Annotated in this window: 54 protein-coding genes and 2 tRNA genes (1 of these 56 only partly in view); 28 read left to right on the top strand and 28 right to left on the bottom strand. The window is 68.1% G+C overall.

The window, feature by feature from the left end; genetic code table 11:
- Together J2Y49_RS26340 and J2Y49_RS26335 are read left to right on the top strand one after the other, a co-directional pair.
- Positions 1–257 carry the 3' portion of a hypothetical protein gene (locus J2Y49_RS26340; protein ID WP_310118264.1) on the top strand. Its footprint begins 247 nt before the window's first position, so 257 of the gene's 504 nt are visible here — the last part of the coding sequence; its start codon lies off the left edge, out of view; it ends in the stop codon at positions 255–257.
- Positions 258–669: 412 nt separating this feature from the next.
- Positions 670–2,304, top strand: coding sequence for an AMP-binding protein (locus J2Y49_RS26335; protein ID WP_310118241.1), 1,635 nt, complete (start codon positions 670–672; stop codon positions 2,302–2,304).
- Positions 2,305–2,310: 6 nt separating this feature from the next.
- Here the strand turns inward: J2Y49_RS26335 and J2Y49_RS26330 are convergent, their stop codons facing one another.
- On the bottom strand, positions 2,311–3,177 hold the full coding sequence (locus J2Y49_RS26330) for a ChbG/HpnK family deacetylase (protein WP_310118240.1): 867 nt from the start codon (positions 3,175–3,177) through the stop codon (positions 2,311–2,313).
- 59 nt (positions 3,178–3,236) lie between these two features.
- Positions 3,237–4,187: a DMT family transporter gene (locus J2Y49_RS26325; RefSeq protein WP_310118238.1), complete on the bottom strand. Its 951-nt coding sequence runs from the start codon at positions 4,185–4,187 to the stop codon at positions 3,237–3,239.
- Positions 4,188–4,589: 402 nt separating this feature from the next.
- Between J2Y49_RS26325 and J2Y49_RS26320 the strand changes: the two genes are divergently transcribed.
- The 7 genes from J2Y49_RS26320 to J2Y49_RS26290 all read left to right on the top strand — a co-directional run bounded on the left by J2Y49_RS26320 (position 4,590) and on the right by J2Y49_RS26290 (position 11,569).
- Positions 4,590–6,188 carry an ABC transporter substrate-binding protein gene (locus J2Y49_RS26320; protein WP_310118237.1) on the top strand — a complete coding sequence of 533 codons (1,599 nt, stop codon included), beginning with the start codon at positions 4,590–4,592 and terminating at the stop codon, positions 6,186–6,188.
- A 214-nt stretch (positions 6,189–6,402) separates the two neighbouring features.
- Complete coding sequence (locus J2Y49_RS26315; protein WP_310118236.1) at positions 6,403–7,413, top strand: ABC transporter permease subunit; 1,011 nt, start codon at positions 6,403–6,405, stop codon at positions 7,411–7,413.
- Positions 7,414–7,422: 9 nt separating this feature from the next.
- On the top strand, positions 7,423–8,346 hold the full coding sequence (locus J2Y49_RS26310) for an ABC transporter permease subunit (protein WP_310118234.1): 924 nt from the start codon (positions 7,423–7,425) through the stop codon (positions 8,344–8,346).
- A gap of 4 nt (positions 8,347–8,350) precedes the next feature.
- The gene (locus J2Y49_RS26305) at positions 8,351–9,340 is read left to right on the top strand and encodes an ABC transporter ATP-binding protein (protein ID WP_310118232.1); all 990 of its coding nucleotides are present in this window, start codon (positions 8,351–8,353) and stop codon (positions 9,338–9,340) included.
- Positions 9,340–10,353 carry a peptide ABC transporter ATP-binding protein gene (locus tag J2Y49_RS26300; protein WP_310118230.1) on the top strand — a complete coding sequence of 338 codons (1,014 nt, stop codon included), beginning with the start codon at positions 9,340–9,342 and terminating at the stop codon, positions 10,351–10,353. The genes J2Y49_RS26305 and J2Y49_RS26300 overlap by 1 nt, the downstream gene beginning before the upstream one ends.
- A gap of 107 nt (positions 10,354–10,460) precedes the next feature.
- Positions 10,461–10,949, top strand: a complete 489-nt coding sequence (locus J2Y49_RS26295; RefSeq protein WP_310118227.1) for a YajQ family cyclic di-GMP-binding protein — start codon at positions 10,461–10,463, stop codon at positions 10,947–10,949.
- Positions 10,950–11,161: 212 nt separating this feature from the next.
- On the top strand, positions 11,162–11,569 hold the full coding sequence (locus tag J2Y49_RS26290) for a hypothetical protein (RefSeq protein WP_310118226.1): 408 nt from the start codon (positions 11,162–11,164) through the stop codon (positions 11,567–11,569).
- A gap of 10 nt (positions 11,570–11,579) precedes the next feature.
- On the opposite strand, the gene J2Y49_RS26285 is transcribed toward J2Y49_RS26290, so the two are convergent.
- The 3 genes from J2Y49_RS26285 to J2Y49_RS26275 are packed head-to-tail and all read right to left on the bottom strand — an operon-like array spanning position 11,580 to position 13,490.
- Positions 11,580–12,467, bottom strand: a complete 888-nt coding sequence (locus tag J2Y49_RS26285) for a S49 family peptidase (RefSeq protein ID WP_310118224.1) — start codon at positions 12,465–12,467, stop codon at positions 11,580–11,582.
- Between the two features lie 49 nt (positions 12,468–12,516).
- On the bottom strand, positions 12,517–13,287 hold the full coding sequence (locus tag J2Y49_RS26280) for a methyltransferase (RefSeq protein WP_310118222.1): 771 nt from the start codon (positions 13,285–13,287) through the stop codon (positions 12,517–12,519).
- Complete coding sequence (locus J2Y49_RS26275) at positions 13,284–13,490, bottom strand: DUF2007 domain-containing protein (RefSeq protein WP_149224602.1); 207 nt, start codon at positions 13,488–13,490, stop codon at positions 13,284–13,286. Before J2Y49_RS26275 ends, J2Y49_RS26280 begins: the two co-directional genes overlap by 4 nt.
- Positions 13,491–13,607: 117 nt before the next feature.
- Here J2Y49_RS26275 and J2Y49_RS26270 point away from each other — a divergent pair, with 117 nt between their 5' ends.
- The 3 genes from J2Y49_RS26270 to J2Y49_RS26260 all read left to right on the top strand — a co-directional run bounded on the left by J2Y49_RS26270 (position 13,608) and on the right by J2Y49_RS26260 (position 15,076).
- Positions 13,608–14,624: a polyprenyl synthetase family protein gene (locus tag J2Y49_RS26270; RefSeq protein ID WP_149224601.1), complete on the top strand. Its 1,017-nt coding sequence runs from the start codon at positions 13,608–13,610 to the stop codon at positions 14,622–14,624.
- Between the two features lie 119 nt (positions 14,625–14,743).
- Positions 14,744–14,820, top strand: a tRNA-Pro gene (locus J2Y49_RS26265).
- 179 nt (positions 14,821–14,999) lie between these two features.
- A tRNA-Pro gene (locus J2Y49_RS26260) sits at positions 15,000–15,076 on the top strand.
- Between the two features lie 84 nt (positions 15,077–15,160).
- On the opposite strand, the gene J2Y49_RS26255 is transcribed toward J2Y49_RS26260, so the two are convergent.
- On the bottom strand, positions 15,161–15,565 hold the full coding sequence (locus J2Y49_RS26255; protein WP_310118218.1) for a carboxymuconolactone decarboxylase family protein: 405 nt from the start codon (positions 15,563–15,565) through the stop codon (positions 15,161–15,163).
- Positions 15,566–15,735: 170 nt separating this feature from the next.
- The gene (locus J2Y49_RS26250) at positions 15,736–16,536 is read right to left on the bottom strand and encodes a metallophosphoesterase family protein (protein WP_310118217.1); all 801 of its coding nucleotides are present in this window, start codon (positions 16,534–16,536) and stop codon (positions 15,736–15,738) included.
- Between the two features lie 278 nt (positions 16,537–16,814).
- Between J2Y49_RS26250 and J2Y49_RS26245 the strand changes: the two genes are divergently transcribed.
- Entirely contained in the window at positions 16,815–18,077 is a 1,263-nt protein-coding gene (locus J2Y49_RS26245) for an ABC transporter substrate-binding protein (RefSeq protein WP_149224599.1), read from the top strand.
- A gap of 35 nt (positions 18,078–18,112) precedes the next feature.
- Here J2Y49_RS26245 and J2Y49_RS26240 read toward each other — a convergent pair whose 3' ends face one another.
- Complete coding sequence (locus J2Y49_RS26240) at positions 18,113–18,757, bottom strand: trimeric intracellular cation channel family protein (RefSeq protein ID WP_310118214.1); 645 nt, start codon at positions 18,755–18,757, stop codon at positions 18,113–18,115.
- Between the two features lie 76 nt (positions 18,758–18,833).
- Positions 18,834–19,394 (bottom strand): hypothetical protein, encoded by a 561-nt coding sequence (locus J2Y49_RS26235; protein WP_310118212.1) that lies wholly within the window; start codon positions 19,392–19,394, stop codon positions 18,834–18,836.
- Between the two features lie 169 nt (positions 19,395–19,563).
- Between J2Y49_RS26235 and J2Y49_RS26230 the strand changes: the two genes are divergently transcribed.
- On the top strand, positions 19,564–22,017 hold the full coding sequence (locus J2Y49_RS26230; RefSeq protein ID WP_310118211.1) for a heavy metal translocating P-type ATPase: 2,454 nt from the start codon (positions 19,564–19,566) through the stop codon (positions 22,015–22,017).
- An 8-nt stretch (positions 22,018–22,025) separates the two neighbouring features.
- Complete coding sequence (gene cueR, locus J2Y49_RS26225; RefSeq protein ID WP_044551783.1) at positions 22,026–22,412, top strand: Cu(I)-responsive transcriptional regulator; 387 nt, start codon at positions 22,026–22,028, stop codon at positions 22,410–22,412.
- Between the two features lie 78 nt (positions 22,413–22,490).
- On the opposite strand, the gene J2Y49_RS26220 is transcribed toward cueR, so the two are convergent.
- Positions 22,491–22,688, bottom strand: a complete 198-nt coding sequence (locus tag J2Y49_RS26220) for a hypothetical protein (protein ID WP_310118210.1) — start codon at positions 22,686–22,688, stop codon at positions 22,491–22,493.
- 3 nt (positions 22,689–22,691) lie between these two features.
- Positions 22,692–22,877 carry a hypothetical protein gene (locus J2Y49_RS26215; RefSeq protein ID WP_310118209.1) on the bottom strand — a complete coding sequence of 62 codons (186 nt, stop codon included), beginning with the start codon at positions 22,875–22,877 and terminating at the stop codon, positions 22,692–22,694.
- 159 nt (positions 22,878–23,036) lie between these two features.
- On the opposite strand from J2Y49_RS26215, the gene J2Y49_RS26210 reads away from it, so the two are divergent.
- On the top strand, positions 23,037–24,449 hold the full coding sequence (locus tag J2Y49_RS26210) for an MFS transporter (RefSeq protein ID WP_310118207.1): 1,413 nt from the start codon (positions 23,037–23,039) through the stop codon (positions 24,447–24,449).
- Positions 24,450–24,486: 37 nt separating this feature from the next.
- On the opposite strand, the gene J2Y49_RS26205 is transcribed toward J2Y49_RS26210, so the two are convergent.
- From J2Y49_RS26205 to J2Y49_RS26190, 4 genes are all read right to left on the bottom strand, one after another.
- Positions 24,487–25,056, bottom strand: a complete 570-nt coding sequence (locus J2Y49_RS26205; RefSeq protein WP_310118205.1) for a PRC-barrel domain-containing protein — start codon at positions 25,054–25,056, stop codon at positions 24,487–24,489.
- Between the two features lie 145 nt (positions 25,057–25,201).
- The gene (locus J2Y49_RS26200) at positions 25,202–25,453 is read right to left on the bottom strand and encodes a DUF3072 domain-containing protein (protein ID WP_310118203.1); all 252 of its coding nucleotides are present in this window, start codon (positions 25,451–25,453) and stop codon (positions 25,202–25,204) included.
- A 76-nt stretch (positions 25,454–25,529) separates the two neighbouring features.
- Positions 25,530–26,141 (bottom strand): methionine biosynthesis protein MetW, encoded by a 612-nt coding sequence (metW, locus tag J2Y49_RS26195; RefSeq protein ID WP_310118201.1) that lies wholly within the window; start codon positions 26,139–26,141, stop codon positions 25,530–25,532.
- A gap of 20 nt (positions 26,142–26,161) precedes the next feature.
- Positions 26,162–27,379, bottom strand: a complete 1,218-nt coding sequence (locus J2Y49_RS26190) for a homoserine O-acetyltransferase (RefSeq protein WP_409017913.1) — start codon at positions 27,377–27,379, stop codon at positions 26,162–26,164.
- A gap of 209 nt (positions 27,380–27,588) precedes the next feature.
- Here J2Y49_RS26190 and J2Y49_RS26185 point away from each other — a divergent pair, with 209 nt between their 5' ends.
- Complete coding sequence (locus J2Y49_RS26185) at positions 27,589–28,485, top strand: chorismate mutase (RefSeq protein WP_310118200.1); 897 nt, start codon at positions 27,589–27,591, stop codon at positions 28,483–28,485.
- Positions 28,486–28,632: 147 nt separating this feature from the next.
- The gene (gene hisC, locus J2Y49_RS26180; RefSeq protein WP_310118199.1) at positions 28,633–29,724 is read left to right on the top strand and encodes a histidinol-phosphate transaminase; all 1,092 of its coding nucleotides are present in this window, start codon (positions 28,633–28,635) and stop codon (positions 29,722–29,724) included.
- Between the two features lie 67 nt (positions 29,725–29,791).
- On the opposite strand, the gene J2Y49_RS26175 is transcribed toward hisC, so the two are convergent.
- The 7 genes from J2Y49_RS26175 to J2Y49_RS26145 form a co-directional block, all read right to left on the bottom strand.
- On the bottom strand, positions 29,792–31,072 hold the full coding sequence (locus J2Y49_RS26175; RefSeq protein WP_310118198.1) for an amidohydrolase family protein: 1,281 nt from the start codon (positions 31,070–31,072) through the stop codon (positions 29,792–29,794).
- Positions 31,072–31,995, bottom strand: a complete 924-nt coding sequence (locus J2Y49_RS26170) for an ABC transporter permease (protein ID WP_310118197.1) — start codon at positions 31,993–31,995, stop codon at positions 31,072–31,074. Before J2Y49_RS26170 ends, J2Y49_RS26175 begins: the two co-directional genes overlap by 1 nt.
- Positions 31,996–32,001: 6 nt before the next feature.
- Positions 32,002–33,057 (bottom strand): ABC transporter permease, encoded by a 1,056-nt coding sequence (locus J2Y49_RS26165; RefSeq protein ID WP_409017912.1) that lies wholly within the window; start codon positions 33,055–33,057, stop codon positions 32,002–32,004.
- A complete protein-coding gene (locus tag J2Y49_RS26160) occupies positions 33,041–34,621 on the bottom strand; it encodes an ABC transporter ATP-binding protein (RefSeq protein WP_310118195.1) in 1,581 nt (526 codons plus the stop codon). The genes J2Y49_RS26165 and J2Y49_RS26160 overlap by 17 nt, the downstream gene beginning before the upstream one ends.
- Positions 34,622–34,638: 17 nt before the next feature.
- Positions 34,639–35,649, bottom strand: coding sequence for a BMP family protein (locus J2Y49_RS26155; protein ID WP_310118193.1), 1,011 nt, complete (start codon positions 35,647–35,649; stop codon positions 34,639–34,641).
- Between the two features lie 316 nt (positions 35,650–35,965).
- Positions 35,966–36,136 (bottom strand): DUF2256 domain-containing protein, encoded by a 171-nt coding sequence (locus J2Y49_RS26150; protein ID WP_310118191.1) that lies wholly within the window; start codon positions 36,134–36,136, stop codon positions 35,966–35,968.
- 19 nt (positions 36,137–36,155) lie between these two features.
- The gene (locus tag J2Y49_RS26145; protein ID WP_310118189.1) at positions 36,156–37,013 is read right to left on the bottom strand and encodes an IclR family transcriptional regulator; all 858 of its coding nucleotides are present in this window, start codon (positions 37,011–37,013) and stop codon (positions 36,156–36,158) included.
- Positions 37,014–37,204: 191 nt separating this feature from the next.
- Between J2Y49_RS26145 and J2Y49_RS26140 the strand changes: the two genes are divergently transcribed.
- From J2Y49_RS26140 to J2Y49_RS26110, 7 genes are read left to right on the top strand one after another with little or no spacing between them, the layout of a single operon-like run.
- Positions 37,205–38,296: an ABC transporter ATP-binding protein gene (locus tag J2Y49_RS26140; protein WP_310118187.1), complete on the top strand. Its 1,092-nt coding sequence runs from the start codon at positions 37,205–37,207 to the stop codon at positions 38,294–38,296.
- Positions 38,296–39,204 carry an ABC transporter permease gene (locus J2Y49_RS26135; RefSeq protein WP_310118185.1) on the top strand — a complete coding sequence of 303 codons (909 nt, stop codon included), beginning with the start codon at positions 38,296–38,298 and terminating at the stop codon, positions 39,202–39,204. Before J2Y49_RS26140 ends, J2Y49_RS26135 begins: the two co-directional genes overlap by 1 nt.
- Before the next feature lie 7 nt (positions 39,205–39,211).
- Positions 39,212–40,006 carry an ABC transporter permease gene (locus J2Y49_RS26130; protein ID WP_310118183.1) on the top strand — a complete coding sequence of 265 codons (795 nt, stop codon included), beginning with the start codon at positions 39,212–39,214 and terminating at the stop codon, positions 40,004–40,006.
- A 42-nt stretch (positions 40,007–40,048) separates the two neighbouring features.
- Positions 40,049–40,339: a (2Fe-2S)-binding protein gene (locus J2Y49_RS26125; RefSeq protein ID WP_310118181.1), complete on the top strand. Its 291-nt coding sequence runs from the start codon at positions 40,049–40,051 to the stop codon at positions 40,337–40,339.
- Positions 40,327–41,868 (top strand): NAD(P)/FAD-dependent oxidoreductase, encoded by a 1,542-nt coding sequence (locus tag J2Y49_RS26120; RefSeq protein ID WP_310118180.1) that lies wholly within the window; start codon positions 40,327–40,329, stop codon positions 41,866–41,868. The genes J2Y49_RS26125 and J2Y49_RS26120 overlap by 13 nt, the downstream gene beginning before the upstream one ends.
- Positions 41,868–42,986 carry an FAD-binding oxidoreductase gene (locus tag J2Y49_RS26115; protein ID WP_310118178.1) on the top strand — a complete coding sequence of 373 codons (1,119 nt, stop codon included), beginning with the start codon at positions 41,868–41,870 and terminating at the stop codon, positions 42,984–42,986. Before J2Y49_RS26120 ends, J2Y49_RS26115 begins: the two co-directional genes overlap by 1 nt.
- Positions 42,987–43,017: 31 nt before the next feature.
- Positions 43,018–44,079: an ABC transporter substrate-binding protein gene (locus tag J2Y49_RS26110; RefSeq protein ID WP_310118176.1), complete on the top strand. Its 1,062-nt coding sequence runs from the start codon at positions 43,018–43,020 to the stop codon at positions 44,077–44,079.
- 136 nt (positions 44,080–44,215) lie between these two features.
- Here J2Y49_RS26110 and J2Y49_RS26105 read toward each other — a convergent pair whose 3' ends face one another.
- Complete coding sequence (locus J2Y49_RS26105; protein ID WP_310118174.1) at positions 44,216–44,698, bottom strand: GNAT family N-acetyltransferase; 483 nt, start codon at positions 44,696–44,698, stop codon at positions 44,216–44,218.
- A gap of 35 nt (positions 44,699–44,733) precedes the next feature.
- Complete coding sequence (locus tag J2Y49_RS26100) at positions 44,734–45,873, bottom strand: PQQ-dependent sugar dehydrogenase (protein ID WP_310118171.1); 1,140 nt, start codon at positions 45,871–45,873, stop codon at positions 44,734–44,736.
- A 199-nt stretch (positions 45,874–46,072) separates the two neighbouring features.
- On the opposite strand from J2Y49_RS26100, the gene J2Y49_RS26095 reads away from it, so the two are divergent.
- Entirely contained in the window at positions 46,073–47,110 is a 1,038-nt protein-coding gene (locus tag J2Y49_RS26095; RefSeq protein ID WP_310118169.1) for a DUF4118 domain-containing protein, read from the top strand.
- 93 nt (positions 47,111–47,203) lie between these two features.
- On the opposite strand, the gene groL is transcribed toward J2Y49_RS26095, so the two are convergent.
- Together groL and groES are read right to left on the bottom strand one after the other, a co-directional pair.
- Complete coding sequence (gene groL, locus J2Y49_RS26090; RefSeq protein ID WP_310118168.1) at positions 47,204–48,829, bottom strand: chaperonin GroEL; 1,626 nt, start codon at positions 48,827–48,829, stop codon at positions 47,204–47,206.
- 18 nt (positions 48,830–48,847) lie between these two features.
- Positions 48,848–49,165, bottom strand: a complete 318-nt coding sequence (gene groES, locus J2Y49_RS26085; RefSeq protein WP_310118166.1) for a co-chaperone GroES — start codon at positions 49,163–49,165, stop codon at positions 48,848–48,850.
- Positions 49,166–49,763: 598 nt separating this feature from the next.
- Between groES and J2Y49_RS26080 the strand changes: the two genes are divergently transcribed.
- On the top strand, positions 49,764–50,837 hold the full coding sequence (locus J2Y49_RS26080; RefSeq protein ID WP_310118164.1) for an NAD(P)-dependent alcohol dehydrogenase: 1,074 nt from the start codon (positions 49,764–49,766) through the stop codon (positions 50,835–50,837).
- Between the two features lie 117 nt (positions 50,838–50,954).
- Positions 50,955–51,971, top strand: a complete 1,017-nt coding sequence (locus tag J2Y49_RS26075; protein WP_310118163.1) for an oxidoreductase — start codon at positions 50,955–50,957, stop codon at positions 51,969–51,971.
- 5 nt (positions 51,972–51,976) lie between these two features.
- Here J2Y49_RS26075 and J2Y49_RS26070 read toward each other — a convergent pair whose 3' ends face one another.
- Both J2Y49_RS26070 and J2Y49_RS26065 read right to left on the bottom strand, forming a co-directional pair.
- Positions 51,977–53,650 (bottom strand): iron ABC transporter permease, encoded by a 1,674-nt coding sequence (locus J2Y49_RS26070; RefSeq protein WP_310118162.1) that lies wholly within the window; start codon positions 53,648–53,650, stop codon positions 51,977–51,979.
- Positions 53,651–53,830: 180 nt separating this feature from the next.
- Positions 53,831–54,817, bottom strand: a complete 987-nt coding sequence (locus tag J2Y49_RS26065; RefSeq protein ID WP_310118161.1) for an ABC transporter substrate-binding protein — start codon at positions 54,815–54,817, stop codon at positions 53,831–53,833.
- Between the last annotated feature and the right edge of the window lie 41 nt (positions 54,818–54,858).

The raw sequence follows: 54,858 nt of genomic DNA, 5'->3' as shown, positions 1-54,858 counted from the left end.
AGGCCTACGGCCATGTGCCGTCCAAGTTCCGCCGTCCTTTCGAGGACACCATCGCCCAGGCCCATCAGGTGATCGCCCACACGCTGGAGCGGATCGGAACCGACATCGACAGTGGCGACCCCGGCAAGCTCCGGATGGACTGCCAGACCTCCGTCGCGATGATCCACCGCATCATTCAGGTGGCGAACGGAATCATCCACGGCACCGCTCATGTCATGGAACAGGGCGAGATCGATCTTTATCTGCAGAACGGATGAGTTTTTCTGCCGGAACCCATACTTTCGTTGCGAAACGTGCGTCTTACCAACGGAAAACAGGCGTTTTCGATCACTTGTCCCGGCATGAATGGCGATTGATGGTGCACCCACCATTCGTTCGTTGCATGGCTCACAACCCCGCCCTGGCACTATAGTCGGATCATAAAAGATAAGACGGAGGCGTGTTCATGCGTCCTCTGCGGGGGGAGATGGAGCATTGCTCATGAAGGGATGCGCATTCGCGCCGGCCGATGGCATGGCCGTGTCTGAACCGCGCGTGTGGCGGGGCAACCCGCCCACCGATTACGCCGGCCCCCCTCTTCCCGTCGTCCAACGGGTGGAGGCATCCCAGCGCATGGCACCGGAGCGTGCGGCAGCAGAGCGCCCGGAGCGACCAGGACGTTCGGAGTGCATGGCGCCCTCGGGCCATCTCGACAGCTTCACCCGCGACCGGCTGCCGGCGCCGTCCCAGCGCCCCGATCTCATTCTCGAACGCCCTGAACTCCAGTATCCCGAACGCCTCAACGCCGCCACCGCCCTGATCGACGGTTGGCGCGAGCGCGGATGGGACGACCGCCCCTGCCTGATCGGCGGCGATGGGGAGGTGTGGAGCTACGGCCGGATGCGCGACACCGTCGACCGCATCGCCCGCGTCCTGACGGAGGATTACGGGCTTGTCACCGGCAACCGTGTGCTGCTGCGCGGACCCAACACGCCGATGCTCGCCGCCTGCTGGCTGGCGGTGATCAAGGCCGGCGGCGTGCTGGTGCCGACCATGCCGCTGCTGCGCGCGCCCGAACTGGCCGACGTGCTGAAGCGCGCGGCCATCGACATGGCGCTGTGCGACACCCATTTCCTCGACGATCTGGAAGAGGCGGCGGTGCCGTCGCTGCGCATCGTCGGCTTCCGCGACGGCGAGCTGGAACACCGCATCGCCACAAAGCCGGCGGGCTTCGTCGCTGCCGACACGGCGCAGGACGACGTCGCGCTGATCGCCTTCACCTCCGGCACCACCGGCACGCCCAAGGCGGCGGCCCATCTGCACCGCCATCTGCTGGCGATCACCGACCTGTCGCCGCGCTCGGTGTTGGGGACGGGACCGGACGACGTGTTCTGCGGCTCGCCGACCTTGGCCTTCGCCTATGGGCTGGGCGGGCTGCTGCTGTTCCCGTTGCGCATCGGCGCCTCCGTCATCCTGCTGGAGCGCGGAACAGCGGACCGGCTGCTGGAGGCGGCGACCCGCCACAAGGCGACGGTGATGTTCACGGTGCCCACCGTCTACCGCGGCATGATCGGCCGCATGGCCGCCGACCCGGCGCTGGCGAAGGGGCTGGCGTCCCTGCGGCTCTGCGTTTCGGCCGGGGAGCCGCTGCCCCAGCAGGCCTTCGAGGGCTGGCGCGATGCGACCGGGCTGGAGATTCTCGACAGCCTGGGCACTACCGAGCTGCTGAACGCGGTGCTCCATGCGGTGCCCGGCAATGTCCGGCCCGGTTCCACCGGCAAGCCGGTGCCGGGTTATGAGGCGATGGTGGTCGACGACCAGTTCCGCCGGCTGCCGCCGGGACAGGTCGGCCGGCTGGCGGTGCGCGGTGCGACCGGCTGCCTCTATCTCGACGATCCCCGGCAGGAAAGCTATGTCCAGCAGGGCTGGAACCTGACCGGCGACGCCTTCCACGTCGATGAGGACGGCTTCTTCTGGTATCACGCCCGCACCGACGACCTGATCGTCTCGGCCGGCTACAAGATCTCCGGCCTGGAGGTCGAGAACATCCTGCTCAGCCACGAGGCGGTGCAGGAATGCGCGGTGATCGCCGCCCCCGATCCCGTGCGCGGCACGATTCCCAAGGCCTTCGTCGTGCTGCGCGACGGGGTGTATCCCGACGAGCGTCTGGCCGAGGAACTGCAGAGCTTCGTCAAGGATCACATCGCGCCTTACAAGTACCCGCGCGCGGTGGAGTTCCTCGACGCGCTGCCGCGGACGGAGACCGGCAAGGTCCAGCGCTTCAAGCTGCGCCGCCGCGCCTGGCAACCGGACGACGCCGAGTAACGGCGCCTATCCGGCGCACAGGCCGGCAAAGCGGGTCAGCCGGATGTTTCGCCGTTCCAGCAGGGCGGCGAAGTCCGGTCCGCGGAGATAGTCGTATTCGGTGCGCCGCGGCTCGACCAGACTGTCGACCCGGCGCAACTCCTCGTCGGGCAGGCCGGGGTGGACCATCACCAAGGTCCGGCCATCAATACCCTCCAGGAAGCGCGCCATCAGCTCGGCGAAGGGATGGGAGCCGGTGAAGTCGTAGACCCCGGCGAAGCGGTCGTTCGCCGGTATGCCGCGCGCACGCACCATGCGGGCCAACCCGCCGCCGAGCCCGCCGATCAGCAGGGTCTTCGGCACCGCGACACGGCGACGCAGGACCGCGGTGACCGGCTCTCCGCACAGGCGGACATAGGCGCCGGGCATTGCTGCCAGCGCTTCCACCACCGCGTCGCGCACACCGGGCAGTTGGTGGACATGCTGGTGGCCGTCGATGTAGTCGGGGGCGGCACCCCAGGCGTCGGTGAAGGCGGCGATCTGGCGTGACAGTTCGTCACGGATCTCTGCCCGCACGGCCGGCGCGTTCAGTTTCCCGCGATAGGCCCAGCCCATCAGCCGCCCCAGCGGCGGCAGCCGTCCATCCGGCGCCAGCGTCGGCATCGGCCCAAGCGGCGGCTGGTCGGTCAGGGTGAAGTGCAGGCCGACATCCGCCTTGTCCTTCAACTCGCGGAGGGCCGCGGCGCCGGTCCGCCAGTGCGGGCAGAGGCTCATGACCGACGTGGCGGTGAGCCGACCACGGGCGATCAGGTCGCGGATGGCGGCATTCACGCCGGGGGCAAGCCCATAATCGTCGGCACAGAGCAGCAGCGGAGTCGGAGTGTTCTGGAGCATGGCCGGATCGGGACGGAGACGGTCGGGTCCGGCCAAGATGGGCGGGGCGGCGGTGCCGATCAAGCGGCTTCGGACGCGGCCTGCGCTCGCGGTTTGCGGGCGGGCAGGGTGGCCAGCATCACCCCGGGCAGGACCAGCAGCACGCCCATCAGGTGAAAGCCCTGCAGCGGTTCCGCCAGCAGAAACCAGGAGGCCAGCGCCGCCCACAGGGGCGAGACATACAGCGCGGTGGAGGCACGGGCGGCGCCCATCATCGCGATGGTCTTCTGATAGGCCAGCAGTGCCAGGACCGAGGCGAACAGCGCCACCGCCATGATCGACAGGATGGTGGAGGTCGAGAAGGGCACGGGCCGCACCGCCACCGTCTCCCACGCATAGAAGGGAGCCAGCACCAGGACGCCGGCCAGCGCGTTGGCGGCGAAGGCGGTAACCACCGGCAGGGGTGTGCCCGATTGCCGCAGCAGGATGGTGTAGACCGACCAGGACACCGCCCCCGTCAGCACCAGAAGGTCGCCGACATTGAAGGACAGGTGGCGCAGCGCCTCCGGATCGCCGCGGGTCAGGATCACCAGAACCCCGGCCATCGCCAGCAGGATGCCCAGGATCTGCCGCGGCCGGATCGCATCGCCCAGCCAGAGGGCCGCCAGCGCCAGGATCATCGCCGGGCTGGTGGCGTAGATCAGGCTGGCGTTGGTGGCGCTGGTCCGCTCCAGCCCGTAATAGACGATGGCGCCGGAAATACCCTGTCCCAGCACGCCGAGCAGCAGATAGCGGCGCCACTGCTCCTTCAACTGCCGCCGGTGGGCCAGCAGGCCGGACAGGGCGAAGGGCAGTACGATCAGGAAGGCGATCAGCCAGCGCCAGAAGGCCAGTCCGATCGGCGGCACCACATGGGCCGCCGCCCGGCCGACCACCGGGTTGGAGGCCAGCAGCGCCGATCCGACGATGTAAAGGCTGTAGGCGGCCAGCGGGCCGGAGCGCAGGGAAGACGGCAGGCGCGGAAGCGGCATCGACCGGTCGGTGTCCGAAAAGGGGTTCCATGGATGGTGCAACCCAGCCTAGCATGGCGGCCGGCGCCACCCTTCACGGCAGGTGTGCATGGCAGCCGTCCGGATCCTGTCGGCAGCGGGAAGAACCGCGGCTACCCACCCGGATAGCCTGATTCGCAGGGTGAGGGGCCTGTCGATTCGGTCAACCGGATGGTTGTCTTTGCAACTGTTTCGTTTCGGGGGTCGGAAATGTGTCCATACGGACGTATTGGCGCCTCAAAATATGCTCTGCGCCACGGTATAGCCACGTATGCATGTTGACGTTGACAGGCGCCTTGGGCACGCGCCAAATGGCGACGCTATTTCCAACGGCGTTCTGGCAAATTTTCCGTACGCTTTAACCGGAATCGGGAGGCAAGACGAATGAAGCGCATCCTGCTGGGTGCCGGGCTTGGTATGGCCGCGGCGCTGGCGCTGTCGGCGCCGGCCCAGGCGGCGAAGACCCTTGTTTACTGCTCCGAGGGTAGCCCTGAAAACTTCAACCCCATGTTGAACACGACCGGCACCAGCTTCGACGTGGCCCTCCCGGTCTACAACAACCTGGTCCAGTTCGAGCATGGCGGCACCAAGGTCATTCCCGGCCTGGCCGAATCCTGGACCATCTCCGACGATGGCCTGGTCTATACCTTCAAGCTGCGCGCCGGTGCCAAGTGGCACAGCGTCGGCGATTTCAAGCCGACGCGCGACGCCAACGCCGACGATGTGATCTTCTCGTTCGAGCGCCAGTGGAAGCCGGATCACCCCTTCCACAAGATTTCCGGCGGCGCCTACGACTACTTCAACGACATGGCGATGCCCAAGCTGTTGAAGTCGATCGAGAAGGTTGACGACCTGACGGTCAAGTTCACGCTGAACGCGGTCGAGGCGCCGTTCCTGGCCAACCTCGCCATGCCGTTCGCGCCGATCATGTCGGCCGAATATGCGGCGATGCTTCAAAAGAAGGGCACGCCGGAGAAGCTGGACCAGGTTCCGGTCGGCACCGGCCCGTTCCAGTTCGTCGCCTACCAGAAGGACGCCGTCATCCGCTACAAGGCGTTCGAGCAGTTCTGGGGCGGCAAGCAGCCGCTGGACAACCTCGTCTTCGCGATCACGCCCGATGCGGCGGTCCGTCTGGCCAAGCTGAAGGCCGGCGAATGCCAGGTGATGCCGTACCCGAACCCGGCCGACATCGACGCGATGAAGAAGGACGGCTCGATCGTCGTTCAGGAACAGGAAGGCCTGAACGTCGGTTACGTCTCCTTCAACGTGACGAAGAAGCCGTTCGACGACGTCCGCGTCCGCCGCGCCGTCAGCATGGCGATGGACAAGAAGGCGATGGTCGCCGCGGTCTATCAGGCCGCCGGTGTCCCGGCCAAGAACCCGATTCCGCCGACCATGTGGTCGTACAACGACTCGATCGAGGACTATCCGTACGACGTCGAGCGGGCGAAGAAGCTGCTGGCCGACGCCGGCTATCCGAACGGCTTCGAGACCGACCTGTGGGCGATGCCGGTGCAGCGCCCGTACAACCCCAACGCCAAGCGCATCGCCGAGATGATGCAGGCCGACCTCGCCAAGGTCGGCATCAAGGCGAAGATCGTGCAGTACGAATGGGGTGAGTACCGCAAGCGCATGCAGCAGGGCGAGCACCAGATGGGCATGCTCGGCTGGACCGGCGACAACGGCGATCCCGACAACTTCCTCTACACCCTGCTGGGTTGCGAGGCGGCGCGTCAGGGCGGCAACAACCTGTCGAAGTGGTGCAACAAGGAGTTCGACGACCTCGTCGTCCAGGCCAAACGCACCACCGACATCGCCGCGCGCACCAAGCTGTACGAACAGTCGCAGGTCATCTTCAAGGAAGAGGCCCCCTGGTACACCATCGCCCATTCGGTGGTCTACATGGGTCTCGCCAAGAACGTCGTCGGCTACAAGATGGATCCGTTCGGCATCCATCGCTTTGAAGGCGTCGACCTGAAGTGATGCGTAGCGCAAGCCCCGGAAGATGGGCTTGCGGAAAAGAGTGAGGGGGGCGTGGTTGCCGCGCCTCCCGGCTTTTTGAGATGAGTTGCGTTCCCGCCTCCGCGCAAGCGGGGACGGGCCAGGGTGGGGCAAGTGCCCCTGACGGAACGGGGCGTTGTCGAGGCAGCGCTCCGTTCCAGTTTTCACCATAGTTTTAAAAAACGAGTACCCGTCGATGCTTCGCTTCATCCTGACGCGGGTGAGCTTGGTGATTCCGACCTTTCTCGGCATCACCTTTCTGACCTTCATCCTGATCCGGCTGGTTCCCGGCGACCCCATCGAGGTGCGCGTCGGCGAACGGGGCATCGCGCCCGAACGGCTGGCCGCCCTTCGCCATGAACTGGGTCTGGACCAGCCGCTCTGGCAGCAGTTCCTCGATTATGTCGGCAACGTGCTGTCCGGTGATTTCGGCCTGTCGCTGGTCACCCACAATTCGGTGCTGAGCGAGTTCATCGCCCTGTTCCCGGCCACCCTGGAACTGGCGATGTGCGCGATGCTGTTCGCGACGCTGGTCGGGCTGCCCGCCGGGATCCTGGCGGCGGTGAAACGCGGCTCGCTGTTCGACCACGGCGTGATGGGCATCAGCCTGACCGGCTATTCGATGCCGATCTTCTGGTGGGGCCTGCTGCTGATCCTGTTCTTCTCGGTCGGACTTGGCTGGACCCCGGTGTCGGGGCGCCTGGACCTGATCCATTACGTCGAGCCGGTCACCGGCTTCATGCTGATCGACACGCTGATGGCCGGCGAATACGAGGCGTTCCGCTCCGCTCTCGGCCATCTGGTGTTGCCGACCATCGTGCTGGGCACCGTGCCGCTGGCCGTGGTGGCGCGCATGACGCGTTCGGCCATGCTGGAGGTGCTGGGCGAGGACTACATCCGCACCGCCCGCGCCAAGGGTCTGGCCGACGGCCGGGTCATCGGCATGCATGCGCTGCGCAACGCGCTGATCCCGGTGGTGACCGTCATCGGCCTGCAGGTCGGCACGCTGTTGGGCGGCGCCATCCTGACCGAAACCATCTTCTCCTGGCCGGGCGTCGGCAAATGGCTGATCGAATCGATCAATCGCCGCGACTATCCGGCCTTGCAGGGCGGTGTCCTGCTGATCGCCACCTCGGTGATCCTGGTCAACCTGCTGGTGGACGTGCTCTACGGCGTCCTCAACCCCCGCATCCGTCACGCGCGGTGAGGCCAATCCATGTCCGCTGAATTCTCGACCAACGCAGATCCCGCCACCCCGGAAACGGTCGCGGTCTCGCGTCCGCCGCACCCGCTGACCGAGTTCTGGTATCACTTCAGGCAGAACAAGGGCGCACTGGCCGGTCTGGTGGTGATCCTGATGATCGCCACCATCGCTGTGCTGGCCGGCGTGATCGCCCCGCACGACCCCGACATCCAGTACCGCGACGCCATCCTGACCCCGCCGGTCTGGCAGGAGGGCGGAAGCTGGACCTACATCCTGGGCACCGACGACATCGGCCGGGACATGCTGTCGCGCCTGATGTACGGCGCCCGGCTGTCGATGATGATCGGACTGATCGTCGTCACCCTGTCGCTGGCCGTCGGGCTGGGGCTGGGCCTGCTCGCCGGCTTCTTCGGCGGGATCGCCGACGTGCTGATCATGCGCGCCATGGATATCCTGCTGGCGCTGCCCTCGCTGCTGCTGGCGGTGGTGGTGGCCGCCATCCTCGGGCCGGGGCTGGTGAACGCCATGCTGGCGGTGTCGGTGGTGGTGATCCCGCACTATGCCCGCCTGACCCGCGCCGCCGTGCTGGCGGAGGTGAACAAGGACTATGTCATCGCCTCGCGCGTCGCCGGGGCCGGGCCGCTGCGCCTGATGCTGATCGTGGTGCTGCCGAACTGCCTGGCGCCGCTGATCGTGCAGGCGACGCTGGGCTTCTCCACCGCCATCCTGGACGCCGCCGCGCTGGGCTTCCTCGGCCTCGGCGCGCAGCCGCCGACGCCGGAATGGGGCACCATGCTGGCGTCCTCGCTGCAGTTCCTCCAGCGCGCCCCCTGGGTCGTGACCTGGCCCGGCATCGCCATCCTGGTGACCGTGCTGGCCTTCAATCTGTTGGGCGACGGTCTTCGCGACGCGCTCGACCCCAAGCTGAAGCGTTGACCTCATGCCTCTTCTCGACATCAAGAACCTGTCGGTCGAGTTCACCACCCGCGCCGGCACCTTCCGCGCGGTGGATGGCATCGACCTGACCGTGGACGAGGGCGAGGTCGTCGGCATCGTCGGCGAATCCGGCTCCGGCAAGTCCGTGACCTCGCTGGCCGTGATGGGGCTTCTCGGCTCCAACGGCCGCGTCGTCGCCGACCGGATGACGTTCGCCGGCAAGGACCTGCTGACCATGTCCGCCGCCCAGCGCCGAAAGATGACCGGCAAGGACGTGGCCATGGTCTTCCAGGAGCCGATGACCAGCCTCAACCCCTGCTTCACCGTCGGCTTCCAGATCATGGAGACGCTGCGGGTGCATGAAGGGCTGTCCGGCAAGGCGCTGCGCAACCGCGCCATCGCCCTGCTGGAGCAGGTCGGCATCCCGGCGCCGGAAACCCGCCTGTCGGCCTTCCCGCACCAGCTGTCGGGCGGCATGAACCAGCGCGTGATGATCGCCATCGCCATCGCCTGCAACCCGCGCCTGCTGGTCGCGGACGAGCCGACGACGGCGCTGGACGTCACCATCCAGAAGCAGATCCTCGACCTGCTGGTCCAGCTGCAGCGCGAGCGCGGCATGGCGCTGATCCTGATCACCCACGACATGGGCGTGGTGGCGGAGACGGCCCAGCGCGTCGTCGTGATGTATGCCGGGCAGGTGGCGGAGACGCGGCCGGTCCACTCGCTGTTCGAGCGGCCGCGCCACCCCTACACCGGGGCCCTGCTGGACGCCCTGCCGGAACGGGCGCTGGGCAAGCGCCGGCTGCCGACCATTCCCGGCATGGTGCCGGGCATCGCCGACCGGCCGGCCGGCTGCCTGTTCAGCCCGCGCTGCCGCTTCGCCGATGCCCGCTGCCGTGCCGAGCGCCCGGCCCTGTTCGACGTGGACGACGGGCGCGCGCGCTGTTTCTACCCGCTGCCGGACGGCCATCTCGCCGCCGGGGAGGCGCTGTGATGAGCACCGAACCTGAGTCCCCCATCATCGAGGCTTCGGCCGACCGCTCGGTCGTGCTGGAAGCCCGCGACCTGCGCAAGCACTATGCCGTCAAGCGCGGTGCCTTCAAGCCGATGGCGACGGTGAAGGCACTGGATGGCGTGTCCTTCCGCCTGCAGGCCGGCAAGACGCTGGCGGTGGTCGGCGAATCGGGCTGCGGCAAGTCGACGCTCGCCCGCTCCGTCACCATGATCGAGCCGCCGACCTCGGGCGAGCTGCACTATGACGGCCGCGACGTGGTCGGGCGCAGCGCGGCGGAGATGAAGGAGCTGCGCCGGACGGTGCAGATGGTCTTCCAGAACCCCTACGGCTCGCTGAACCCGCGCAAGACGGTGGGATCCATCCTGACCGAGCCGCTGGTGATCAACACCGCCATGGACAAGCACGAGCGGCGCGACCGCGCGGTGGCCATGATGGGGAAGGTCGGCCTGCGGCCCGATCAGGTCGACCGCTATCCGCACATGTTCTCCGGCGGCCAGCGCCAGCGCATCGCCATTGCCCGCGCGCTGATGCTGAACCCGCGCGTCGTTGTGGCGGATGAGCCGGTGTCGGCGCTCGACGTGTCGATCCAGGCGCAGGTGCTGAACCTGATGATGGATTTGCAGGAAGAGCTGAACCTCGCCTACCTGTTCATCTCCCACGATCTCAGCGTGGTGCGGCACATCGCCGATTCGCTGATGGTGATGTATCTGGGCAAGCCGGTGGAGCATGGTGCCAAGGACGTGGTCTTCACCCGGCCGCGGCATCCCTACACCCGCATCCTGCTGGCGGCGACGCCGCGGGTGAACCCCGACCTGCGGGTCGAGCGGGTGGTACCGAAGGGCGAACTGCCGTCGCCGCTGAACCCGCCGCCGGGCTGCGCGTTCCACAAGCGCTGCCCCTTCGCCACCGACCGCTGCGCCGCGGAGGTTCCGCCGCTGCGCCCGGTGGATGAGCGGCTGGTCGCCTGCCATTACGCCGAAGAGATGAACTGAGAAGGGCAGGGTGCCTGTCGGGGAAGGCGGCTGTTGAGTGCGGCGGCCGTCTTCTTTACGGTGCGCCCGATTCGTTCATCGATAGTCCTATCAGGGAGAGAGCCGCCATGCCGTCCTTCGACATCGTGTCCAAGACGGACGTCCACGAGATCGACAACGCCCTCGCCGGCGTCCGCCGCGAGATCGAGACCCGGTTCGACTTCAAGGGCTCGAAATGCACGGTCGAGCGGACCGAGAACGAGATCGTTCTGCTGGCCGACGACGCCACCAAGCTGGAACAGATGCAGGAGTTGCTGCGCGTCTATGTGACCCGCCGCAAGCTGGATGCCGCGGCGCTGGATTTCTCCGCCAAGCCGGAGCGGGCGGCCGGCGACGCGCTGCGCCACGCCGTGACGATCAAGCAGGGAATCGCGCAGGATCTGGCGAAGACCATCGTCAAGGGGATCAAGGACAGCAAGATGAAGGTCCAGGTCTCGATCCAGGGCGACGAGCTGCGGGTGACGGGCAAGAAGCGCGACGACCTGCAGGACGCCATCGCCGTGGTCAAGCGGCTGGGCATCGAGCAGCCGCTGCAGTACCAGAATTTTCGCGATTGATGGGCTGCGACTGATTGGCCGCGACCGAGACGCCCCCGGCGGCCCGGCAAGCCTTGCCGCCCACTGGGTAAGTTCTGCCGGGCCGCTGGGAAATTTTTGCCGGTCAAATCGTCGCAGGAGCGGCCCTGACCCTTGCGATCCGCCGGTTGTGTTGATGGCGTGATTTTTGCGTGTATCCCTGCGGTTCGCCACTAACCGCAGGGGATCGTCCCATGTCGATGATGGCCAACAGCGAGGCCACGCAAGCCATGCGCATCCGGGCGGAAGACGTCCTGGAGCGCAAAGGGACGGGTGCGTCCCGGCAGGCGGGTGCGCTGGCCGGCCAGTTCGCGGCGATGCTGGAGACCCTGAACGGGGTGGGGGAGGGCGGAGTCTCCGCCGCCGACGGTGCCGGGGTGGTGCCGAACGCCCAACCCGCGGTGCGGCTCGGCGTCGGTGCGGTCACTCTGTTCGCCCAGGACGTAGGCCAGGCCGACTCCGGCATGGATGCCGCTGCCGCCATGCCGGATCCCCAGGACCCGGCGACCGCGATGCAGGTGGTGGAAAGCGCCATCCAGGCCGGCGACGGCACCAACTTCCGCTGGCTGACCACCCTGCTGACCCAGAACTCCGCGGCCTAGCCGAGACCGCCTAAAGCCCCAGCCTCGCCCAGGCCGCCCAGTCGTCCAGCGACGTGCGGGCGGCGGCCACCAGGGCGTCGGCGAAGGCTTCCGGCGCTCCCGCTTCCGGCAGGGGTGTGCTTCCTCCCGTCCGCAGGCCGAGCCGCCGCAGCATGCCGCGCTCCTGCTGCACCACGCGCAGCCGCACCTTCTCGCCGAAGCGGCCGCGCATGACCGAGCGCAGGTCGCCCAGCCCGTCGATCAGCCCCAGCGCCAGCGCCTTGCGCCCGGCCCAGAAGGCGCCGGAGAACAGATCTTCCTCCGAACCAGTCAGGCGGCCGCTGCGCCGGGCGCGGACCATCGCCTTGAACGCCTCGTGGATGTCGGCCTGCAGGGCCTTAAGATGGGCGACGCCGTCCTCCCGCTCCGGCGAGAAGGGGTCGAGCAGAACCTTCTTGTCGCCGGCGGTGTAGAGGCGCCGTTCGATGCCGTGGCGCTCGATCAGTTCATGCAGGCCGAAGCCCGACGACACCACGCCGATGGACCCGACGATGGAGCTTTCGTCGGCCCAGATCTCATCCGCCGCGCAAGCGAGCCAATAGCCGCCCGATGCCGCCGCATCCTCGCAGAAGGCGAAGACCGGCACTTTCTTTTCCTCCGCCAGATCGCGGATCCGCTTGGCGATCAGCGCGGACTGAACCGGCGACCCGCCCGGCGAGTTGATGATCAGCGCCACCGCCTTCTGGTCCTTGGGCGCGAAGGCGCGCTCCAGCAGCGGGGCGACACCGGCCAGCGACAGACCGGAGCGGAACGGGCCGCCCTGGCCGATGACGCCGGACAGGCGGACGACGGACACCAGCGGCCCGGCCTTGCGCCAGGGGCCGAAGGGGAGTTTGGCGAGGAGGGATTGCAGGCTCATGCCCGCAGAGATGGGATTGAAGTCTCCCGTTTGAAAGGCTCCGTCCGCGCTAAAAAATAAGTGCCTCGGCATCGCGCAGCACCCGCTCCGCCGCCGGGCTGTAGCCGCCTTCCGGGTTGTGGACGGTGAGGCCGGCGGTCAGCCGGGCCGGCGCCCTGCCGCCCTTGCGGGCGACCAGCAGCAGGCGCTTCGCCTCCACCCCGGGCTTCGGCCACAGCGGCACCAGGACCAGGCTGCCGAACCGGCCGCGCAACGCCTGCAGGATGTCGTCGATGCGGTCGGCGCGGTGGACCATCGTCAGCATGCCGCGCGGCTTCAGCATCGCGTCGGCGAAGCGCACCCAGTCCGGCAGTCCTGCCGCACCTTCCATATTCGCCGCGGCCTTCCAGTCGTCGGGCGGGCGGCTGGCCGCGCCGGCCTTCAGATAGGGAGGATTCATCATCACCCGGTCGAAATCGGCGCTGCCAAGGGCCTGCGGCGGGGCCAGCAGGTCGCCCTGCACCACCTCCACCCGGTCGGCGACTCCGCTGAGGACCGCGTTGCGGCGGGCGAAGGCGCAGGCGTCGGCCCGCTGCTCCAGCCCGGCGACGGCGACGCCCGGCACCCGGACGGCGAGGCACAGTGCCGCAGCCCCGGTGCCGGTGCCGACGTCGAGCACCCGCTCGCCATTGGTCGCGGCGGTGATGGCGGCGAGGAAGACCGGGTCGATGGCGGCACGATAGCCGCCGTCGGGCTGGAGCAGCCGCACCCGCCCGTTCAGCAAGAAATCCGGCTGCGCTGACAGGGGTATTTCCGGATGCGGAACGATATCGTCACTCACGCTTCGCCGGCCTCGCGCAGGACGCGGATGGCCTGGTCGGCGTCGTCGCTATCCACCATCAGCCGTCGCGGGATGGCGCCGATGGATCCCTCCAGGATGCTGGTGTGGGTGTCCAGCACGATGGCCTCGATCCCGGCATCGGCCAGCAGGGCGACCAGCCAGGACAGGCGGACGGGGTCGGTGATGCGCAACAACTCGATCATCGCGTCTCGGAAGAATGGGCGTCTCGAAAGAACGGTCCCCTGCGGACTTGACCGAAGAGGCTAGGCCGTTATGCTCCCTAGCGCAAATTCTGGCGTCAATCACCCGTGGAGTCGACCTTGGCGGTCGTTACCAACTTCGAGCCGAAACGGCGCAAGTCTACCCCGCTCGACGACCTGACCGCTTTGGTGGCCGAGGACCTCAGCGCCGTCAACCAGATCATCCTCGACCGGATGCAGTCTCAGGTCGAGATGATCCCCCAGTTGGCCGGCTACCTGATCGCGGCCGGCGGCAAGCGTCTGCGCCCGGTGCTGACGCTGGCCGCCGCCAACATGTGCGGGTATCAGGGCGAGCATCACCGGCTGCTGGCCGCGGTGGTGGAGTTCATCCACAGCGCGACCCTGCTGCACGACGACGTCGTCGATGAAAGCGACCTGCGCCGCGGCATGGCGTCGGCCAACGCGGTGTTCGGCAACAAGGCCAGCGTGCTGGTCGGCGACTTCCTGTTCTCCCGCGCCTTCGAGATGATGGTGGAGGTGCAGTCGCTCGACGTGCTGCGCATCCTGTCGGGCGCCTCGGCCATCATCGCCGAGGGCGAGGTGCTGCAGCTGCGCACCACCAACGACACGGAGACCAGCGAGCAGGCCTATCTGGAGGTCATCAAGGGCAAGACGGCCGAGCTGTTCGCCGCCGCCTGCCGCGTCGGCGCCGTCGTCGCCAACCGCCCGCAGGCGGAGGAAATGGCGCTCTACGACTACGGCATGAATCTGGGCATCGCTTTCCAGCTCGTGGACGACGTGCTGGATTACTCGGCCTTGCAGGCGAAGCTGGGCAAGACCGTCGGCGACGATTTCCGCGAGGGCAAGATCACCCTGCCGGTCGTGCTGGCCTTCCGCCGCGGCAACGACGAGGAACGCACTTTCTGGCGCCGGGTGATGGAGGATCTCGACCAGAAGGACGGCGACCTGGAGCATGCGCAGGCGCTGATGGCCCGTCACAACGCGCTGAAGGACACGGTGGAGCGGGCGCGCCATTACGGCTCCATCGCCCGTGACAGCCTGGGGCTGTTCGCCGAGGGGCCGATCAAGCAGGCCCTGCTGGAAGTCATTGATTTCGTGATCGATCGCGATTTCTGACGAGAGGGGAGGGGGGCTGATCTTTTTGGCCGATGACGCATTTTTTGCGTTGCGCGCCGGAGCGTGAGCGTTTATACACCCCCTCCACCGGCGGACGACATGCCCGCCGGCGACATGATCGGAGAGTAGCTCAGCCTGGTAGAGCACTGCTTTCGGGAGGCAGGGGCCGGAGGTTCGAATCCTCTCTCTCCGACCAAAAGATCAAGGGCTTCCGGAGAAATCCGGGAGCCCTTCGTCGTTTCAGGGTCCGTCCGGTACGGCAATGCGGCATGGCAAAAATGCAGTGGGCAGGCTGTGACTTTGCATTGCGCAGCGGCGCGGAACCGTTTATACACCCGCTCCACCGGCGGACGACACGCCCGCCGGTGACATGATCGGAGAGTAGCTCAGCCTGGTAGAGCACTGCTTTCGGGAGGCAGGGGCCGGAGGTTCGAATCCTCTCTCTCCGACCAATAGACAAGGGCTTCCGGAATGATCCGGGAGCCCTTCGTCGTTTCGGACTTATGCCGGTCGGGTGGCGCAGTCCCGCCGCCCTGTCAGGCGGCGCGCTGCTGTTGCGACATATGCCTCCGCACATGGTCGCAGGCCTGATCGACTTCCTGTGTGAAGGTGTCGTAATCCACCTGCATCCCGTTCAGATAGGCGCTCCAGCCCGCGCTGGACTTCGCATAGTGAACGGCAGCCTCGATCTCGTCCTTTGTCGCGCCGAACAACTTGGCGAGCGCGGTATGATAAAAGGCGCAGTACCGGCACTTTGTGACTGCGGCAATCCCCAGACCGATCAGTTCGCGGTATTTCTGTGGGATTGGTCCGTCATCGACCTGTACGGCCTTGAACAGGCGCCATTCGGCTTCGATGGTGCTGTCGGGCAATTCCTTGAAGAAGGATGGTACCAGCCCGAAGACGTCGGTAATCTCCTGATATACGGCTTGGCGATCCATGTGCCCCTCCCTGAGGTGAGGCGTGGGCATGCCGCAAGATGCGCAGGCACGCTCGCGTCGAAGAGGGCCATTGTACGCCGTGAACCGTTGGGTGGACGTTTCCATCGGTACAGATGTGCTTCTTAGCTCTTGCCCGGAGCCGATTCTCCCGTTTCCGGTCGAACGCCCCGTCACACCGTGCAGAGGAACCGCCGATCCGTCCCCTCCAGCACCAGGGCGGTCAGGCGGTTGGTCGCGTAGGCGCCGGTGTCGATGCCGATGCGGTTGGGCAGCAGTTCCGGTTCGGGCGCGATGGTGTGGCCGTGGACGACGATCTTGCCATGGTCGGCGCGCGAGGTCAGGAAGGCGTCACGGATCCACAGGCGGTCCTTGTCCTCCTGCTGGTCGAGCGGAATGCCGGGGCGGACGCCGGCATGGACGAAATGGTAATCGCCGATGGTCAGGTGGTTGCGCAACCCGGTCAGGAAGGCGCGGTGGTGGGGCGGCAGCAGGCCGTTCAGCATCATCTGCGCCTGCAGCAGATGCTCCGGCGGCGCTTCGGGATCGGGTGCCGGAATGCCATAGCTTTCCAGCGTCGCATCCCCGCCATAGGTCAGCCAGCCGGGTGCGACGCGCAGGTCGGACAGGAAGCCCAGCATCGTGTCCTCGTGGTTGCCACGCAGGAACACGGCGCCGAAGACCGGCGGCAGACCGCAGGCGAGCCGTTCGATCACCAGCCGCGAATCCGGTCCGCGATCGACATAGTCGCCAAGGAAGACGAGGTATTTCAAAAGGTTCGGCGCCTGATCGGCGTCGCGGGCGATCTGCCCCAGCATCTGGTCGAGCAAGTCGAGCCTGCCATGGATGTCGCCGACCGCATAGACGCGCATGCCGCGCGGCACCGACGCGGGTCCTGCCCGGCCGCCGAAGGGACCGGTCGAGGCGCCGCCCGATATGGCCTCCGTCCACAGTTTGCGTGCCAAGCTCAACATGTGGTCGTTCTCGAAGTCGTCACATCCCGTTCCGTAACCTTTGGATGGGCCTTGCCTCCTTCAAGTACCTGCTCAAAAGGATAATGCTGTTGCACCGCAATACGCCCTTCTCCCTCCGCCGCCGCTATGGCGAAGGACGGATGGCCGGCAGGTGCTTGGTCGTTCCGTTGCGCATTGAACGGCTTCGGCGATTCTACTTTGACACGGAGGGGAGTGCCGGTGGAATCTTCGGTCGACCAAAGTCGCATCGCGTCCAGCCAAAAGGCCCCCGTCGCATCATGACCAACGATCATAAGAACCGTTCCACCGGAGGACTCGCCCTTTCCCGCCGCACGCTCGGTCAGGCGGCCATCGCCGGCGGCGTGCTGGCCGGCTTCGGCCGCGCCCCGGTCTTCGCCCAGGACACCACGCTGAAGGTCGGCGTCCTGCTGCCGCGCTCCGGCCTGCTGGCCCAGGCGGGCCAGGCCTGCCAGCGCGGCGCGGACATCGCGCCGGCGGTGCTCTCCGACCTCGGCTACAAGGTGGAGGTGATGTCGGCCGATACCGAATCGAATGCCGACGTCGCCCGCTCGCGCACCGAAAAGCTGATCAACGACGGTGCCCATGTGATCGTCGGCGCCTTCGACAGCGGCCAGACCGCCGCCGCCGCCCAGGTGTGCGAACAGCGTGGCGTGCCTCTGGTGATGAACATCGCCGCCGCCGACAAGCTGACGGAGCAGGGCTACAAGACCGTCTTCCGCAACTTCCCGACCTCCACCATGCTGGTGTCGAACGGGATGTCGCTGATGAAGGATTTGTTCGCCGCCACCGGCACCACGCCGAAGACGGCGGTGTTCCTGCACGCCAACGATACCTTCGGCATGGCGAACAAGGCGGCCATCGACGCGCTGTTCCCCAAGCTGGACATGCCCTTCCAAATCCTGGAATCGATCGCCTACGACCCCAAGGCGCAGGATCTGGCGGTGGAGGTGGCGAAGGCCAAGGCCACCGGAGCCGAGCTTGCCATCGTCACCACCCGCGCCAACGACGCCATCATGATGGTGCGCGAGATGGTGAAGCAGCGGTGGGAGCCGAAGGGCATCGTCTCCCCCGGTTCGCCCGGCTTGTACGACGAGCAGTTCTACAAGGTGCTGGGCAAATACGCCGACTACGCCATCACCAACCTGCCCTGGTACGATCCCAAGGCGGCGATGACCAAGCGCGTCGAGGCGGCCTTCAAGAAGCAGTTCCCCAATGACCGGTTCGAGGGCTACGCCTTCAACGTCGCCTTCACCTTCGAGGCGATCCTGGTCGCCGCCGACGCCTTCAAGCGCGCCGGCACCGCGGAGTCCTCGGCCCTGCTGACGGCGCTGCGCCAGACCAACCTGTCGGACAAGCTGATGGTCGGCCCCGCGATCACCTTCGACGAGAAGGGCCAGAACACCAGCCTGGTTTCCGCCTGCATCCAGAACCACAAGCTGCGCCCGACGGTCGTCCTGCCGAAGGCCTCGGCCGAAGCCGACCCGGTCTTCCCGATGCCGGGCTGGGGCAAGCGGGCGTGATGTGAGGCTTCCCTCTCCTTCGGGGGAGGGCGCTCTCAGCTCCCCGGCGCTCTCGGCGCGCTCCAGTTGCGCTGCACGCTCACGACACGCAGCAGGAACGCGGCGAGCGCGCCGACCACCGCGACCGGCACCGGCGGCAAATCCAGCTGCCGGCCGGCGATCACCACGGCGGCTCCCAGCAGCGCCGCCATGGCGTAGATCTCCTCGCGCAGCACCCGCGGAACCTCGGCCACCAGCAGGTCGCGCATCGCCCCGCCGCCGCAGGCGGTCATCACGCCCAGCAGGGCGGCCGGCAGCGGGCTGAGGCCGTAGGACAGCGCCTTGCTGCAGCCGGCGACGGTGAACAGCCCCAGCCCGGCGGCGTCCAGCACCATCACCGGCTTGCCCAGCCGGTTGATCGGCTTGTGGAACAGGAAGGCCGCCAAGCCGGCGGCCAGGGCGACCAGCAGATAGCGGTCGTCCAGCACGCTGGCGGGCGGCAGCGAGCCGATCAGGAGATCGCGCACCACGCCGCCGGCGAGCGCGGCGGCCAGCGACAGCACCATCACCCCGAACAAGTCCAGTTGCTTGCGCACCGCCAGCGTGCCGCCGCTGAGTCCGAAGACGAACACGCCGACGAAATCCATCACCGTCAGCAGGATGGACAGATCGGTCGGCATCGGAATGGGAAGCGTCGGCATGGCGGGACTCGGGCGGAGGAATGCTATGCTCATGGATTGAGCACAGCACCCCCCGCAAAGCCAAGCGAAACCTATGCTACACGGTGTCGGGCGCCGACAGCCGGATGCCCATCCGTCGCGCTTCCAGCATGAAGGCGCGGGTCATCTGCAGCAGGTCGGTCCGCCAGTAGAGCTGGGTCAGCGGCTCGTCGAGGAAATTCTCCGGCATCATGGCGTAGCAGTAGGTTTCCACCACCCGGACATCCGGTTTCCACGGATCGACGCCGTCGCGCCAGCCGATGGTCCAGCCGGCATGGCCGGCGCCGATGGCCCAGCGTTCGAAATGCGGGGCGATGGTGTTGCTGTCGATGGGGTCCTTCACCGGCACCTGATAGATCGCGACGAAGCGCCAGACATTCAGTTGAAGCCGCATCAGCAGCGAATCGCCGAAGGCGCCGATACGGTACAGGCAGTCGGGCGAGCCGGGGGCGTGGCTGAAGGTGACCTCCGCCCGCCGCAGTTCGGTCAGCGGCGTGGCGGACGGGGCGTCGGCCAAGGGCGGCGTCTCGTACTCCACGGCGCGCAGATCCTCGACGACGTCGTGGGTCAACATGCGGGAAACGCGGCTCTGCGCCTCGGCGATGGTCAGGCGGGTCAAGGGGCTGGTCCCTTCTCGCTGGTGGCAGGTGGCTTGCGGTCAGGACACGAACGCCCCGTCCGGCCTTTTGTTCATGAAACGGCGCCTCTGCGTCGATCGGCCCCTTGACCTTCCAATGATTGGAAGCCCCATATCACTCCATGCCGAGCGGAATCGAAGGAGAACCGGCATGACCACGACCCAGACCAGCAGCAGCGCGCCGACCACCGCCGCACCCCCGACCGACCTCGACCTCGGCGTGTCGGGCATGACCTGCGCGTCCTGCGTCCGCCGGGTGGAAAAGGCGCTGGGCCGCGTGCCGGGCGTCACCGCCGTTTCGGTCAATCTGGCGACGGAGCGGGCGCGGCTGAGCTTCGCCGGCCGGCCAGACGCCAAGGCCGCTGCGGCGGCGGTTGAGGCCGCCGGCTTCCAGGCGGAGCGGCGGGAGTTCGACCTGTCGGTCACCGGCATGACCTGCGCCTCCTGCGCCGGCCGGGTGGAGAAGGCATTGGGCCGGCTGCCGGGCGTTGAATCGGCAACAGTCAATCTGGCGACCGAGCACGCCCATGTCGTCGCCTTCGCCGGCAGTCTCGACAATGCCGATCTGGTCGCCGCGGTGGAGAAGGTCGGCTTCGGCGCCGCTCCTGTCGTCGAGGGCGGCGGCGACGCCGAGGAGGAGGCTCGGGCCGACCGTGGCCGGCGCGACCTGCGCCACGTGCTGATCGCCTCGGCCCTGTCGCTGCCGTTGCTGGCCGGCATGGTCGGCGACCCGTTCGGGGCGGACTGGATGCTGCCGGGTTGGGTGCAACTGATCCTGGCCAGCATCGTGCAGTTCTGGCTGGGCGCACGCTTCTACCGCGCCGGTTGGAACGCCGTGCGGGCAGGGGCCGGCAACATGGACCTGCTGGTGGCGCTCGGCACCTCGGCGGCCTGGGGGCTCAGCCTCTATCTGATGCTGACCGCTCACGCCGGGCATGAACCGCACCTGTATTTCGAAGCGTCCTCCGTTCTGATCACCTTCGTGCTGTTCGGCAAATGGCTGGAGGCGCGGGCCAAGGGGCAGACCGCGGCGGCGATCCGTGCCCTGATGGATTTGCGCCCGGCCACCGCCCGGCTGCGCCGCGACGGCGTGGAGACCGAGGTGCCGGTGGAGCGCGTGCGCGTCGGCGATCATGTGGTGGTCCGCCCCGGCGAGCGGGTGCCGGTCGACGGCCGGGTGGTCGAGGGCAGCGGCGGCGTCGACGAGTCCATGCTGACCGGCGAGAGCCTGCCGGTGGACAAGGAGCCGGGCGCCCGCGTCACCGGCGGTTCGATCAACGGCGACGGCCTGCTGGTGGTGGAGACCACGGCGGTCGGCACCGAAACCATGCTGGCTCAGATCGTCCGCATGGTCGAGGGCGCCCAGGCGTCGAAGGCGCCGATCCAGCGGCTGGTCGACCGGGTCAGCGCGGTGTTCGTCCCGGCGGTGCTGGCGGTGGCGGCGTTGACGCTCGCCGGCTGGTGGATCGTCGGCGGCGATCTGGAGGCGGCCATCGTCACCGCGGTGTCGGTGCTGGTCATCGCCTGCCCCTGCGCGCTGGGTCTGGCGACGCCGACCGCGATCATGGTCGGCACCGGCGTCGCCGCCCGTCATGGCATCCTGATCAAGGACGCCGAGGCGCTGGAGCGCGCCCATGCCCTGACTGCCATCGCCTTCGACAAGACCGGCACCCTGACGGAAGGCAAGCCGCAGGTCACCGACCTGATCCCGGCCGATGGGGTGGACGGCGCGACCCTGCTGCGTCTCGCCGCCGCGCTCCAGGCCGGCAGCGAGCATCCGCTCGCCCACGCGCTGCGGGAGCGTGCCAAGGCGGCCGGCATGGCGGCGGAGCCGGTCAGCGACTTCCGCGCGCTGCCCGGCCGCGGCGTCGCCGGCATGGTGGAAGGGCGGCGGCTGCAACTCGGCAACGCCCGCGCGGTGGAGGAGGCCGGCCTGCAGCCCGGCGCTCTCGCCGCACAGGCGGAGGCGCTGGCCGCAAGCGGCCGCACCCTGTCCTGGCTGATGGAGGTCGGCGATTCGCCGCTCCTGCTCGGCCTCGTTGCCTTCGGCGACACGGTGAAGGAGAGTGCCGTTGCCGCAGTCGCGTCTCTGAAAGCGCAGGGGGTGGAGCCGGTGATGGTGACCGGCGACGGCTGGGGCGCTGCCCGCTCCGTCGCTGCGGCGCTCGGCATCGAGCGGGTGTTCGCCGAGGTGCTGCCCGGCGACAAGGCCGCCGTCGTCGCGACCCTGAAGGGGGAGGGCAAGAGCGTCGGCATGGTCGGCGACGGCATCAACGACGCGCCGGCGCTCGCCGCGGCCGATGTCGGCATCGCCATGGCGACCGGCACCGACGTGGCGATGCACAGCGCCGGAGTCACCCTGATGCGCGGCGACCCGCGGCTGGTGGCGGGAGCCATCGACGTCTCGCGGCGGACCTATTCGAAGATCCGGCAGGGACTGTTCTGGGCCTTCGCCTACAACGTGATCGGCATCCCGCTGGCGGCGTCGGGCAACCTCAGCCCGGTGCTGGCGGGGGCGGCTATGGCGCTCAGTTCGGTCAGCGTGGTGGTGAACGCCCTGACCCTGCGCGGCTGGGCACCGCCGAAGCGGGAGGATGTGCGATGAAGGACGGCATGACGATCGGCGACGCGGCCAAGGCCTCCGGCGTCAACGCCAAGCTGATCCGCTATTACGAGTCCATCGGCCTGATCCCGGAGGCCGGGCGGACTGCATCGGGCTACCGCGTCTACAGCGGCACGGACGTGAATGTGCTGCGCTTCGTCAAGCGGGCGCGGACGCTGGGTTTCGGGATCGAGCGGATCCAGAAGCTGGTCGGGCTCTGGCAGGACCGCACTCGCTGCAGTTCGGAGGTCAAACGGATCGCGCTCCAGCATATCGACGAGTTGGAGGCCAAGATCGCCGAATTGCAGGCGATGCGCGACACGCTGCATGAGCTTGCCGACGCCTGCCACGGCGACGAGCGGCCGGAATGCCCGATTTTGAAGGACCTGTCGTCGTGAGGGGGCTCCCTCTCCCGTCCTGGGATCCCCTCTCCCCGGGGGGGAGAGGGGGAATCCCGGGGGGAAGGGCGTCACACCTTACCGCTTCGTCTTCGGATCATGCGTATGGTGGAGGTCGCGTTCTCCGCCGCCGCCTGACGTGCCGGAGTGGCGGCTGTTGGTCGGCTCACCCGGATGCGGGTGCTTTTCCGGCGGCGCTTCCGGCTTGTCGGCGTTCTGCTGGCTGCTGCCGGGACCGCCATGGTGGCGGTCGGTCGCCTCACTGTGCTTGCTCATGCCTCACCGATCCTGCTGGTAGCCTTGGTGGGTGGTGTTCTGCCGGGTGTTGGCGGTCTGGCCCTGCTCCTTGGTGTTCGGAACATCGCGCTTGCCGGCTTCAACATCCGTCGAAGCGCTGGTCGCCGGCTCGCCGGGACCCTTGTCGCTGCGGCCCTCGGGTGGGACGGGCGGGATGTGCTTGGTCATGGTGGCGCTCCTTTAGGTTGGCTCGCGTCCCATTCCAACAGGAGGGCGGGAGAGGGGTTCCGGTCTGAGATAGTCCCACCCCCGCGCTCGGCTTCCGCAATGCTTTCATGCGAAATTGCTGCGACCGCGCAACAGCGGTCGGCCTCTATGCTGACCGGCATGTCCAGTCCCCCCATGCCGACCGTCTCCGCCGCCCCGTCCGCAGTCCCGAAGCCACCGGCCGTCGCCGACGGGCTGCCGGTGCCGCAACGCTACTGGGCGATGGCGGCGATGACCGTCGCGCTGATCATGGCGGTGCTGGACGGGGTGGTCGCCAACATCGCCCTGCCGACGATCCAGCGCGAGTTTGGGGTGGATGCGGCGGGCGCCATCTGGGTGGTCAACGCCTATCAGCTGGCGGTCACCGTCTCGCTGTTCCCGCTGGCGTCGCTGGGCGACATCATCGGCTATCGCAAGGTCTATTGGGGCGGTCTGGCCGTCTTCACCGTGGCCTCGCTGGCCTGCGCGCTGTCGCCCAGCCTGCCGCTGCTGACCGCCGCGCGCGTCCTGCAGGGCATCGGCGGCGCCGGGATCATGAGCGTCAATCTGGCGCTGGTCCGCCACATCTACCCGTTCACCCATCTCGGGCGCGGGGTCGGCTACAACGCGATGATCGTCGCGGTGTCCTCCGCGGCGGGGCCGAGTCTGGCGGCGCTGATCCTGTCGGTCGCCTCCTGGCCCTGGCTGTTCGCCGTCAATGTGCCGCTGGGGCTGGCGGCGCTGGCGGTGGCGGCGCGGGCGATGCCGGTCTCCACCCCCGCCGGCCACCGCTTCGACTGGGTGAGCGCCCTGCTGAACGCCGGCATGCTCGGCCTGCTGATCATCGGCTTCAAGGGGGTGGACGGCAGCCAGCCCGGCTGGCTGGTCGCGGCGGAACTGACGGGTGCGCTGGCTCTGGGCGTGACGCTGGTGCGGCGGGAGCTGTCGCAGTCGGCGCCGCTGCTGCCGGTGGATTTGCTGCGCCGGCCGGTCTTCGCCCTGACCGTGGTCACGTCGGTCTGCGCCTTCGCCTCGCAGAACATCGTCTTCGTGGCGATGCCCTTCTTCTTCGAGGACGTGCTGCACCGGTCGCTGGCCGAATCCGGGCTGCTGATGACACCCTGGCCGCTGATGGTGGCGCTGGTGGCACCAATTTCCGGCCGGCTGGCCGACCGCTACGAGCCGACGCGGCTTGCGGCGGCCGGGCTGGCGCTGTTCGCCACCGGTCTGGCGCTGATGGCGCTGCTGCCGCCCGATCCGGCGACGCTGGACGTGGTGTGGCGCATGGCGCTGGCCGGCTTCGGCTTTGGCCTGTTCCAGACCCCGAACAACAAGGTGCTGGTCAGCAGCGCGCCGAAGGAGCGCAGCGGCGGCGCCAGCGGCATCCAGGCGACCGGCCGGTTGCTGGGCCAGACGCTGGGTGCCGCGACGGTCGGGCTGGTCTTCAGCGCGGTGGGCAAGGCGGACGGCAGCGTCACGGTGCTGTGGCTGGGCGCCGGGCTGTGCGCGGTGGCCTGCCTGACCGGCCTCTTCCGCCGCCGTCCGGCCGCCTGAGCCCCTCCGGCCGTCCGGTGTTATCGACCGTCCGGCTTTATTGGTTGTCGGGGCGGGTCACCGTCGGCTCGCTGCCATAGGCGAAGGTCGGTGCCTTGCCGATGTCGGCCTGCTCCATGTCCAGCACCGGCCCGTCCGGGCCGTTGGTCAGGGCGCCGGCCGGCACCGCGACCAGCTTGTCGCCCAACCCCAGCACATCGTTCGGCGCGACGACGATGCGGTCGATCCGGTCGCCCGGCTGGCTGAGGGTGAAGTCGAGGATCCGGCCGCCCGGCTGGCCGTCGCGTGTGCGCAGTTCGGTCCCGACCATCGACCGTGCCTGATCGGGGTTGAGGGCGGCGGAGGGCAGGGCGGCCACCGGCGGCGAACCGGCAGGCGGGGCCTGGTTCTGCATCTCCTGCGAAGGGGCCTCGCCGCTGACGCCCGGCGGGGAAGCGACCGGCCCCGTGGTGGGCTGATCGTCCGGCCGCGGCGCAGTCATCAGCGGCGGGGCGGAGCCCTGTGCCATGGTGTCGGTGGTGGCGCCGGGCGCCGGCGCGGTCTGGGCCATGGCGGTGCCGGATATCAGCAGCAGCGCGGCGGGCAGAAGCATCAGGGGGCGGAGCATGAGGGCGACCCTTCCGTTCGGATTCGGTATCGCTCTGGTTAACAGCCCAACATGCCCGCGGGTTGCTGGGGGTAATTGCGGATATCTCCCTCTCCCCGGGGGGGAGAGGGGATCCATCCGGGGCGCGAGAGGCATAAATCCGGGATTACTTTCCGCGTCCGGTCTTGTCCTGCAGCGCGTCGATCCGCTTGGACGCTTCCGCCTTGGTCAATCCATCTTCGAAGGACTCCCCGGCCTCCTCGCTCAGCGTCTTCAGATAGGAGGCCTGGGCGCCGGTCATCGGCTCGTCGCCGGTGGTCCAGTCGTCGGGGTTCTTGTCCCGGTTGGACGTGTCGGCACCAGTCTTCGGATTCTCGTGTGACTGGTCGTGCCGGTCGGCAGTGTGCTTGGCGGTCATGATCCGTACCTCATCAAAAAGGAACGTATCAAGAACAACATCGCAGGCGGAAGGTTCCGCCCACATGCTGGAAAATTCACCCGCCGTTGCGCTTCAGCAGGAAGACGCCCTGTTCGCCCAACAGGTTGGCGAAGCCGGAATGGGCTTGGCTGGTGACCCGGCCGGCATGGTCGAGGATGCGGGTTTGTTCGATGGTGATGCCCATCTCCTCCGTCAGCACGACGAAGTCGCGCAGCGTGCAGAAATGGATGTTGGGCGTTTCCCACCACTGGTAGCCCAGCTTTTCCGTCACCGGCATGCGGCCGGTCAACAACAGCTGCAGCCGCACCCGCCAATAGCCGAAATTGGGAACCGACACGATGGCGCGGCGGCCGATGCGGCACATCATCTGCAGCACGTCGCGCGGCTGCCGCATCGCCTGCAGCGTCTGGCCCAGGATCACGTAATCGAAGGCGTCGGCGGGATAGTCCTTCAGGTCGGTCTCGGCATCGCCCTGGATCACCGACAGACCATGCGCCACGCATTGCCGCACGCCGTCCATGCTGAGTTCGATGCCGCGTCCGTCGACGTTCTTGGCATGGGCCAGATAATCCAGCAGGGCGCCGTCGCCGCAGCCGACGTCCAGCACGCGGCTGTTCGGCTCCACCATCTCGGCGATCAGCTTCAGGTCGTCGCGAATGTCCACCATGGTCGGTCGTTCTGCCCCAATCAGCGCGCGCGGCGGCGGACGGACAGGCCGCGATGCTCGGCGCAGCCCTCCAGGAAGCCATGGATGACCTGATGGAACTCCGGCTCGTCCAGCAGGAAGGCGTCGTGTCCCTTGTCCGTCTCGATCTCCACGAAGCTGACATTGGCGGCGACGGCGTTCAGCGCATGCACGATGGCCCGCGATTCCGAGGTCGGGAACAGCCAGTCGCTGGAGAAGCTGGCAAGGCAGAAGCGCACCGGCGTCGTCCTGCCACCCGGCCGGAAGGCGTTCGCCAGCGTGCCCCCGGCATCGGCGGCGAGGTCGAAGTAATCCATCGCCCGCGTGATGTAGAGGTAGGAGTTGGCGTCGAACCGCTCGACGAAGGCCGCACCCTGATAGCGCAGGTAGCTTTCCACCTGGAAATCGGCGTCGAAGCCGTAGGTGACCGCCTTGCGGTCCTGCAGGTTGCGGCCGAACTTGCGGTGCAATGCCGCTTCGGAAAGGTAGGTGATGTGGGCAGCCATGCGGGCGACGGCCAGACCGGCCTCCGGCTTGGTGCCTTCCAGCAGGTAGTTGCCGCCGCGCCAGTTGGGATCGGCCATGATCGCCTGGCGCCCGACCTCGTGGAAGGCGATGTTCTGCGCCGAATGGCGGGCGGCGGTGGCGATGGGAACCGCCGCGAACACCGAGTCGGGATAGGCCACCGCCCATTGCAGCACCTGCATGCCGCCCATCGAACCGCCGATGACGCAGAACAGCTTCTCGATGCCCAGATGCTCGACCAGCAGCTTCTGCGCCCGCACCATGTCGCCGATGGTGACGACCGGAAAGGACAGGCCATAGGGCTGGCCGGTGGCGGGATCGATGTCTTTCGGCCCGGTGCTGCCCAGGCAGCCGCCCAGCACGTTGGAGCAGATGACGAAATAGCGGTCGGTGTCCACCGGCTTGCCGGGGCCGACCAGCATCTCCCACCAGCCGGGCTTGCCGGTGACGGGGTGCTTCTCCACCACGAAATGGTCGCCGGTCAGGGCGTGGCAGATGAAGATCGCGTTGGATTTGTCGGCGTTCAGCGTGCCGTAGGTCTGGTAGGCGATCTGGAAGCCGCCGATCTCCACCCCGCTGTCCAGCCGCATCGGACGGTCCACCGCCAGACGCACGCGCTTGCCCGGCATGAGCGGGCTGTCGGCGACCGCGGGGGTGACCAGGGGCGGCTGCTGCGCGGTGGGGGGCGCGGACATGTCGTTTCGTGCCTTAAGAGCGGGTCTTGCCTTCGGAAATCCGGCCTCTTGCAAGCCTTGCGGCGCCTTGGCGGAAACCCTCGGTGAGCTGTGGCGGAACGGGAGGGTATAGCTACGAAGCCGGGCTCAAGAGTGTCAATGTTTTCTTTGATTTCGCAGCGCATGCGGACTACTACTAACCGGCTTTGCTTTCGATGGTTTTGTGACCCATGGCCCCCGCCCGGACCCCGCTCGACGATTTGCGCCGCGAGATCGACCAGATCGACGACGCGATCCATGACCTGCTGATGCGCCGCGCCGCCGTGGTGGAACGCATCGGGTTGGCGAAGGGCAATGGCGCGGCGGAAAACGGCACGCAGCCGATCATCTTGCGTCCGGCACGGGAGGCGACGATCCTGCGGCGCCTGATGGCCCGCCATGCCGGAACCTTTCCGGCCCAGGTGGTCGTCCGCATCTGGCGGGAGATGATCACCGCCTTCACCCGCATGCAGGGCCCCTTCGCCGTCGCCGTCTACGCGCCGGAGGATCGCCGCGGCTTCTGGGACGTCGCCCGCGACCATTTCGGCGGATTCGTGCCGATGACCGCCGTCAACACCCCGGCCGCCGCCCTGCGTGCGGTGTCTGAGGGGACGGCCACCGTCGCCGTGGTGCCCTATCCGGCTGACGACGATTCGGATCCCTGGTGGCGTTTCCTGGTGTCGGCCGACGCCGGCCGGCCGCAGGTGGTGGCGCGGCTGCCGTTCGGCGGGCGCGGCAATGCCCGCGGCGAGAACCGCGACGCGCTCGCCATCGCCGCCGTGCCGCACGAGCCGACCGGCGACGACCGCACGCTGCTGAGCATCGAGATCGGCGGCGACCTCAGCCGCGGCCGGCTGAAGGACATGCTGGAGGCCTGCGGCCTGCCGCCGGTCAGCTTCTGCACCTGGCATCCGGCCGGCCACGCCATCGGGATGAGCAGCGGCGGACCGTCCGTCCATCTGGTCGAGATCGCCGACTTCGTCGGGCAGGCCGACCCCCGGCTTGCCATGCTGCTTGAACGGTCGGGCGACATTCCGGTGCGGGTCAACGTCGTCGGCGGCTATGCCGTGCCGCTCGCTCTGGGCTGATGTGCGCGATTGGGGCGAGCCGGCGGGCCGGCTCCTGCCTTATCCTGCATCCGCAGTCCTGAAACTGAACACCGGCGCCAGGACTGTTCCAAACCGTTCCAAACGTTCCAGCAACGCCCATCCAATCTGTCGGAAGGTAAGCAGACCATGACCCAGCCGAACGGCCCGCAGCCGCGTCCGGGGATTCTCGACATCGCCGCCTATGTCGGCGGCGAGCATCAGGGTCATATCCGCCTCGCCTCCAACGAAGGCGCGCTGGGGCCGAGCCCGAAGGCGATGGAAGCCTATTCGGCGGCGGCCGGGACCCTGCACCGCTACCCGGACGGCGCCTCGGCGGCGCTGCGCGGCGCCATCGCCAAGCGCTTCAACCTGGACGCCGACCGCATCGTCTGCGGCGCCGGGTCGGACGAGATCATCAGCCTGCTGATCCGCTCCTATGCCGGTCCGGGCGACGAGGTGCTGTATTCGCAGCACGGCTTCCTGATGTACCCGATCGGCGCCAAGTCGGTCGGCGCCACCCCGGTGACGGCGCCGGAGGACGGATTGACCGCCAGCGTCGACAACCTGCTGGCCCGCGTCACCCCGCGCACCCGTCTGGTCTTCCTCGCCAACCCGAACAACCCGACCGGCACCTACCTGCCGGCGTCGGAGGTGGCGCGGCTGCATGCCGGCCTGCCGCCGGACGTCATCCTGGTCATCGACGCGGCCTATGCCGAATACATGAACAAGGACGACTACACCGCCGGCGAGGAGCTGGTGGAGAAGTTCCCCAACGTGGTCATGACCCGCACCTTCTCGAAGATCTTCGCGCTGGGCTCGCTGCGCATCGGCTGGTGCTATGGCCCGGCCGGGATCGTCGACGTGCTGAACCGGGTGCGCGGCCCCTTCAACGTGTCGAATGCCGCCCATGTCGCCGGCATCGCCGCGGTGGAGGATGCCGAGTTCCTCGACCGCTCCCGCCGCCACAATGAGCAGTGGCGCGAGTGGTTCTCCGCCACCGTGCGGGAGCTTGGCCTGACGGTTCACCCCAGCGTGACCAACTTCGTTCTGGTCGATTTCAAGGGCCAGCCCGCCGGCAAGGACGACGCCGAGGCCGCCCGCCAGTTCCTGAAGGCCCGCGGCATCCTGGTCCGCCAGATGCCGTCCTACGGCCTGCCGAGCTGCCTGCGCGTGACCATCGGCACCGAGCAGGAGATGCGCGCGGTGGCCGACGCGCTTCGGGACTTTTTGAAGGGGTAACGAGCTTAACGCCTGGGAAAATCCCCCTCTCCCCGGGGGGAGAGGGGATTTCGGCCCTGTCTCGCTCTCAACCCCGGTTCAGCAGGAAATCGACCGTCTCCGGTCGGCCCGGCAGGTTCAGCTTCGCCTGCACCGGCTCGCAGCGGCTGACGATCCGGCCGCGGCGCAGGACGAACAGGCGGGCGGCGCGGGTGCGGATCGCCTCCACCGGGTTTCCTGCCTGGAGCACCACCAGATCGGCGTTGCAGCCCGGTTCCAGCCCGTAGCCGTCCAGGTGCAGCAGGCGGGCAGGGTTGACCGTCACCGCGTCGAAGGCGGCCTTGATGCCGTCCTGGCCGGTCATCTGGGCGACATGCAGGCCCATATGCGCCACCTCCAGCATGTCGCCGGAGCCAAGCGGATACCAGGGGTCCATCACGCAGTCGTGGCCGAAGGCGACGGTCAGCCCGGCGGCCATCAGCTCCGGCACGCGGGTCATGCCGCGGCGCTTGGGATAGGTGTCGTGACGGCCCTGGAGGCTGATGTTGATCAGCGGGTTGGCGATCACCCCCAGCCGAGCCTCGGCCATCAGCGGGATCAGCTTGGAGACATAGTAGTTGTCCATGGAATGCATGGAGGTCAGGTGCGACCCCGTCACCCGGCCATGCAGCCCCAGCCGCTGCGTTTCGTAGGCCAAGGTCTCGACATGGCGGGACAGCGGGTCGTCGGTCTCGTCGCAATGCATGTCGACCAGCAGCCCGCGCTCCGCCGCGATCTCGCAGAGCAGCCGGACCGAGGCGGCGCCGTCGGCCATGGTGCGTTCGAAATGCGGGATGCCGCCGACCACGTCGACGCCCATGTCCAGCGCTCGCACCAGCAGCTCCTCCGTGCCGGCTGAGCGCAGGACGCCGTCCTGAGGGAAGGCGACCAGCTGCAGGTCTAGGTACGGGGCGACCCGCTTCTTCACGTCCAGCAGGGCTTCCACCGCCAGCAGCCGCGGATCGCAGACGTCGACATGGCTGCGCACCGCCAGCAGGCCGCGCCCGACCGCCCAGTCGCAGTAAGCGAGTGCCCGCTCGACGATGGCGTCCTGCACCAGCTGCGGCTTCAGCTCGCCCCACAGCGCGATGCCCTCCAGCAGCGTGCCGCTCTGGTTCACGCGCGGCAGGCCGTAGCTGAGCGTGCTGTCCATGTGGAAATGGGAATCGACGAAGGGCGGGGTGACCAGCCGGCCGGTGGCGTCGATTTCCGAGGCAGCCTCACCCGCCAATCCGGCTTCGACGGCGGCGATGCGGCCACCCCGGATGCCGATGTCGATGCCGCTGCGGCCATCCGGCAGGGTGGCGCGGCGCAGGATCAGGTCGAACATCAGCGTTCTCCTTTGCGGTACGGGATCATCAGGGCGCGCGGGTAGGAGGCCCGGCGGGCCACCAGAACCAGGGCCAGGATGCTCAACAGGTAGGGCATCATCAGGAACAGCTGGTAGGGCAGGACGCCGCCGCTCGCCTGCTGCAACCGCAGTTGCAGCGCGTCGAACACCGCGAACAGCAGGGCGCCCAGCATCGCCTTGCCCGGCCGCCAGGAGGCGAAGACCACCAGCGCGATGCAGATCCAGCCGCGCCCGTTGACCATGTTGAAGAAGAAGGCGTTGAAGGCCGAAAGGGTCAGGAAGGCGCCGGCCAGCGCCATCAGCGCGCTGCCCGCCATCACCGCGCCGATGCGGATGGCGGTGACGTTCAGCCCCTGCGCCTCCGCCGCGGCCGGATTCTCGCCGACCATCCGCACCGCCAGCCCGACCGGCGTGCGGTAAAGGACATAGGCGACCACTGCCACCAACAGGAACGCCAGATAGGTCAGCGGCGTCTGGGCCAGGGCGCCCGGCAGGGCCAGCGGCTGGAAGGGCTCGACGGTTGGCGGGGTGCTGGCCTGCGGCAGGACGAGGCGATAGACGAAATAGGACAGGCTGGTGCCCAGCAACGTCACGCCGATGCCCGTCACATGCTGCGACAGGCCGAGGGGCACGGTCAGCGCCGCATGCAGCAGGCCGAGCAGGGCGCCGCAGAATGCTGCGACCAGCACGCCGGTCCACAGATCAGCCCCCTGGTAGACCGCCATCCAGCCGGCCATGGCGCCCAGCGTCATGATGCCTTCGATGCCGAGGTTCAGCACGCCGGCCCGTTCGCACAGCAGCTCGCCCAGCGTGCCCAGCACATAGGGGGTGGCGATGCGCAGCACCGCGGTCCAGAAGGCGGCCGACAGCAGGATGTCGAGGATGATCGACAGGAAATCCATGACCCCTTACCCCCGCCGCAGCCGGTAGCGCGCCAGCAGCCCGGCGACCAGCATGCACAAGAGGCTGGCGGCGACCAGGACGTCGGCGATGTAGTTGGGAACCGGCATGGCGCGGCTCATGGCGTCGGCGCCGACGAAGATGCCGGCAATGAACAGCGCCGCCCCGACCACGCCGATGGGATGCAGCTGTGCCAGCATGGCGACGACGATGCCGCTGTAGCCGAAGCCCGGCGACAGGTCGAGCGTCAGGTAGCCCTTCAGCCCACAGACCTCCGCCGCCCCGGCCAGCCCGGCGAGGCTACCGGACAGCAGGGCGGTGCGCAGCATGATCCGCGTCACCGGCATGCCGGCGAAGGCGGCGGCGCGCGGGTTGGCGCCGACCGCCCGGTTCTCGTAGCCCCAGATGGTCCGGGTATCGACCAGCCACAGAAGCACCGACAGGCCGAGCGCGATGGCGAGCCCGGCATGCAGGCGGGTGCGCTCCACCAGCTTGGGAAGTTCCGCCGCCTCGGCGACGGGGGCCGACTGCGGCCAGCCCATGCCCATCGGGTCCTTCAAGGCCCCTTCCAGCAGCATCGACACCAGCAGGAGGACGACGAAGTTCAGCAGCAGGGTCGTCACCACCTCGTCGACGCCGAAGCGGACCTTGAGGACGGCGGGACCGAGCAGGGTGACGCCGCCCGCCGCCATGCCGGCGATCATCACCACCGGGATCAGCGCCCAGGCGGGCAGGTCGAGCATGCCGCCGCCCACCACCACGGCGGCCAGCGCGCCCATGTAGAGCTGCCCCTCCGCGCCGATGTTCCACAACTTGGCGCGGAAGGCGACGGCGGCAGCAAGGCCGGTCAGGATCAGCGGGGTGGCGCGGGTCAGCGTCTCCGTCAGGGCGAAGCGGGAGCCTACGGCGCCTTCGAACAGCAGGCCGTAGGCGCGCAGAACCGGCGCGCCGGTCCAGGCGACCAGCAGGGCGCAGAGCGCCAGCGCCGCCACCACGGCGCCCACCGGCGCCAGCAGCCGCAGGGCGAGCGGGGTATCGGTGCGCGGTTCAAGCCGCATCGCCATGCTCCAATTGGGTCTCCGGCAGAATGTCGCGCAAAACGTCCCAATGCCCGGCCATCAGCAGGCCGAGCTGGCTGACCGATACCCGGTCATGCGGCAGAAGCGGGGTGAGGCGTCCGTGATAGGCGACGGTGACGCAGTCGGCCAGCGCCAGAATCTCGTCCAGATCCTCGGAGATCAGCAGGACGCCGGCCCCGGCAGCGCGGGCATCGAGCAGCCGGCTGTGGACATAGGACACCGCACCGATGTCGAGCCCGCGCGTCGGCTGGCTCGCCAGGATCAGGTCCGGTCCATGGGCCAGCGTGCGGCCCAGGATCAGCTTCTGCATGTTGCCGCCCGACAGCAGCTGCGTGCGGGCGTCGGGACCGGGGCAGCGGACGTCGAATTCCTCGATCACCTTGCGGGCATAGATCCGCGCCGCAGTGCGCCGCAGCACGCCGAAGCGCGAGAAGGCGGAGTCGTGATAGCGCTCGGCGATCAGGTTTTCCCAAACCGCCATGGAGCCGACGAGGCCGGCGCTGTGGCGGTCCTCCGGGATGCGGGCGACGCCGCGCCGGACCATGTCGGCCGGGTTTGCATGCTCGACCACGCTGCCCTTCAAGGACAGCCGGCCTGAGCCGGGGCGGATCAGGCCGCTGACCAGCTCGGCCAGCGCGGTCTGGCCGTTGCCGGACACACCGGCGATGCCGACCACCTGATGGCGCCGCACCGTCAGGTCGACGCCGTCCAGCAGCGGGCGGCCATGGCCGGAGGCGACGGTCACGCCTGCCAGTTCCAGCACCGGTTCGCCGGGGCTGAGCGGGGCGGGGGCTGGCGGCTTGACGCTGCGGCCGACCATCAGCTCGGCCAGCTTGGTGCGGTCGGTCGAGGCGGTGGCGTGGGTGGCGACCAGCTTTCCGGCGCGCAGCACGGCGACGGTATCGCTGGCGGCGAAGACCTCGTTCATCTTGTGGCTGATGAAGACGATGGCGAGCCCGTCGGCGGTCAGCTTGCGCAGCGTGTCGAACAGCCCGGCCGATTCCTGCGGCGTCAGCACCGCGGTCGGCTCGTCCAGGATCAGGATGCGGGCGTCGCGGTAGAGCGCCTTCAGAATCTCCGCCCGCTGGCGCTCGCCGACCGACAGGTCGCCGACCAGCGCGTCCGGCCGTACCTCCAGCCCGAAGCGCTGGGACAGGTCGAGCAGCCGGCGGCGGGCGGCGCCCCGGTCGGAGCGCCAGCGCCACAGCGATTCGGTCCCCACCGCGATGTTGTCCAGCACCGACAGATTGTCCGCCAGGGTGAAATGCTGGTGGACCATGCCGATGCCGGCCTCCAGCGCCGCACGGGGCGAGCCCGGCGGCAGGGGGCGGCCGAACGCCTCGATGCTGCCCTCGTCGGCGACGTAATGGCCGAAGAGGATGTTCATCAGGGTGGTCTTGCCGGCGCCGTTCTCACCCAGCAAAGCCAGCACCTCGCCGGCGCGGAGCGTCAGCGAGATGTCGTCGTTGGCGAGCAACGGGCCGAACCGCTTGGAAATGCCGGCGAGCCGGAGGACGACCTCCGGCCCGCCTTTCACGGGTGGTGACATCGGGAATGCGCCTGGCGTCACATCGTCGACTTAGGCTCGGCGTCGTTGACCTTCACGGTGAACTTGCCGTCGCGGATCTGCTGCTCGCGCTCCTTGACCTTCGCCTTGATCGCGTCGGGGACCTTCGCCTCGAAAGTGCCGAGCGGCGCGAGGCTGGAGCCCTTGTGCGCCATCATGCTGTAGGGGCCGTAATCCTCGGCCTTGTAGCTGCCGGCCTTCACCGCGGCGATGGCGCGCTCCACCGACGGTTCCATGTGCCACAGGGCGCTGGCAACGACGGTGTCCGGGTATTGCGGCTGGGTGTCGATGACATTGCCGATGGCGAGCACCTTGCGCTCCTTGGCCGCATCCGACACGCCGAAGCGCTCGGCGTACATCACGTCGGCCCCGCGGTCGATCATGGCGAAGGCGGCTTCCTTGGCCTTGGGCGGGTCGAACCAGGAGCCGATGAAGCTGACCGAGAACTTGACCTGCGGGTTGACCTCCTTCGCGCCTTCCATGAAGGCGTTCATCAGGCGGTTGACCTCGGGGATCGGATAGCCGCCGACCATGCCGATCATGTTCGACTTGGTCATGCCACCGGCGACCATGCCGGACAGATAGGCGGGTTCCTGGATGTAGTTGTCGAAGACCGAGAAGTTCGGCTCCTGCGGCTTGAAGCTGGAGCCCATGACGAAGGCGGTCTTCGGATAGTCCTTGGCGACGGCGCGGGCGGCGCGCTCCACCCCGAACACCTCGCCGAAGACCAACTGCTGGCCGGCTTCGGCATACTGGCGCATCACGCGCTCATAGTCGGTGTTGGCGACCGATTCGGCCCAGACATACTCGATGTCGCCACGGTCGGCGGCGGCCTTCAGCGCGACATGGATGCGGCTGACCCACTGCTGCTCGATCGGAACGGTGTAGATGCCGGCGACCTTCAGCTTGCTTTGCGCGAATGCCGGCAGGGAGCCGCCCGCCACCGCCGCGAAGGCGACCGCGGCTACGCCGCACAGCACCGCACGGCGCGTCATTCCAAAGACGCTCATGCCCAGATCCCCCATCCCCCGAACCGACATCGTAAGTCCCCTTCGTCGCTGAGTCTCGTTGGCCGCGTATCGTCGGCAGCCCGTGCTTGGCAGCAGGGCGTCTGGATCGCCGACTCCCATGATTACCCGGGAATGTTACCCCGATCCATGGGAGCGTGCGTGCCGGACATGCAAATGCAACGGAAATGCCATCGACGGAACTGTGGCCAGTCAGGTGATCCCGGCCCTCTGCCCGGTCGGAATACGGGCAATTGGCTAAAACAAGGGCACTCGTTCCTGGCGATTCGGTCAAGATTCTGGCGGATGGTCCGGCTTGTCACAACGTGCCATCCGATGGCCCCACCCGCTTTCCGGCATTCCCCCGGCAGCGGTCGGAGCAGTATTTCACCTGCTCCCACACCCGCTCCCATTTTTTCCGCCAGGTGAAAGGGTGGTTGCAGACCGGGCAGGTCTTGGTGGGAAGGTTGGCCTTCTTGACGCCCTTCATCGCGCGCCGGCCCCCGCCACTATGCCGAACCGCTGCCCAGCACCGCGGCCGGACGGCGCAGCACCGGGTCGAAGGGGTTCAACTGCCGGCTGATGGCCGCGGATTCACGCTTCAGGATGTCGACCACCACCGGCAGCCGTTCCTCGTTCAGCCGCTCGCTGATCGTGCCGACGCTGAGCGCCGCCACCGCGTGTCCGTCGCGGTCCAGCACCGGAACGGCAACGCCGGACATGCCCGGCAGCAGGCCGGTCGAACGGCTGGCATAGCCCAAATCCCGCACGCGTGCGATTTCCGTGCGCAGATAGACCTCGTCGATGATGCCCACGCCTTGCATGCGCGGCAGGTTGAAGCGGATCACCTCCTCCCGCTCCTCCGCATGGAGGAAGGCCATGATGGCGAGGCTGCCCTGGCCGACGCCCAGCGTCACCCGGCCGCCGATGTCGCCGGTGAAGGAGCGGATGGGGAAGGGCCCCTCGCTGCGGTCCAGGCACACCGCGTCGAAGCCGCTGCGCACCAGCAGGAAGATGGTGTCGCGCAGGGTCGCCGACAGCCGCAGCAGGATCGGCCGGCAGATGTCGCGCAGGTTGTTGGGGTTGCCGGCCTGGGCCGCCAATCCGAACAGGTCGATGCCCAGGCGGTAGCGCTTGGTCGCCCGGTCCGGCTCCACCATCCCTTCCTCCGCCAGGATCTTCAGCAGGCGGTGCACCGTCGGCGGGGTGAGGTCGAGCGCGCGGGCGATGTCGGTCAGCCGCGCCCCCGTTTCGTTCGACGAGGCCAGCAGCCGCAGGATCGCCAGCCCACGCTGCAGGCTGGATTTCGTGCCCGTCTCGTCGCTGCCGGCGGTCTCGTTCGGCTTGCCGCGGGTGTCGGCGCTCATGCTCCGGCTCCGTGTGAAAATCGGTGTTGTTTGCTGCCCCATCTATTCCGCATATCGGAAGCTTTTGCAAAATCTTTTCTACTGACGGAAAAAGCGGATTGACGCCACCGGGGGTCACGCTGAACCATCGGGTCATACAGGTGAGGCCCCGAAAGACAGTGGCCGGGTCAGCAAGAGGGAGAATTCCCCCCGTGTCGTTCCTCGAATTGAAAAACATCACCAAGCGTTACGGGCCGCTGACTGCGGTCGGCGACGTGTCGCTGTCGGTGGAAAAAGGGGAGTTCGTCTCTCTGCTCGGCCCGTCGGGCTGCGGCAAGACCACGACCCTGCAGATGATCGCCGGTTTCGTCGAACCGTCGGCCGGCACCATCCGGCTGGACGGGCGCGACATCACGTGGGCCAAGGCGAACAGCCGCGGGCTGGGCATCGTGTTCCAGAGCTACGCGCTGTTCCCGCACATGACCGTGTTCGACAATGTCAGCTTCGGCCTGGAGATGCAGCGCGTGCCCAAAGGCGAGCGCAAGCCGCGGGTGGAGGAGGCGCTGTCGCTGGTCCACCTCTCCCCCTACGCCAAGCGCTACCCGCGCGAACTGTCGGGCGGGCAGCGCCAGCGCGTGGCCTTGGCGAGAGCCCTGGTGATCCGCCCGCCGGTCCTGCTGCTGGACGAACCGCTGTCGAACCTGGACGCCAAGCTGCGGGAGGCGATGCAGTTCGAACTGCGCGAGATTCAGCGCAAGGTCGGCACCACCACCGTCATGGTCACCCACGATCAGGCGGAGGCCTTTTCGATCAGCGACCGCGTCGTGGTGATGGAGGCCGGGCGCATTACCCAGATCGACCAGCCCTATCGCATCTACGAGCATCCGGAGACGGAGTTCATCTCCCGCTTCGTCGGCAAGACCAACCTGCTGCCGGGTACTGTCACCGCCGCCAGCGGCACGGGCGCCACGGTGTCGCTGGCCGGCATCGCCGTGCCGGTGGAAATGCCGGGCCTGTCGGCGGGCGAGACGGTGACGCTGTGCATCCGGCCGGAAAAGCTGCACTTGACCGCTCCGGCGAACGGGCTGCTGACCGGCCGTGTCGCCGACCGCTTCTTCCTGGGCAGCCAGTGGCTCTATCATATCGACGGGCCGCTCGGCACGGTGATGGTGGTGACGCCGAACGACGGCTCCGCCCCGGCGGAGCAGGGTGCGCCCATCGGGCTGGAGTGGACGCCGTCCGTGGTGCGCGTCCATCGCGGCGCCATGGCGGAGGCGCCCGACGTCGCGCTCGAGGTGACCTGATGAGTGCCACCCTTCCCGACAGCGCGCCGGCCGCAACCACGGACGACGAGGCGCCGGAACGCCGCGTCCGGTCCGCCCCGCTGTTCCTGTCGGCGCCTGCTGCGCTGCTGTTCGTGGCGCTGGTGCTGACGCCGCTGTTCCTGACGGCGCTGCTGTCCTTCAACCAGTTCGACTATGCGACCGGGCGCACCGGCGGCTTCACGCTGGAGCATTACCTGTCGGTCCTGACCGACGAGTATTACCTGGAGATCTTCTTCCGCACCTTCCGGATCTCGGCGCTGGCGACCGCCATCTGCGTGGTGATCGGCGTGCCGGAGGCCTACATCCTCAGCCGCATGGGCAATCCCTGGCGCTCGGTCTTCCTGCTGGTGATCCTGGCGCCGCTGCTGGTCTCCGTCGTGGTCCGCGCTTTCGGCTGGAGCATGCTGCTGGGGCCGGAAGGGCCGGTGAACGGGGCGCTGATCGCGCTCGGCATCGGCAGGATGAAGCTGCTCTACACCGAAGGCACGGTGGTCGTGGCGCTGGTCCACGTCATGTTGCCCTTCATGGTCATCCCGGTCTGGACCTCGCTGCAGAAGCTGGACCCGGCGGTGGAGCAGGCGGCGCTGTCCTTCGGCGCCTCGCGCGGGACGGCCATCGTCCGGGTGGTGGCGCCGCAGATCCTGCCCGGCATCCTGTCGGGAAGCCTGATCGTCTTCGGCCTCAGCGCCAGCGCCTTCGCCATTCCCGGCCTGCTGGGCGGGCGCCGGCTGAAGATGGTCGCGACCGTGGTCTACGACCAGTATCTCAGCGACCTGAACTGGCCCATGGGGGCCGCCGTCGCCGTGATCCTGCTGGCCGCCAACCTGATCATCATGCTGACCTACCACCGCGTGGTGGAAGGCCATTACCGCCGCCGGCTGGGGTGAGGATGCCATGACCCGCAACGGACCCGTCGCCCTTCTTTTCCACACGCTGGTCGTCATCTTCATGCTGGCGCCGCTGGCCATCGTCTGTCTCGTCGCCTTCACGCCCGAGAACACGCTGTCGCTGCCGACAAAGGGACTCTCGCTGCGCTGGTTCGAGGCGGTGTTCCACCACCCCGACTTCGTACAGTCCTTCTGGAACAGCCTGTGGCTGGCCTTCCTGGCGGCGACGCTGGCGGTGGCGCTGGCGGTGCCGGCCTCGCTTGCCATCACGCGCTGGGAGTTTCCCGGCCGCGGCTTTCTGAACGCGCTGTTCCTGTCGCCGCTGATCATCCCGCATCTGGTGCTGGGCGTCGCCATGCTGCGGCTGTTCGCGGTGATCGGCGCCACGGGCAGCTTCGGCTGGCTGGTGGCCGCCCACATCGTCATCGTCACGCCCTATGTGATGCGCCTGCTGATCGCCGCCATTTCCGGCTTCGACCGCAGCGTGGAGCAGGCGGCCTTCTCGCTGGGCGCCAGCGAGGCGACGGTGTTCCGCCGCGTCACCCTGCCGATGATCCTGCCGGGCGTCACCGGCGGCTGGCTGATCGCCTTCATCAACAGCTTCGACGAGCTGACCATGTCCATCTTCATCACCTCGCCGTCCACGGTGACGCTGCCGGTGCGGATGTACATGTACGCCACCGAATCCATCGACCCGATGATGGCGGCGGTGTCGGCTCTGATCATCGGCATCACCGCGGTCGCCGTGCTTCTGCTCGACCGCGTCTATGGGTTGGACCGCATCCTGGTCGGTCAGCACTGAGCATCCGCTCCGGCCGTCCTCTCTCTTCGGAGTCCAGTCATCATGGCTTTGCTGCAGCGTGTGGCCGAACAGGGCCGGCGCGTGGTCCGCTTCACCCTTGACGGGCGCCCTGTGGAGGCGCTGGAGGGCGACACCGTCATGACCGCCATGCTCACCAACGGGGAGCGGCTGCGCCGGACGGAGTTCGCCGACACCCCGCGCGCCGGCTTCTGCATGATGGGCGCTTGCCAGGATTGCTGGGTGCGGACGGAGGAGGGCGAGCGCCTGCGCGCCTGCGGCACCTTCATCGCCGACGGCATGCGCCTGCTGAGCAACGGGGAGTGGACGTCGTGAGCCGGATCCTCCCTCCCGTCATCGTCGGCGCCGGTCCGGCCGGCATCCGCGCGGCGGAGCGGCTGGTCGCCGCCGGCCTGCGCCCGGTGGTGGTGGACGAGGCGGCGCGCTGGGGCGGCCAGATCTACCGCCAGCCGCCGGAGGGCGGCTTCACCCGCCCGAAGAAGGCGCTGTACGGGTTCGAGGCGGGCAAGGCCGACGCGTTACACCGCGCCATGGCGGCAATCCGCGACCGGGTCGACTACCGCCCGCGCACGCTGGTGTGGAACTGCGAGGCCGGCGCGCTTGACCTGCTGTGCGACGGGGCGAGCGATGCTCTGCCCTTCAGCCATCTGATCCTGGCGACCGGCGCCACCGACCGCGTTCTGCCCTTCCCCGGCTGGACGCTGCCCGGCGTCTTCACGCTCGGCGGATCGCAGGTGGCGCTGAAGTTCCAGGGCTGTGCCGTCGGCCGGCGGGTGGCTTTCCTCGGCACCGGGCCGCTACTCTATCTGGTCGCCTACCAGTATCTGAAGGCCGGGGTCGAAGTGGCGGGGGTGTTCGACACCACCTCCTTTACCGCGCAGACCCGCGCCACCCCCGGCATGCTGCGCGATCCGGCGACGCTGGCGAAGGGATTGCTATTCGTCGGCTGGCTGCGCGCCCATGGCGTGCCGATCCACAACGGCGTCCGTCCGGTACGTGCCGAGGGAGCCGAGCGGGTCGAGGCGCTGGTCTGGCGCGATGCGCGCGGACGCGAGCGGCGCACCTCCTGCGATGCGGTCGCCTTCGGGCTCGGCCTGCGGTCGGAAACTCAGCTGGCCGACCTTGCCGGCTGCCGCTTCCGCTTCGACGAGGCCGACCGGGCTTGGCTGCCGGAACGGGACGGGGCGGGGCGCAGTTCGGTTCCCGGCGTCTATCTGGCCGGCGACGGCAGCGGCATCGCCGGCGCCGATGCGGCGGAACTGGCCGGAGAGCGCGCGGCGCTGGCCCTGCTGGAGGATAGCAGGCTGCCGGTGGACGGTGCGCGGGTCAAGGATCTGGACGGCCGGCTCGCCCGCATCGCCGCCTTCCGCCGGGTGCTGAACGCCGCCTTCCCGTTTCCGGCGGACTGGGCCGACGCCATCGCCGACGACACCATGATCTGCCGCTGCGAGGGCGTGACGGCCGGCGCCGTGCGTGAGGTTGCCCGCAACGGACAGGCCCGCGAGATGAACCGGGCCAAGGCGCTGACCCGCGCCGGCATGGGCCGCTGCCAGGGGCGCATGTGCGGCGCCACCACGGCGGAACTGCTGTCCCGCACGCTGGGCACCGGACCGGATGGGGTGGGGCGTTTGCGTGCGCAACCGCCGATCAAGCCTCTCCCCATCGCCACGATCATTCCCTCTCCCCCCCGGGGAGAGGGTCAGGGTGAGGGGGCAGCATTGCGAGGATCCGGTCGGGTATCCGCAACGCTTCATCCCGCCACAAGCGCTCCGCCGCGCGTCCCCCTCACCCAACCCTCTCCCCGGGGGGGAGAGGGCACTGACGACGGCAGGGAGGTGGCGTGATGAGGGAACAGATCGAGTGCGACGTCGCCGTCGTCGGCGGAGGAATCGTCGGCGGTTCCGCGGCGCTGTTCCTGCGGCAGGCCGGCCTGTCGGTGACGCTGCTGGAGCGCGACTGGTGCGGCGCCAAGGCGAGCGGCGTCAATTTCGGCGGCGTGCGCCGGCAGGGCCGCCCGTTGGAGCAACTGCCGCTCTCACAGCGCGCCCATGCCATCTGGGGCCGCCTGCCGGAACTGCTGGGCACCGATGCCGAGTACATCCGCTCCGGCCATCTGAAGCTGGCGCGCAGCGAGCCCGATCTTGCCTCCCTGATCGATTATCGTGAGCGCAGCCATGGCTTCGGCCTGGGGCTGGAGATCATCCAGGGCGAGGAGTTCCGCCGGCGCTGGCCGGCGCTGGGCGACCGGGCCATCGGCGGCTCGCTCTGCCCAGAGGATGGCCATGCCAACCCGCGCCTCGTCTCTCCCGCTTTCGCCCGCGCCGCCGCCGGGCTGGGTGCGGTGGTGCGCGAACAGACGCCGGTCGACCGGGTGGAGAAGGACGGCGACCGCTTCGTCCTGCTCAGCGGCGACGATCTGGAGGTCCGCGCCCGTTTCCTGCTGAACACCGCCGGTGCCTGGTCATGGCGGGTGGCGGAAGCCTTCGGCGAACCGGTGCCGCTGGAATCGCTCCACCCCAACATGGCGGTGACGGAGCCGCTGCCCCGCTTCCTCGACGTCAACATCGGGGTCGAGGGTGGCGGGGTCTATGGCCGGCAAGCGCCGCGCGGCAATATGGTGGTCGGCGGTGGGCGCGGCTTCGCGCTGGACGCCGACCGCGCCCGGCCGCAACGCGACGCCGTGCTGACCCTGATGCGCGACGCGGCGGAGCTGTTCCCGCAACTGCGCCACGCCCACGTCATCCGCTGCTGGACCGGGGTGGAGGGCTACACGCCCGACCGCAACCCGATCATCGGCCCCAGCCGCACCATGCCCGGCCTGTTCCACGCCTTCGGCTTCTCCGGCGCCGGGTTCCAGATCGGCCCCGGCGTCGGTCAGACGCTGGCCGAGCTGGTCACGACCGGCGAGACCGCGATGCCGCTGGACCCTTTCCGCATCGACCGCTTTCAACCGACCGCTTAAGACCTCACCCCTTGGCCCATTGGAGGACTGCATGCCCACCTTGCGTTCCCTGTCGCTCACCGGTCTCGCCACGGTTGCCATCACGGCGGCCGCAGCCCTCTCCACCCCCGCTGCCGCGCAGACCAAGACGGTCTATATCGGCATGAACGGCGGCACGATGGAGAAGACCTACACCGAGCATGTCTTCCCCGCCTTCGAGAAGGCGACCGGCATCAAGGTGGTGGTCGTCCCCGGCACCTCGTCGGACATTCTGGCGAAGCTGCAGGCGCAGAAGGACAACCCGCAGATGCACGTCGTCTTCCTGGACGACGGGCTGATGTACCGCGCCATCGGCATGGGCCTGTGCCAGAAGATCGAACCGTCGCCGGTGCTGGATCAGGTCTATCCGTCCTCGCGCATGAAGGGCGACATGGCGGTCGGCGTCAACATGGGCATGACCGGCCTCGCCTATAACAAGGCGATGTTCGAGGAGAAGGGCTGGGCGCCGCCGACCAGCTGGATGGATCTGGCCGACGCCAAGTACAAGGGCAAGATCGTCGTCCAGTCGGCCGCCAGCAGCTCCTTCGGCCTGCATGCCTTCCTGATGTACAACCGCATCAAGGGCGGCAGCGAGACCAACGTCGATCCGGGCTTCACCACCTGGCGCAAGACCATCGGTCCCAACGTGCTGGAATACATCCCCAGCTCCGCCAAGATCGCGGAAATGGTGCAGACCGGTGAAGCGGCGATCTTCCCGCTGACCCCGACCGGCGTCGGCACGCTGAAGGCAAAGGGCATTCCGGTCGAGTATGTCCAGCCCAAGGAAGGCTCGGTCGTCCTGATGGTCGGCGAATGCGTCGTCGCCAAGAACCCGGACAACGAAGCCGCCCAGAAGCTCGCCGCCTATCTGCTGAGTCCGGAAGCGCAGTTGGCCGCCCTGCAGTACGGCGCGCAGATCCCGTCCAACACCACGGTCAAGGCCCCGGCCGACGTCGCCGACGACATGAACAAGTTCCAGGGCTACATGAAGACCGCGGTGACGGTCGACTGGGACGTCATCAACGAGAAGCGCCCGGACTGGAACCAGCGCTGGAACAAGGAAATCGAACGGTAAGGGGGGCGTTCTATCATCGTGCCCCCACCCCAACCCTCCCCCGCTGGGCGGGGGAGGGGGACAGGAGCTTTGCCAAAGTTCGGCGGCAGTCCCTCCCCCGCCCAGCGGGGGAGGTTAGGTGGGGGTCTAGCTTCGCCTAAATTCGGCCCCTCCCCAACCGCTTCTCCATCGCATAGTTGTGGATCGGCACGTCGCCGATCCGCAGCTCGCGGCGCGCCAGCAGCGTGAAGCCGCGGCGCAGGAAAAAGGGGCGGGCGGCCTCGCTCGCCTCCACATGAAGACGGGGGTAGCCCAATGCCGCGGCACGGTCCTCCAGCAGGTCGACCAACGCCGACATGGTGCCCTGCCCGGCCGCCTCCGGCGCGCAGTAGAGGAAATTGATGTGGCCGTCCGGCTCCACGTCGCTGAAGGCGACCGGCTGGTCGTCGTCGTCCACCGCGACCAGGGCGACCCGCCCATCGCCATAGGCTTCCCTCACCCGCTCCACCGTCGGCGCCAGCGCCGCCCAGGCCTCCACCTGCTCTGAATTGTAGAAACGCGGACCGATGCCGCGGACGGAACGGGCGTAGATCTGCGCCAGCACCGGGGCGTCTGACGGTCGGTAGTCGCGGATCCTCATCGGCCCCTGTCCTTTGCGCCCCCATCCTTCGGAGGCTATTTCGCCGGCGCCAGCCGCAGGACCGCGCCGTCGGAAGCATCGGTGATCACATAGAGGGCGCCGTCGGGACCCTGTGCCACATCGCGGATGCGCGCGTCGAGCGGAATGCGCTCCGCCTCCTTCGCGGTGGTGCCGTCGATGGCGACCCGCACCAGCGCCCTGGCGCTCAGGCCGCCGATCAGGGCGCTGCCCTGCCAGCTGGGGAACAGGCTGCCCTGGTAGAAGGCCATGCCGGATGGCGAAATCACTGGCGTCCAGTGGATGACCGCGTCGGTGAACTCCTTGCGGGTCGGCGGATCGGGGATGTCGCGGCCGTCGTAGTGGTTGCCCCAGCTGACCAGCGGCCAGCCGTAATTCTTGCCGGCTTCCGGCCGGTTCAGCTCGTCACCGCCCGCCGGTCCCATCTCCGCGATCCACAGCGAGCCGGTGCGCGGATCGATGGCCGCCGCCTCGATGTTGCGGTGGCCATAGGACCAGACGCTGGCCGCCACCTTGCCTTCGCCGGCGAAGGGGTTGTCCTTGGGCGGCGAGCCGTCGCGGTTCAGGCGCACCACCTTGCCCAGCGTGGCGTTGCGGTCCTGCGCCGGGTTCAGTTTGTTGCGTTCGCCCAGCGTCAGGAAGATTTGGCCGTCGCCCGAGAAGACGATCCGGGTGCCGTAATGGTGGCCGCCGTCCATCTTGGGCGACTGGCGGAAGATGACCTGGAAATTCTCGATCCCACGGTCTGTCAGCGTGCCGCGCCCCAGCGCCGTTCCGGACAGGCCGTTGTCGCCGGCCTCAGCATAGGCGAGATAGATGGTCCGGTTCTGCGGGAATTGCGGATCGACCGCCACGTCCATCAGCCCGCCCTGACCCTGGACCAGAACCTTTGGCGTGCCGCCGAGTGGGGCGGAGAGAGTGCCGTCGCGCGCCACGATGCGCAGCCGCCCCGGCTTTTCCGTCACCAGCGCCCGGCCGTCCGGCAGGAAATCGATGCCCCAGGGCCGCTCCAACCCATCGGCGAACCGGCTGACCGCCACCGGGCCGGCGCTGGTCTGGACGGTCTTGACCACCTGTCCGGCGCCCGATTGGGCGAGGGCAGGGGTGGCGGCGAGGGCGGCGAGAAGGGCGGCCGACAGGGTCAGGGTGCTGCGCATCAAGATCCTCCGGTGATCGGTGAGGCCTTTCAGATGGGGGTATCGGCGGGGCGGCCAAGATCCGCTCGCCGAAAGAATCCCTCCGGACGGATCGCCGGCTCCCGTCTTGAGGGTGTCACCCCAATCCGTACGTCGGCGCAGGCCGTATGAAGAGTTCAGCTGTTATGGGTTGGATCCTGCTGTACGGAGACCTGTCGTCGTGAATCGTGCGCGCGGTATGGAAAAGGTTCTGCACTGGCTGTCGTCCAGCTTGCCGCGTTCCGCTTGGGCGCGCTACGGGATTACATTTGCGCTGGTCGGGCTTACGACGTTGGTGCGCTATATGCTCGATCCGCTCCTTTTCAAATATCCATTTCTGGTCTTCATTCCCACCATCTTCCTGATTTCAATCCTGTTCGACCGCGGATCGGGGTTCGTGGCCACGATCCTGTCGGGGGTGTGTTCGGCCTGGTTTTTCATGAAGCCGGAAGGCTTGCTGTGGATCGCGGATCCTGGCGACAGACTGGCCTTTCTGATCTACATGGCCTTGGGGTTCGGCATCGCCGCGGTCGCGGATGCCCTGCATCGGGCGAACAAGCAACTCCGCCAATCCTGGGACCAGCTGTCGGCGGTCAACGAGGAAAAGGAGCTGATGCTGCACGAGATCCACCATCGCATCCGCAACGATCTGCAGCAAATCTGCGCCCAGCTGATGCTGGCGGCCCACCGGTCGGAAAATCCGCAGGAGATCGTCGGCGGCACCATAGAGCGTATCGGCGTGCTGGCCCGGGTCTATGTCCGTCTGCGCCGTGTCGAGGGTGTCACCGTCGTCAATTCCAAGGAGTTCCTGGAAAGCTTGGTGGAGGATCTCCAGCTCGGCGTGGTCGGGGTGCGGCCGGTGGCGGTCGACGCCGAGGTGGAGGACGTCGTGCTGGACATGGGCGTTGCCATCGCGGTCGGCACCATCGCCAACGAGCTGATCACCAATGCACTGAAATACGCCTTTCCTGACGGACGCTCTGGCCGGATCGACCTCAGCTTCCGCAAGGAGGGAAAGGACTGCGTGCTGCGCGTCTGCGACGATGGGGTCGGCATCCTGTCGGATCGGCCGCAGGGGACCGGACTGGGCGGCAAGATCATGCAGCAGCTGGCCCTGCAGCTGCGCGGCAGTCTGGACATCCAGCCGCTGCCGGAGGAGGGGGTGAAGGCAACCCTGCGATTCCCCCTGCCGGTTCCGGGCAAGTCATTCGTCCACTGAGAAAAAAGGGGCCGCGCCAATGTGGCGCGACCCCGTTCAGGGAACATCCAGTCCGAAACCGTTCGGCTGGGAGGCCTGTCGGAAAGACCCGGCTCAGAAGTCCATGTCGGCGCCGGGGGCGGGAACCGCAGGCTTCTTCTCCGGCAGTTGGGCGACCATCGCCTCGGTGGTGATCAGCAGTCCGGCGACGGAGGCCGCGTCCTGCAGGGCGGTGCGCACCACCTTGGCCGGGTCGATGATGCCGGCCTTCACCAGATCGCACCATTCGCCCTTGGCCGCGTCGTAACCGACGCTGTACTCCTTGCTGTCGTGCAGCTTGCCGACGATGATCGAGCCGTCGACACCGGCATTGGCGGCGATCTGGCGCACCGGCGCACTCAGCGCCCGGCGCACGATCTCCACGCCGACGCGCTGGTCGTCGTTGGCCGGCTTGACGCTCTCCAGCACCGAAACCGCACGGGCGAGCGCCACGCCGCCGCCGGGCAGGATGCCTTCCTCCACCGCCGCGCGGGTGGCGTGCATGGCGTCGTCGACGCGGTCCTTGCGCTCCTTCACCTCGACCTCGGTGGCGCCGCCGACGCGGATCACCGCGACGCCGCCGGCCAGCTTGGCCAGCCGCTCCTGCAGCTTCTCGCGGTCGTAGTCGGAGGTCGTCTCCTCGATCTGCTGGCGGATCTGGGTGCAGCGGGCCTTGATGTCGTCCGTCGACCCGACACCGTTGACGATGGTGGTGTTGTCCTTGGTGATCACCACCTTGCCGGCGCGGCCCAGCATGTCGATGGTGACGCCGTCCAGCTTGATGCCGAGATCCTCGCTGATCACCTGGCCGCCGGTCAGGATGGCGATGTCCTCCAGCATGGCCTTGCGGCGGTCGCCGAAGCCGGGGGCCTTCACCGCCGCGACCTTCAGGCCGCCGCGCAGGCGGTTGACCACCAGGGTCGCCAGCGCCTCGCCCTCGACCTCCTCGGCGATGATCAGCAGCGGCTTGCCTGACTGCACGACCTTTTCCAGGACCGGGACGATCGCCTGGATGCCGGACAGCTTCTTGTCGTGGATCAGGATGTACGGGTCATCCAGTTCCACCTGCATCTTGTCGGCGTTGGTGACGAAGTAGGGCGAGGTATAGCCGCGGTCGAACTGCATGCCCTCGACGACATCCAGCTCGGTCTCCAGGCTCTTGGCCTCCTCGACCGTGATGACGCCTTCGTTGCCGACCTTCTCCATCGCGCGGGCCAGCATGTCGCCGATCTCGCGGTCGCCGTTGGCGGAGATGGTGCCGACCTGGGCGATCTCCTCGTTGGTGGTCACCTTCTTGGAGCGGGCCTTCAGCTCCGTCACCACGGCGTCGACCGCCATGTCGATGCCGCGCTTCAGGTCCATCGGGTTGATGCCGGCGGCAACCGACTTCGCGCCCTCCCGCACGATGGCCTGGGCCAGCACGGTGGCGGTGGTGGTGCCGTCACCGGCCAGATCGGCGGTCTTCGACGCCACCTCGCGCAGCATCTGCGCGCCCATGTTCTCGAACTTGTCGGCCAGCTCGATCTCCCTGGCGACCGACACGCCGTCCTTGGTGATGCGCGGGGCGCTGAACGACTTCTCGATCACCACGTTGCGGCCCTTCGGGCCCAGCGTGACCTTCACGGCGTCGGCCAGGATGTCCACGCCGCGCAGCATCTTGTCGCGGGCGATGGAGCCGAACTTCACGTCCTTTGCAGCCATGGTCCTGTTCCTCCCCTATCACGCGGCCTTCTTGGCGGGTTCGGCGGCAGTCTCGATCACGCCGAGGATGTCGCTCTCCTTCATGATCAGGAGATCCTCGCCGTCGATCTTCACCTCGGTGCCGGACCATTTGCCGAACAGCACGCGGTCGCCGGGCTTCACGTCGAGAGCCACCAGCTTGCCGGCCTCGTCCCGCGCGCCCGCACCGACGGCGATGACCTCGCCCTCCTGCGGCTTTTCCTTGGCGGTGTCGGGGATGATGATGCCGCCCTTCGTCTTGGTGTCGGATTCGACGCGGCGGACCAGAACGCGGTCGTGAAGCGGTTTGAACTTCATGGTGTGACACTCCTTTTTCTTAAGCGAATGTCGGTCTTTCTCAAGAGCGCCCGAATGGGCCGCGCTTTCGGTTCGGGAATTTACTCAGACCGATCATGCAGTCAAGAAGATTTTTTGAGAATAGATTTCAGATTTATTTGGAGAATTGAGCAACGCAGAGTGCCCGTGACCGCCGTCGCAGACACAGGCAAAGATATGTTCTTGTGATTTGTTGCTGTCGGGCGCGCCGGAGTTCAGCCGTTATCGTGGGCGCTCGCACTCTCCGGTCCGGCCGATTGGGGAATGCAAGGGTCTGGTCGCTGGCATCGCACACATCCTCCGCAGAGCAACATGCATGACACGGTCTTCGAATATGCCGGGGTCCTGTAGCGTGAGGCACTCCGGCGCGGGCAAAATCTAATCGAGCTTCAGCGGGCATCAAGATGGGCGGCGACGCATCGAAACCCACTCTTCCGCTCCATATTTAATCTGCATCAACGCGGCGTCCTCCCGGCTACGCTAGACTGGCGGGCGTGAAGCACAGCGCCGGCCGCGGGCCGTTTGCGAAGGTCACGCCAAACAGCCCCTCGACCGGCGGCCACCATAATGGGAGGACGCCATGGTCATGATGAAAGCGGCGGTGTTCGTCGAACCGGGCCGCATCGTGCTGGACGACAAGCCGATCCCCGACGTCGGACCGCTCGACGCGCTGATCCGCATCACCACGACGACGATCTGCGGCACCGACATCCACATCCTGAAGGGCGAATATCCGGTCGCGCGCGGCTTGACCATCGGGCACGAACCAGTCGGCACCATCGAGAAGCTGGGGTCCGCCGTCAGCGGCTATCGCGAGGGGCAGCGGGTGATCGCCGGGGCGATCACTCCCAGCGGCCACAGCAATGCCTGCCTGTGCGGCTGTCATTCGCAGGACGGCGCCGGCACCAGGCATGGCTGGAAGCCGCTGGGCGGCTGGCGGTTCGGCAACACCATCGATGGTAGCCAAGCAGACTATCTGCTGGTGCCGGACGCGATGACCAACCTCGCCCCCGTCCCCGACAATCTGACGGATGAAGAAGTGCTGATGTGCCCCGACATCATGTCCACCGGCTTCGCCGGGGCGGAGCGCGGCAACATCCGCATCGGCGACACAGTGGCGGTGTTCGCGCAAGGTCCCATCGGGCTGTGCGCCACCGCCGGAGCCAAGCTGAAGGGCGCCACCACCATCATCGCCGTCGACGCCGTGCCGGCGCGGATGGAGATGGCGCGGCGGATGGGCGCCGATCATGTGGTCAACTTCCGCGAAGCTGATCCGGTGGAGGAGATCATGCGGCTGACCGACGGCCGCGGCGTCGACGTCGCCATCGAGGCGCTCGGCACCCAGGCGACCTTCGAGGCGGCGCTGCGCGTCCTGCGGCCGGGCGGCACGCTGTCCAGCCTCGGCGTCTATTCGGGCGACCTGCGCATTCCGCTGGGGCCGTTCGCGGCGGGGCTGGGCGACCACACCATCGTCACCTCGCTCTGCCCCGGCGGCAAGGAGCGGATGCGCCGGCTGATGGCGGTCGTCGCCTCCGGTCGGGTGGATCTGAAGCCGCTGGTCACCCACCGCTTCACGCTGGACCGTATCGAGGAGGCATACGAACTGTTCGGCCACCAGCGCGACGGCGTGCTGAAGGTGGCGATCACTCCGTAGGGAGGAGCCGGCCAGGGTCGGTGGTGTCGCCCGGCCCTGGTCGATAGCCCCTTGGCCGCTCCCCGCCGGACGCCCATCTGCTGTGCCGGTTGCCAGCCTTGGGGAAGGGGAGAGACGATGAGGAGCCTGTCGGTCGGTCTGCTGGGATTCGGCCTTGCCGGGTCGGTGTTCCACGCGCCGCTGATCCTGAGCGAGCCGCGCCTGCAATTGAAGGCGGTCGCCAGTTCGCGCACCGACGACATCCGCCGCAGCGCGCCGGGGGCGGAGGCGACGACGGTCGAGGCGGTGATCGCCGACCCAAACATCGATCTGGTGGTGATCGCCACCCCCAACACCAGCCACGCCCCCTTGGCGCGCGAGGCGCTGCTGGCCGGCAAGCATGTGGTGATCGACAAGCCGATGGCGACCACCGCGGCGGAGGCCGACGAACTGATCGCGCTTGCCGAGCGGCAGGGGCGGCTGCTGACCGTCTTCCAGAACCGCCGCTGGGACAACGACTTCCTCACTCTGCGCGCCTGCCTGGAGAGCGGCGGGGTCGGCCGCCCCTATCACTACGAGGCGCATTTCGACCGCTTCCGGCCGCAGATCAAGCAGGGCTGGCGGGAGCAGACCCTGGCCGGATCGGGGGTGCTGTTCGACCTCGGCGCCCATCTGATCGATCAGGCGCTGACCCTGTTCGGCATGCCCGACCGCATCCTCGCCGATGTCGGGGCCCAGCGGCCGGATGCGCAGGTCGACGACTGGTTCCACATCGTGCTCGGGTATGGGCCGATGCGGGCGATCCTCCATTGCGGAACGGTGGTCTGCCGGCCGGGACCGCGCTTCCAGCTTCATGGCGACCGCGGCAGCTTCCTGAAGCATGGCATGGACGGGCAGGAGGCGGCGCTGCGCGCCGGCCGCAAGCCGACCGAAGCGGACTGGGGCCTGGACGATCCGCAGAACCACGCCCTGCTGGTCCAGGCCGACGGGAGCGAACGTCGGGTGGAAACGCTGCGCGGCGACTATCCCGCCTTCTACCGCGGGGTGGCGGGGGCGATCCTCGACGGCGCGCCTCCGCCGGTGACGGCGGAGCAGGCGCGCGACGTGCTGTCCGTGCTGGAGGCGGTGCGCAAGGCGGCGGGGCTGCCGGCCTGAGACGTTTATTCCCGCCAGGGCACCACGCCCGGCGGCAGGCGGCGGCCCAGCGCTCCGGCGGCGATCATGGCCGCCAGCACCACCAGAATGGCGATGACGCCCAGGGCGGCTCCCAGCGTCGGGCTGCCGCCTTCCTCCAGCGCATAGACGACGACGCCGAGCGTTTCCCGCCCCTGCGACCACAGCAGAATGGAAACGGTCAGCTCGTTGAAGGCGGTCAGGAAGACCAGCAACCCGCCGGCCGCTGCCGCCGGCGCGACCAGCGGCGCCACCACCGTCAGCAGGCGGCGCAACGGCCCGGCGCCGAGCGCGCGTGCGGCTTCCTCCACCGTCGGGTCGAGGGCTGAACAGGCTGCCTGGACGGGACGCAAGGCCAGCGGCAGGAATCGGACCAGATAGGCTGCCAGGATGATCCACAGAGTGCCGTACAGGCTGAAGCCAAGCCCCGGCAACGGCTTCAGGAACAGCAGAATGCAGCCGATGCCCAGCACCACCCCCGGCACGGCATGCGGCAGTTCCACCAGCACCCCGACCGCGCGGGCAATCCGCCCGGCACCACCGCTCCGTGCCATGGTGTGGGCCAGCGGGATCGCCAGCAGGGCGAGCAGCAACGCGGCCGATCCCGACAGCAGCACCGAATTGGCGAAGGCGCGCCCGACCTGATCGAGCGCCAGCACCTCGCGGTAATGGGCCAGCGTCAGCGTGTCGAAACCGATGGGCAGGCCATAGACCCGGACGAGGCTGGTCGCCAGCAACGCCACCAGCGGGGCGGCCACCAGCAGCAGAAGAACGCCCCAGGCCATCGTCTCGACCGGTGCGCGGGCTGCACCGAGCGGCAGCGGCGCCAGCGGACGGGCGCCGCCGGGCAGGCGGGTGGCGATGCGCGATTGCAGGATGGTCTGGGCGGCGATGCCCAGGCAGGCGATGAGGCCGATCAGCGCGGCCAGCACCGCCACCTCGGGCAGGGCTGAAGGACCGAAGCCGGCGAGCCTCCGGTAGATCAGCGTTGGCAGCATCGGGATGCCGGCCGGCACGCCCAGCAACGCCGGAACCCCGAAATTCCCCAGCGCCGCGACGAAGGCCATGGCGAGCCCGGCGATCAGCCCCGGCAGGCAGAGCGGCAGCACCACGCCACGCACCGCGCGCCAGGGACCGGCCCCGGAGGCCCGCGCCGCCTCCAGCACGTCGCCGGGGATGGCACGGAGCGCTGCGCGCAGGGCGAGGAAGACCAGCGGGGCATGTTCGATCCCCATCACCAGCACCATGCCCATCGCCGACTGCACCGGGTTCGGCGTGCCGACCGGCGGGGCGAGGCCCAGCGGCTTCAGGATCGGACTGCCGGACCCGGCGAGGTGGGTCCAGGCCATCGCCACGATCTGCGGCGGAATCATCAGCGGCAGGATCAGGGCGAAGGTCATCGCCGTGCGGGCGCGCAGGTCGGTCAGCCCGATCAGCAGGGCGAAGGGTCCGCCGATCAGCGCCGCCGCCAGAGTGGCTCCGGCGGCGATGGCGATGCTGTTGCCGGTGGCCCGCCAGGTGGCCGGGGAGTCGAGCACGCGCGCGAGCACCGCCGGATCGCCGGCCTCCCACAGCAGGCGCAGAACCGGCAGCAGCACGAGCAGCCCGACCAGCAGCGGCCAGCCGGGGAGGGCGGTGAGGATGCCTCTTCCCGCCCTCAAACCACCCGGGGCAATCCCCCTCTCCCCCCCGGGGACAGGGTCGGGGTGAGGGGGACGCACAGCGTGGATTTTCACAGGAGGGCCGGGATGCGCGATTCTTGAAAGTCCTCGCAATGCGTCCCCCTCACCCTAACCCTCTCCCCGGGGGGAGAGGGGACTTTTCCGTTTTGCTTCACCTCCTCACCCGCCGAACAGGTCGGCGAAGGCGCGCTTGTTCGCCTCGTCCTCGGCCAGGGCCTTGGCCGGGTCGTAGGGCAGCAGGGTGATGGTCGCCGGATCGGGGAAGCCCGGCGGCGGATTGACGCCCGGAAGCGCCGGCAGGAAGCCCTGGCGAGACGCGAGGTCCTGGCCGTCGCGGCTCAGCAGGAAGTCGATGAAGGCCTTGGCCGCCGTCGGGTTCTTCGCGGTGCTGAGGATCGCCACCGGCTCGCCGACCGCGCTGACGCCCTCCTTGGGGAAGACGAAGGCGACGGGCGCGCCCTTCAGCTGTTCGCGGATCGGCAGGTAATCGACGACCATGCCGTAGAGCTTCGCCCCGCCGGCCACGTCCTTCAGGATGCCGCCGTTGCCCTTGGCAGCAGTGACGGCGTTACGCTGCAGAGCCTCGTAATAGGCCATGCCCAGCGACGGCTGCGCCTTGATCGACGCCATGTGGATGGCGGCGGCACCGGAATAGAGTGGGCTCGGCATCACCGTGCTGCCCTTGGCCTCCGGCTTCAGCAGATCCTGCCAGGAGGTCGGCTTCATCGGGGCGGCGGTGTTGTAGACGATGCCGGTGGTGATCAGCTTGGTGCCGAACCAGTAGCCCTGCGCATCGTGCGTGCCGGGGCGATAGCCGGAAACGGGGGCGCCGGCATAGGGCTGCAGCCGCTTGTCCGCCTTCAGCGATTCCATCGTCACCGCGTCGGCGATCAGCAGCAGGTCGGGCTGCGGCGCACCGGCGGCGAATTCGGCGCGCAGCTTGTTCATCAGCTCGGTGGTGCCGTTGCGGACCCACTCCACCTCGACGCCGGGGTTCTTCGCCTTGAAGGCTTCCACCGTCTGGCGGGCGTCCGGCTCCAGCTGCGAGGTGTAGAGCACCAGCTTGCCGGTGGCGCCGTCCGCCTGGGCGGTGTGGCTCAGCGCCAGCGTCAGGACCGTGGCGAGGGTGGCGAGAAACGCCTTCATCTCTGTCGTCTCCGTGGGATCGGCGGTGAGGAGCCCTGTCT

Source organism: Azospirillum sp. BE72 (genome assembly GCF_031455875.1).
Lineage (GTDB): Bacteria > Pseudomonadota > Alphaproteobacteria > Azospirillales > Azospirillaceae > Azospirillum.
Note: the sequence above shows the minus strand (reverse complement) of the source record. Positions and strands in the feature narration are given on the sequence as shown.

Excerpts from the sequence above, each read along its gene's own strand:
- J2Y49_RS26335 (WP_310118241.1), top strand. The coding sequence starts at position 670 with ATGGCGCCCTCGGGCCATCTCGACAGCTTCACCCGCGACCGGCTGCCG.
- J2Y49_RS26330 (WP_310118240.1), bottom strand. The coding sequence starts at position 3,177 with ATGCTCCAGAACACTCCGACTCCGCTGCTGCTCTGTGCCGACGATTAT.
- J2Y49_RS26325 (WP_310118238.1), bottom strand. The coding sequence starts at position 4,187 with ATGCCGCTTCCGCGCCTGCCGTCTTCCCTGCGCTCCGGCCCGCTGGCC.
- J2Y49_RS26320 (WP_310118237.1), top strand. The coding sequence starts at position 4,590 with ATGAAGCGCATCCTGCTGGGTGCCGGGCTTGGTATGGCCGCGGCGCTG.
- J2Y49_RS26315 (WP_310118236.1), top strand. The coding sequence starts at position 6,403 with ATGCTTCGCTTCATCCTGACGCGGGTGAGCTTGGTGATTCCGACCTTT.
- J2Y49_RS26310 (WP_310118234.1), top strand. The coding sequence starts at position 7,423 with ATGTCCGCTGAATTCTCGACCAACGCAGATCCCGCCACCCCGGAAACG.
- J2Y49_RS26305 (WP_310118232.1), top strand. The coding sequence starts at position 8,351 with ATGCCTCTTCTCGACATCAAGAACCTGTCGGTCGAGTTCACCACCCGC.
- J2Y49_RS26300 (WP_310118230.1), top strand. The coding sequence starts at position 9,340 with ATGAGCACCGAACCTGAGTCCCCCATCATCGAGGCTTCGGCCGACCGC.
- J2Y49_RS26295 (WP_310118227.1), top strand. The coding sequence starts at position 10,461 with ATGCCGTCCTTCGACATCGTGTCCAAGACGGACGTCCACGAGATCGAC.
- J2Y49_RS26290 (WP_310118226.1), top strand. The coding sequence starts at position 11,162 with ATGTCGATGATGGCCAACAGCGAGGCCACGCAAGCCATGCGCATCCGG.
- J2Y49_RS26285 (WP_310118224.1), bottom strand. The coding sequence starts at position 12,467 with ATGAGCCTGCAATCCCTCCTCGCCAAACTCCCCTTCGGCCCCTGGCGC.
- J2Y49_RS26275 (WP_149224602.1), bottom strand. The coding sequence starts at position 13,490 with ATGATCGAGTTGTTGCGCATCACCGACCCCGTCCGCCTGTCCTGGCTG.
- J2Y49_RS26255 (WP_310118218.1), bottom strand. The coding sequence starts at position 15,565 with ATGGATCGCCAAGCCGTATATCAGGAGATTACCGACGTCTTCGGGCTG.
- J2Y49_RS26250 (WP_310118217.1), bottom strand. The coding sequence starts at position 16,536 with ATGTTGAGCTTGGCACGCAAACTGTGGACGGAGGCCATATCGGGCGGC.
- J2Y49_RS26245 (WP_149224599.1), top strand. The coding sequence starts at position 16,815 with ATGACCAACGATCATAAGAACCGTTCCACCGGAGGACTCGCCCTTTCC.
- J2Y49_RS26240 (WP_310118214.1), bottom strand. The coding sequence starts at position 18,757 with ATGCCGACGCTTCCCATTCCGATGCCGACCGATCTGTCCATCCTGCTG.
- J2Y49_RS26230 (WP_310118211.1), top strand. The coding sequence starts at position 19,564 with ATGACCACGACCCAGACCAGCAGCAGCGCGCCGACCACCGCCGCACCC.
- cueR (WP_044551783.1), top strand. The coding sequence starts at position 22,026 with ATGACGATCGGCGACGCGGCCAAGGCCTCCGGCGTCAACGCCAAGCTG.
- J2Y49_RS26220 (WP_310118210.1), bottom strand. The coding sequence starts at position 22,688 with ATGAGCAAGCACAGTGAGGCGACCGACCGCCACCATGGCGGTCCCGGC.
- J2Y49_RS26215 (WP_310118209.1), bottom strand. The coding sequence starts at position 22,877 with ATGACCAAGCACATCCCGCCCGTCCCACCCGAGGGCCGCAGCGACAAG.
- J2Y49_RS26210 (WP_310118207.1), top strand. The coding sequence starts at position 23,037 with ATGTCCAGTCCCCCCATGCCGACCGTCTCCGCCGCCCCGTCCGCAGTC.
- J2Y49_RS26205 (WP_310118205.1), bottom strand. The coding sequence starts at position 25,056 with ATGCTCCGCCCCCTGATGCTTCTGCCCGCCGCGCTGCTGCTGATATCC.
- J2Y49_RS26200 (WP_310118203.1), bottom strand. The coding sequence starts at position 25,453 with ATGACCGCCAAGCACACTGCCGACCGGCACGACCAGTCACACGAGAAT.
- metW (WP_310118201.1), bottom strand. The coding sequence starts at position 26,141 with ATGGTGGACATTCGCGACGACCTGAAGCTGATCGCCGAGATGGTGGAG.
- J2Y49_RS26190 (WP_409017913.1), bottom strand. The coding sequence starts at position 27,379 with ATGTCCGCGCCCCCCACCGCGCAGCAGCCGCCCCTGGTCACCCCCGCG.
- J2Y49_RS26185 (WP_310118200.1), top strand. The coding sequence starts at position 27,589 with ATGGCCCCCGCCCGGACCCCGCTCGACGATTTGCGCCGCGAGATCGAC.
- hisC (WP_310118199.1), top strand. The coding sequence starts at position 28,633 with ATGACCCAGCCGAACGGCCCGCAGCCGCGTCCGGGGATTCTCGACATC.
- J2Y49_RS26175 (WP_310118198.1), bottom strand. The coding sequence starts at position 31,072 with ATGTTCGACCTGATCCTGCGCCGCGCCACCCTGCCGGATGGCCGCAGC.
- J2Y49_RS26170 (WP_310118197.1), bottom strand. The coding sequence starts at position 31,995 with ATGGATTTCCTGTCGATCATCCTCGACATCCTGCTGTCGGCCGCCTTC.
- J2Y49_RS26165 (WP_409017912.1), bottom strand. The coding sequence starts at position 33,057 with ATGGCGATGCGGCTTGAACCGCGCACCGATACCCCGCTCGCCCTGCGG.
- J2Y49_RS26160 (WP_310118195.1), bottom strand. The coding sequence starts at position 34,621 with ATGTCACCACCCGTGAAAGGCGGGCCGGAGGTCGTCCTCCGGCTCGCC.
- J2Y49_RS26155 (WP_310118193.1), bottom strand. The coding sequence starts at position 35,649 with ATGAGCGTCTTTGGAATGACGCGCCGTGCGGTGCTGTGCGGCGTAGCC.
- J2Y49_RS26150 (WP_310118191.1), bottom strand. The coding sequence starts at position 36,136 with ATGAAGGGCGTCAAGAAGGCCAACCTTCCCACCAAGACCTGCCCGGTC.
- J2Y49_RS26145 (WP_310118189.1), bottom strand. The coding sequence starts at position 37,013 with ATGAGCGCCGACACCCGCGGCAAGCCGAACGAGACCGCCGGCAGCGAC.
- J2Y49_RS26135 (WP_310118185.1), top strand. The coding sequence starts at position 38,296 with ATGAGTGCCACCCTTCCCGACAGCGCGCCGGCCGCAACCACGGACGAC.
- J2Y49_RS26130 (WP_310118183.1), top strand. The coding sequence starts at position 39,212 with ATGACCCGCAACGGACCCGTCGCCCTTCTTTTCCACACGCTGGTCGTC.
- J2Y49_RS26125 (WP_310118181.1), top strand. The coding sequence starts at position 40,049 with ATGGCTTTGCTGCAGCGTGTGGCCGAACAGGGCCGGCGCGTGGTCCGC.
- J2Y49_RS26115 (WP_310118178.1), top strand. The coding sequence starts at position 41,868 with ATGAGGGAACAGATCGAGTGCGACGTCGCCGTCGTCGGCGGAGGAATC.
- J2Y49_RS26110 (WP_310118176.1), top strand. The coding sequence starts at position 43,018 with ATGCCCACCTTGCGTTCCCTGTCGCTCACCGGTCTCGCCACGGTTGCC.
- J2Y49_RS26105 (WP_310118174.1), bottom strand. The coding sequence starts at position 44,698 with ATGAGGATCCGCGACTACCGACCGTCAGACGCCCCGGTGCTGGCGCAG.
- J2Y49_RS26100 (WP_310118171.1), bottom strand. The coding sequence starts at position 45,873 with ATGCGCAGCACCCTGACCCTGTCGGCCGCCCTTCTCGCCGCCCTCGCC.
- groL (WP_310118168.1), bottom strand. The coding sequence starts at position 48,829 with ATGGCTGCAAAGGACGTGAAGTTCGGCTCCATCGCCCGCGACAAGATG.
- groES (WP_310118166.1), bottom strand. The coding sequence starts at position 49,165 with ATGAAGTTCAAACCGCTTCACGACCGCGTTCTGGTCCGCCGCGTCGAA.
- J2Y49_RS26080 (WP_310118164.1), top strand. The coding sequence starts at position 49,764 with ATGGTCATGATGAAAGCGGCGGTGTTCGTCGAACCGGGCCGCATCGTG.
- J2Y49_RS26075 (WP_310118163.1), top strand. The coding sequence starts at position 50,955 with ATGAGGAGCCTGTCGGTCGGTCTGCTGGGATTCGGCCTTGCCGGGTCG.
- J2Y49_RS26065 (WP_310118161.1), bottom strand. The coding sequence starts at position 54,817 with ATGAAGGCGTTTCTCGCCACCCTCGCCACGGTCCTGACGCTGGCGCTG.